The organism is Synechococcus sp. RSCCF101 (assembly GCF_008807075.1).
Lineage (GTDB): Bacteria > Cyanobacteriota > Cyanobacteriia > PCC-6307 > Cyanobiaceae > RSCCF101.
The window spans coordinates 2,345,414-2,403,084 of sequence record NZ_CP035632.1 but is presented as its reverse complement, the minus strand read 5'-3'; the positions used below and the strand labels follow the sequence as shown (position 1 = coordinate 2,403,084).

19 protein-coding genes (2 of these 19 running past the window's edge) are annotated in these 57,671 nt (G+C 67.4%); 13 read left to right on the top strand and 6 right to left on the bottom strand.

The window, feature by feature from the left end:
* Positions 1 to 2,325: the 5' portion of an alanine--tRNA ligase gene (gene alaS, locus EVJ50_RS11545; RefSeq protein WP_225322919.1), read on the bottom strand. Its footprint begins 351 nt before the window's first position; only the first 2,325 of its 2,676 coding nucleotides appear in the window; its start codon is at positions 2,323 to 2,325; its stop codon lies beyond the left edge, outside the window.
* Positions 2,326 to 2,465: 140 nt separating this feature from the next.
* Here alaS and EVJ50_RS11540 point away from each other — a divergent pair, with 140 nt between their 5' ends.
* From EVJ50_RS11540 to EVJ50_RS11530, 3 genes are read left to right on the top strand one after another with little or no spacing between them, the layout of a single operon-like run.
* Positions 2,466 to 5,648, top strand: coding sequence for a DEAD/DEAH box helicase (locus EVJ50_RS11540; protein ID WP_150884095.1), 3,183 nt, complete (start codon positions 2,466 to 2,468; stop codon positions 5,646 to 5,648).
* A 40-nt stretch (positions 5,649 to 5,688) separates the two neighbouring features.
* Entirely contained in the window at positions 5,689 to 6,591 is a 903-nt protein-coding gene (locus EVJ50_RS11535; protein WP_150884094.1) for an SWIM zinc finger family protein, read from the top strand.
* Positions 6,588 to 7,070 carry an MEKHLA domain-containing protein gene (locus EVJ50_RS11530; protein ID WP_150884093.1) on the top strand — a complete coding sequence of 161 codons (483 nt, stop codon included), beginning with the start codon at positions 6,588 to 6,590 and terminating at the stop codon, positions 7,068 to 7,070. Before EVJ50_RS11535 ends, EVJ50_RS11530 begins: the two co-directional genes overlap by 4 nt.
* A 42-nt stretch (positions 7,071 to 7,112) precedes the next feature.
* On the opposite strand, the gene EVJ50_RS11525 is transcribed toward EVJ50_RS11530, so the two are convergent.
* Complete coding sequence (locus tag EVJ50_RS11525) at positions 7,113 to 8,432, bottom strand: NRAMP family divalent metal transporter (RefSeq protein ID WP_150884092.1); 1,320 nt, start codon at positions 8,430 to 8,432, stop codon at positions 7,113 to 7,115.
* A 68-nt stretch (positions 8,433 to 8,500) separates the two neighbouring features.
* On the opposite strand from EVJ50_RS11525, the gene EVJ50_RS11520 reads away from it, so the two are divergent.
* The 9 genes from EVJ50_RS11520 to EVJ50_RS11480 all read left to right on the top strand — a co-directional run bounded on the left by EVJ50_RS11520 (position 8,501) and on the right by EVJ50_RS11480 (position 53,524).
* Positions 8,501 to 10,291, top strand: a complete 1,791-nt coding sequence (locus EVJ50_RS11520) for a diflavin flavoprotein (protein WP_150884091.1) — start codon at positions 8,501 to 8,503, stop codon at positions 10,289 to 10,291.
* On the top strand, positions 10,291 to 12,123 hold the full coding sequence (locus EVJ50_RS11515; RefSeq protein ID WP_150884090.1) for a diflavin flavoprotein: 1,833 nt from the start codon (positions 10,291 to 10,293) through the stop codon (positions 12,121 to 12,123). Before EVJ50_RS11520 ends, EVJ50_RS11515 begins: the two co-directional genes overlap by 1 nt.
* A gap of 101 nt (positions 12,124 to 12,224) precedes the next feature.
* The gene (locus EVJ50_RS11510) at positions 12,225 to 25,568 is read left to right on the top strand and encodes a hypothetical protein (protein WP_150884089.1); all 13,344 of its coding nucleotides are present in this window, start codon (positions 12,225 to 12,227) and stop codon (positions 25,566 to 25,568) included.
* A 113-nt stretch (positions 25,569 to 25,681) separates the two neighbouring features.
* Positions 25,682 to 34,951, top strand: coding sequence for a hypothetical protein (locus EVJ50_RS11505; protein WP_150884088.1), 9,270 nt, complete (start codon positions 25,682 to 25,684; stop codon positions 34,949 to 34,951).
* Positions 34,952 to 35,064: 113 nt separating this feature from the next.
* Positions 35,065 to 47,415, top strand: coding sequence for a hypothetical protein (locus EVJ50_RS11500; RefSeq protein WP_150884087.1), 12,351 nt, complete (start codon positions 35,065 to 35,067; stop codon positions 47,413 to 47,415).
* Positions 47,416 to 47,841: 426 nt separating this feature from the next.
* The gene (locus tag EVJ50_RS11495; RefSeq protein ID WP_150884086.1) at positions 47,842 to 48,375 is read left to right on the top strand and encodes a hypothetical protein; all 534 of its coding nucleotides are present in this window, start codon (positions 47,842 to 47,844) and stop codon (positions 48,373 to 48,375) included.
* A 15-nt stretch (positions 48,376 to 48,390) separates the two neighbouring features.
* Complete coding sequence (locus tag EVJ50_RS11490) at positions 48,391 to 49,578, top strand: metallophosphoesterase (RefSeq protein WP_150884085.1); 1,188 nt, start codon at positions 48,391 to 48,393, stop codon at positions 49,576 to 49,578.
* Between the two features lie 22 nt (positions 49,579 to 49,600).
* Positions 49,601 to 52,318: an AAA family ATPase gene (locus EVJ50_RS11485; protein WP_191964760.1), complete on the top strand. Its 2,718-nt coding sequence runs from the start codon at positions 49,601 to 49,603 to the stop codon at positions 52,316 to 52,318.
* A 138-nt stretch (positions 52,319 to 52,456) separates the two neighbouring features.
* Positions 52,457 to 53,524 carry a metal ABC transporter substrate-binding protein gene (locus tag EVJ50_RS11480; RefSeq protein WP_150884083.1) on the top strand — a complete coding sequence of 356 codons (1,068 nt, stop codon included), beginning with the start codon at positions 52,457 to 52,459 and terminating at the stop codon, positions 53,522 to 53,524.
* Here EVJ50_RS11480 and EVJ50_RS11475 read toward each other — a convergent pair.
* From EVJ50_RS11475 to EVJ50_RS11465, 3 genes are read right to left on the bottom strand one after another with little or no spacing between them, the layout of a single operon-like run.
* Positions 53,508 to 54,905, bottom strand: a complete 1,398-nt coding sequence (locus EVJ50_RS11475; protein WP_150884082.1) for a hypothetical protein — start codon at positions 54,903 to 54,905, stop codon at positions 53,508 to 53,510. The two genes, EVJ50_RS11480 and EVJ50_RS11475, sit on opposite strands and share 17 nt — an antisense overlap.
* Before the next feature lie 6 nt (positions 54,906 to 54,911).
* Positions 54,912 to 55,625: a TIGR03943 family protein gene (locus EVJ50_RS11470; protein ID WP_225322918.1), complete on the bottom strand. Its 714-nt coding sequence runs from the start codon at positions 55,623 to 55,625 to the stop codon at positions 54,912 to 54,914.
* A gap of 2 nt (positions 55,626 to 55,627) precedes the next feature.
* The gene (locus EVJ50_RS11465; protein ID WP_150884081.1) at positions 55,628 to 56,593 is read right to left on the bottom strand and encodes a permease; all 966 of its coding nucleotides are present in this window, start codon (positions 56,591 to 56,593) and stop codon (positions 55,628 to 55,630) included.
* Between the two features lie 185 nt (positions 56,594 to 56,778).
* Here EVJ50_RS11465 and EVJ50_RS11460 point away from each other — a divergent pair, with 185 nt between their 5' ends.
* On the top strand, positions 56,779 to 57,492 hold the full coding sequence (locus tag EVJ50_RS11460; protein WP_150884080.1) for a rubrerythrin family protein: 714 nt from the start codon (positions 56,779 to 56,781) through the stop codon (positions 57,490 to 57,492).
* Between the two features lie 11 nt (positions 57,493 to 57,503).
* On the opposite strand, the gene EVJ50_RS11455 is transcribed toward EVJ50_RS11460, so the two are convergent.
* A protein-coding gene (locus tag EVJ50_RS11455) for a hypothetical protein (RefSeq protein ID WP_150884079.1) crosses the window boundary here: on the bottom strand, positions 57,504 to 57,671 show its end. It continues 411 nt past the right edge of the window; 168 of the gene's 579 nt are visible here — the last part of the coding sequence; its start codon lies beyond the right edge, outside the window; its stop codon occupies positions 57,504 to 57,506.

The window sequence follows — 57,671 nt, the reverse complement described above, 5'->3', positions numbered from 1 at the left end:
GTCGCCGTGGCCAACGGTTCTGGCCTGTCCCAGCAGCGCTTCAGCGCGGGCCAGGGCCAGCTCGGAGCGGGCCGCGGCCAACGCCTTGCCGCTGGCCTTGAGCTCCTCCTGCAGGGCGGCGACCCGATCGACGATCTCGGCCGGCTGGGCCTTGAACCGGTCCGACAGGGCCTTCACCACCACATCGCGCTCGTTCAGGTAGGCCAGCACCGCGGGGCCGGCCACCGCCTCGATGCGGCGGATGCCCGCCGCCACGCCCGCTTCACTCACGATCTTGAACAGGCCGATCTCGGCGGTGTTGCTCACATGGGTGCCGCCGCAGAGCTCCATCGAGACCCCCGGCACATCCACCACCCGCACGGTGGCGTCGTATTTCTCACCGAACATGGCCACCGCTCCGGCGGCCCGGGCCTTCTCCAGCTCCATCTCCTGCACCTCCAGGGCGTGGGCATCGGCGATCCAGCCGTTGATCAGGCCCTCCACCTGCTCCAGCTCGGCCGCGCTCACGGCGCGGGGGCAGTGGAAATCGAAGCGAAGCCGCTCGAAATCCACCAGCGAGCCCGCCTGGCTGATCGATCCATCCACCACCTGCTTGAGGGCGGCCTGCAGCAGGTGGGTGGCGGTGTGGTGGGCCTGCACGCGGCGGCGGCAGGCACGGTCCACCCGGGCCTGCACCACATCGCCCACGCTCAGCTGGCCCCGCTCCACCCGGCCGCTGTGCACGAACAGGCCGCGGCTGCGGGTGACCCCATCGATGCTCACGATCAGGCCGGAGCCGCCGGCCAGCACACCCCGATCGCCCACCTGGCCGCCGCCCTCGCCATAGAAGGGCGTGGCATCGAGCACCACCTGCACCGCATCGCCGGCGGCGGCGCCGGCGCCGGGCTCCCCATTCACCACCAACGCCTGCACGCAGCTGGGGTGGTCCAGCGCCTCGTAGCCCCGGAAGCGGGTGGCCTCCAGCTCCGCCGCCACCTGCTCCATGGCGCCCTGCAGGGTCAGATCGATGCTCACCGCCGCCGCCTTGGCCCGCTGCCGCTGGGCCTCCATCGCCTGCTCGAAGCCCTCCAGATCCACTGTGAGGCCGTGCTCCTCGGCGATCTCCGCGGTGAGCTCCAGCGGGAAGCCGTAGGTGTCGTAGAGCTCGAAGGCCTGGGGGCCGCTGATGCGTTCGGGGCGGGCGGAGAGCACATCCGCCAGCAGCTTCTCGCCCCGCTCCAGGGTGGCGAGGAAGCGCCCCTCCTCCCGCTGCATCTCGGCAACGATCGCCTCGCGGCGCTCCTCCAGCTGGGGGTAGGCCTCGGCCATCAGACGGATCGAGGCCTCGCCCATCTCGGTGAGGAAGGGATCCGTGATCCCCAGCAGCCGCCCGTGCCGCACCACCCGGCGCAGCAGGCGGCGCAACACGTAGCCGCGGCCGAGGTTGGAGGCGCTGACGCCGTCGGCGATCAGATGGGTCACCGCGCGGCTGTGATCCGCGATCACCTTGAGGGATGTGCGGCGCGTCTCATCGAGTTCGCTGTAGTTCAGGCCGGCCAGATCGGCGGCACGATCCATCAGCGGCCGGATCAGATCGGTTTCGTAGTTGTTGGGAACCCCCTGCAGGATCTGAGCCATGCGCTCGAGGCCCATGCCGGTGTCGATGTTGCGGTTCTCGAGCGGCGTGAGGCGGCCCTGGGCATCCCGGTTCGACTCCATGAACACCAGGTTGTAGAACTCGATGAAGCGGGAGTCGTCCTCCAGATCGATCGCCGCGTCACCGAGTTCCGGGTGGAAGTCGTAGTAGAGCTCCGAGCAGGGGCCACAGGGCCCGGTCGGTCCGGAGGCCCAGAAGTTGTCGGCCTCATCCATGCGGATGATGCGCGCCGCAGGCACGCCCACCGCATCGGCCCAGATGGCGGCGGCCTCGTCATCGTCGCGGAACACGCTCACCACCAGCCGGGCGGGATCGAGCCCGAAGACGCCGGTGCTCAGCTCCCAGGCCCAGAGGATCGCCTGGCGCTTGAAGTAATCGCCGAACGAGAAGTTGCCCAGCATCTCGAAGAACGTGTGGTGGCGGGCCGTGCGCCCCACGTTCTCGATGTCGTTGGTGCGGATGCACTTCTGGCTGCTGGTGGCCCGCGGCGCCGGCCGCTCCGCCTGGCCGAGGAACACCGGCTTGAAGGGAAGCATGCCCGCGATCGTGAGCAGCACCGTGGGGTCCTCGGGCACGAGGGAGGCGCTGTCCATGCGGCGGTGGCCCCGTTCGGCATAGAACTCGAGGAAGGCCTGCCGGATGGCGGCTCCAGACCAGCGACGGGTTTCCGGGGCGCTCTGAGCAGCCATGGGGATGGGGTGGGCGGCAGCGGCCCCCATGATCCCTCCCGGCGATCGGTGATGATGGGCGCGGATCGCGCGCGATTGTCCTGGCGGGACAGGATGGCGCCGCGTGCCGGCTTCGATCGCCTGACCTCTGCGCTGCGGCCATGAGCCTGCTGCACGCCACATGGCTGCCCCCACGACCGACGGCGCAGGGCCCCGGCCATCCGGGGCTGCTGCTGTGGGCTGACACGTGGCGCGTCGCTGCACCGGTCGGCCCCGCCGACACACCCCCCCATCACCCACTGGCCCTGGCTTCGGCCGATCTGGCCGCCTGGCTGGAGGAGCAGGAGCTCAGGCCGGACGACGCCCTTGAGAGCGAGGCCTGCCTCACCCTGCCCAGCCGCAGAGTGGCCGTGCGCGGACGGAAGGGCGCTGCTGCCAGCAACGCTCCCTTCTGGAGCGGTCTGCCACTGCTGGCGGATGAACCGCCACCAAAGGGGGTGGAGTGGTGGCCCTGGCGCGTGCCCGGGCTGGTGCTGGATCCGGGCGCTGCGGCCCGCTGGCTCAGCCGGCTGCCCCTCTCCGGCCACCACCCCCACCTGGGCGAGGAACTGGCCTGGTGGAGCCACCTGCAGCGCTGGGTGCTGAGCCTGATGGCACGGGGCCGCTGGCTGCCCGGCCTGCAGGAGCGGCCGGACGGCCGCGGCCTGCAGGCCCTCTGGCAGCCCCTGCTCAACCGGGAGGACGACCGCCACCGCCTCGAGGAGCTGGCGCTGCACATGCCGCTGGTGACGGGCTCCGCCCTGCCCTGGCGGGAGCCCCTCGGCCGGCGCGACGGCCGCATGACCCGCCTGCGGCCCGATGCGGTGCGGGCCGCCAATCCCATCGCCTGCCGCCGGCCCGGCTCCCAGCGCCTGATCCTCAGCCGCATCCTGCAGGATCTCTTCGACGCCGAGCTGCGGGGCGGCTTTCAGCCGGATCTGAGCGGCCTCGACCCGCTGCTGGCGTCCTGGCAGGAGGCCCTGGGCCCCGGCGACGGCCATCTGCAGCTGGGGGAGGAGGAGAGCGAGCGCCTGGCGATCGCCGTGCACCACTGGCGCGAGGGGGTGGCCGGTCAGGTGGCGCCGGCCCGCGCCTGCCTGCAGCTGCAGACCCCGCCGGAGGGGGAGGAGCTCTGGCCCCTGTCCTTCTCGCTCCAGGCCGAGGCCGACCCCACCCTCTCGGTGCCGGCGGCCGTGGCCTGGTCGGCGGGTCCGAAGGGCCTGCACCTGGGCGAGGTGGTGGTGGAGCAGCCCGGCGAGCTGCTGCTGGAGGGCCTGGGCCGGGCGCTGCAGGTGTTCGAACCGCTGGAGCGGGGCCTGGAATCGGCCACGCCGGAGGGCACCGTGCTCACGCCGGCGGAAGCGTTCGTGCTGGTGCGCACCGCCGCCCGGCAGCTGCGGGATGTGGGCGTGGGCGTGCAGCTGCCCGCCAGCCTCAGCGGCGGCCTGGCCAGCCGGCTGGGCCTGTCGATCACGGCCGAGCTGGGGGAGCGCTCGCGAGGCTTCACCCTGGGCGAGAGCCTGAGCTGGTCGTGGGATCTGATGATCGGCGGCGTCACCCTCAGCGTGAAGGAGCTCGAGCGGCTGGCGGCCAAACGCAGCCCCCTGGTGCAGCACCGCGGAGTGTGGATCGAGCTGCGGCCGAACGACCTGCGCCACGCCGAGCGCTTCTACGGCGCCCCACCCGACCTGAGTCTCGACGACGCCCTGCGGCTCACCGCCAACGACGGCGAGACCCTGGCCCGGCTGCCGGTGCACCGCTTCGAGCCGGGGCCGCGCCTGCAGGGGGTGCTGGAGCAGTACCACCAGCAGAAGGCACCCGATCCCCTGGCCGCACCGGAGGGCTTCCACGGCCAGCTGCGCCGTTACCAGGAGCGCGGCCTGGGCTGGCTGGCCTTCCTGCACCGCTTCGACCAGGGCGCCTGCCTTGCCGACGACATGGGCCTGGGCAAGACGATCCAGCTGCTCGCCTTCCTGCAGCACCTCAAGGCGGAGCAGGAGCTGCGCCAGCCCGTGCTGCTGGTGGCGCCCACCTCCGTGCTCACCAACTGGCGGCGGGAGGCGGCCGGCTTCACGCCCGAGCTGGAGGTGCGGGAGCACTACGGGCCGCGCCGGCCCTCCACCGCCGCCGCCCTGCGCAAGGCGCTGAAGGGGGTGCATCTGGTGCTGACCAGCTACGGCCTGCTCCAGCGCGACCAGGCCCTGCTCAGCCAGATCCCCTGGCAGGGGGTGGTGATCGACGAAGCCCAGGCGATCAAGAACGCCTCCGCCAAGCAGAGCCAGGCCGCCCGTGCCCTGGCCCACGCCGGCCAGGAGAGCCGCTTCCGCATCGCCCTCACAGGCACACCCGTGGAGAACCGGGTGAGCGAACTCTGGGCGCTGATGGATTTCCTCAACCCGCGCGTGCTGGGGGACGAGGCCTTCTTCCGCCAGCGCTACCGCATGCCGATCGAGCGCTACGGCGACATGGCCTCCCTGCGCGACCTCAAGGCCCGCGTGGGTCCGTTCATCCTGCGCCGCCTGAAGACGGACCGCTCGATCATCTCCGACCTGCCCGACAAGGTGGAGCTGAGCGAGTGGGTGGGGCTGAGCGACGAGCAGCGCCGCCTCTATGCGCGCACGGTGGAGGAGACCCTCGATGCGATCGCCCGGGCCCCGCGCGGTCAGCGCCACGGTCAGGTGCTGGGGCTGCTCACCCGCCTGAAGCAGATCTGCAACCACCCGGCCCTGGCCCTGAAGGAGGAACGGGCCGGGGACGACTTCAGTGGGCGCTCAGCCAAGCTGCAGCGGCTGGAGGAGATCCTCGAGGAGGTGATCGAGGCCGGCGATCGGGCGCTGCTGTTCACCCAGTTCGCCGAATGGGGCCACCTGCTGCGCGACCATCTGCAGCGCCGCTGGCGCGAGGAGGTGCCCTTCCTGCACGGGGGCTGCAGCAAACGCGAACGCCAGGGGATGGTGGATCGCTTCCAGGAGGATCCGCGCGGTCCGCAGCTGTTCCTGCTCTCGCTCAAGGCCGGCGGTGTGGGCCTCAACCTCACCCGGGCCAACCATGTGTTCCACGTGGACCGCTGGTGGAATCCCGCCGTGGAGAACCAGGCCACCGACCGGGCCTACCGCATCGGCCAGGACAAGCGGGTGATGGTGCACAAGTTCATCACCAGCGGCTCGGTGGAGGAGAAGATCGACCGCATGATCCGGGAGAAGTCGCATCTGGCCGAGGAGATCGTCGGCTCGGGTGAGGACTGGCTCGGCGGGCTGGAGGTGGGCCAGCTGCGAGAACTGGTGAGCCTGGAGGAGGGCGCATGAGCGGCCTGGCAGGCTGGTTCCGTCGCGGCCGCATCAGAGCATGACCGCCACACCCAGCAACGGCGGCCTCGTCGCCGCCACCCCCGGCGAGGGCCTGCATCAGCAGCCCTGGTGGGTGGAGCAGTGGATGGAGCTGATCAACTCCTACCGCTTCAAGAAACGGCTCGAGCGCGCCTGGACCTACGTGCGCGAGGGCAACGTGGTGTCGATCCGCTTCGAGGGGCGGCGGGTGCACGCCCGCGTGCAGGGAACCGAGCCCGATCCCTACAAGGTGAAGCTCTGGCTCGACGTTCTCAACGACGACGACTGGAACTACGTGCTGGAGGCCCTGGCCGAGAAGGCGCGCTGGTCGGCCCAGCTGCTGGCGGGGATCATGCCGGCCGACATCGAACGGGCCTTCGCCGCCAGCGGCAAGCGCCTGTTCCCGTTCAAGCTGCAGGAGGTGCGGAGCGAATGCACCTGCCCCGACAAGGCCAACCCCTGCAAGCACGCCAGCGCCGTCTACTACCTGATGGGCGATCGCTTCAGCGAGGATCCGTTCGTGCTGTTTCAGCTGCGGGGCCGCACCCGGGCCCAGCTGCTGAAGGATCTGGCCCAGCGGCGGCGCGAGAAGCAGGAGCAGCGGGCCCGCCAGCTGGAGCAGGCCGGCAGCGGCGAGGAGGACGCGGCGCCGGAGGTCACCGACCAGCCCCTGGCGCCGCACCCGGCCCTGCAGGAACCGCAGCGCTGGTGGCAGTACGGCGAGACCCTCGATCCCGATCTGGTGGTGATCACCCCGGCCATGGAGGGCGACACCGGGTTGGATCAGGCCGGCGAGCTGCCCCTGGCCGCCGAGGCGCGCCATCCAGACGCCAACCGCCTGTTCCTCGAGCACATCACCAGCCACGGCCAGGCGATGGCCGCCGCCGCCCTGAGCCAGGCCATGGGCGCGGGCGATCAGTGAGCGGAACAGCGCCATGGCTGAGCGAGGAGAACCGGGCCCTGGCCACACTGCTGATCGCGTGCCACGAACGCTGCTTCAGCAGGCCCCTGCTCGTGGCTCCTGATCCGGCCCGGAAGGAAGCCGACCCGGCCGAGCGGCTCTACGCGGCTGCACACCCGGTGCTGGCTCACGATGGGGCCGCCGACCCGTGTCTGATCTACGCCAACGCGGCCGCGCTGACGCTGTGGGGTCACACCTGGGCCTCCATGGTGGGCATGCCCTCACGGCTCACGGCCGAACCCTCCCAGCAGCCGGATCGCGCCGAGGCCCTGAAGCAGGCGCAGGCACGGGAGGCCCTCGAGGGCTACAGCGGCATCCGCATCAACCGCCACGGCCGGCGCTTCCGGATCGAGGGGGCCCGGCTCTGGACCCTGCGCGTCCCCGATGGGCCGCCCTGCGGACAGGCGGCCGCCTTCGAGCACTGGAGCTGGTTGGAGTAGGCGCACCTGGGCGCTCACGCCTGGGCGCTCACGCCTGGACGTTCAGCCAGCCAGGAACGTCTGCCAGGCGAAGAGGCCGCTGAAGCCCAGCAGGAACACCAGGCCCAGCCAGCAGAGCGTGCGCATCGCCGGTCCGTAGCGGTGCTCCGGGGGCACCTGGGGGCTGTTCATGGTGTCCATCGCCATCCAGGCGAAGAGGGGGGCGGTGAGGAAGCTGCCGGTCATGGCGCCGAAGACGAAATCCTTCACGCCCACCCCACCGCTACGGGCCAGCAGCAGGGCCCCGATCGCCGCCAGCAGGTGCAGCACCAGCCACACCTCGAGCCGCTTTCGGTGGGGGCCCGGTTCAGAGTCGCCCCGATCGCCCGAGAGCAGCAGGCCCTGGATGGCGGCGATGCTGCGCGGGTAAGCATCCAGGCAGGTGAGGGTGGTGCTGAACATGGCCGCGAACGCCGCCGGCACGATCACCCAGGCGGCCCAGCCCCCCATGGCCTCGGTGTAGAGGCGGATCAGGTTCTGGGCGAAGGCCACCCCGGTGGCGCCGAGCAGCTCCTCGCCGGAGCCGTACATCAGGTAGGCCCCCAGCGTCACGAAGAACAGGGCCGTGAGCACCGTGACGGCATAGCCGAGGTTGAAGTCGAGCTCCGCCTCCGCCAGGGAGGCGGTGTGGCGGGTGTCGCGGGCGCGGGAGAACATCCAGAGCGAGGGCCAGACCGCCATCTCCACCGGGCCCGGCATCCAGCCCATCAGGGGGATCAGGAAGCCCAGGTTGGCGCGGGTCCAGGGGCTGGGATCGGCCGCCAGCCAGCTGGCCCCCACCGGCCCCACCGGCCCCTGCAGCAGCACCGAGAGGGCCGCCACACCGGTGAGCAGGGTGAGCAGCAGCACCAGCAGCTTGGAGAGCCGGTCGAGGGCGCGGTAGTGGCCCAGCAGCAGCACCAGACCGCTGGCCACCAGCACTGCGATGGCCAGATCCAGCGGCGGCAGCGCCGCCAGCAGCGGCACGTTGGTGAGCAGCAGGCCGGCCACGAAGCTCACCGCGGCGATGGTGAGGGTGCCCGTCACCAGGCTCACCAGCAGGAACAGGGGCAGGTAGAGCGGGTTGCGGACCTGGAAGCCCTCCAGCAGCGAGCGGCCGGTCACGGCGGTGAAGCGGCTGCCCACCCGCAGGAAGGGGTACTTGAGCAGGTTGGTGATCAGGATCAGCCCCACCAGGGCGAAGCCGAAGCGGGCGCCGGCGGTGGTGGAGGAGAGCAGATGGGAGCCGCCGATGCAGGCGCCGGCCAGGAGGATGCCGGGCCCCAGGCTCTGCCGCACGCCCCGGACGGTGAGGGCGGGCGCGGGATGGGCGGAGGAATCCATCGGGGCCGGGCAGGTCCAGTTCCAGCCCAGGTTCTTACAGTCGTGCTCCCCTGATGAGGCTGGAGACCATGGTTGCCGCGCCCACCGCCGGGAGCACCGCTTCCGCCGACGCTGCTGCGGCCGCCGCCGCGCCCCGCCTGAGCCTGCAGCTGGAGACCATCGCGGCGGATACCACCACGATCCGCTCGCTCGACTGGGACCGCAGCCGCTTCGACATCGAGTTCGGCCTGCGCAACGGCACCACCTACAACGCCTTCCTGGTGCGGGGCGAGCGCACGGCCCTGATCGACAGCAGCCACGCCAAGTTCCGCGACACCTGGATCCCCCTGCTCACCGGCCAGATCGATCCGAAGGCGATCGATCACCTGATCGTGAGCCACACCGAACCCGACCACTCGGGCCTGATCGGCGACCTGATCGATCTCAACCCGGAGATCGAGATCGTGGGATCGAAGGTGGCGATCCAGTTCCTCGAGAACCAGGTGCACCGGCCCTTCCGCAGCCGGGCGGTGAAATCGGGTGAGGAGCTCGACCTGGGCACCAACCCCGACAGCGGCATCCAGCACCGCTTCGCCTTCCTCAGTGCGCCCAACCTGCACTGGCCGGACACGATCTTCTCCTTCGACCACGGCACCGGCATCCTCTACACCTGCGATGCCTTCGGCCTGCACTACTGCTCGGAGGACACCTTCGATGTGGATCCCGGCGCCATCGCGCCGGACTACCGCTTCTATTACGACTGCCTGATGGGCCCCAACGCCCGCAGCGTGCTGCAGGCCCTGAAGCGGATGGAGAGCCTGCCGGAGATCAGCACGATCGCCACCGGCCACGGCCCGCTGCTGCGCCATCACCTGAGCAGCTGGATCGGCGATTACCGCAGCTGGAGCAGCCAGCGCAGCAAGGGCGAGAGCTACGCGGCCGTCTGCTACGTGAGCCAGTACGGCTACTGCGACCGGCTCAGCCAGGCCATCGCCCACGGCATCGGCAAGGCCGAGGCCCAGGTGCAGCTGGTGGATCTGCGTGCCACCGATCCGCAGGAGCTCACGGCGCTGGTGTCGGAGGCGAAGGCGGTGGTGGTGCCCACCTGGCCGGCCGAGCCGGACGCCGAGCTGCAGACCGCCATCGGCACCCTGCTGGCGGCCCTGAAGAGCAAGCAGCTGGCCGGCGTCTACGACGCCTTCGGCGGCAACGATGAACCGATCGACGCCCTCAGCACCCAGCTGCAGGGCCTGGGCCTGCGCAAAGCCTTCGATCCGCTGCGGGTGAAGACCATCCCCCAGGGGGACGACTACCTGCGCTTCGAGGAGGCCGGCACCGACCTGGGCCAGGTGCTCACCAAGGCCCGCACGATCGCGGCGATGAAAAGCCTCGACGGCGATCTCGACAAGGCCCTGGGCCGCATCAGCGGCGGCCTCTACGTGGTGACCGCCCGCCAGGAGGAGGCCGGGGTGCAGCGCAGCGGCGCCATGGTGGCCAGCTGGGTGAGCCAGGCCAGCTTCGATCCACCGGGGCTCACGGTGGCCGTGGCGCGGGACCGTGCGATCGAGGCCCTGATGCAGGTGGGCGATCGCTTCGTGCTCAACGTGCTGCGGCAGGACAACCACCAGGCCCTGCTGCGTCACTTCCTGCGCCGCTTCCCGCCGGGTGCCGACCGCTTCGCGGGTGTGAACCTGCTCGAAGGCGTGGCCGCGGGCGGGCCGGTGCTGAGCGAGGCCCTGGCCTATCTCGACTGCCGCGTGGCCCAGCGGATGGAGGGGCCGGACCACTGGATCATCTATGCGGTGGTGGAGCGGGGCAATGTGGCCGACACCCAGGCCAGCACCGCCGTGCACCACCGCAAGGTGGGCAACCACTACTGATGAGCAGCGGCGGCGACCGCAGCGTCATCGCGCTGCCGATCGATGCGGGCATGGTCTGCCTGCGGGGGCTGAGCCCGAAGCGGTTGCGCTTCGAGGTGGAGTACGGCCTGGAGCGGGGCACCACCGCCAATGCCGTGCTGTTCGAAGCCGGCGTGACCGACGCGGGCCAGCCGATGCCGCCGGTGCTGGTGCATCCGCCCGGCGCCTCCTTCGCCGGGCCCTTCCTGGAGGAACTGCGCCGGCGCGTGCCGGCCGATGCGGCCCTCAAGGTGGTGGTGGGCCACGTGAATCCCAACCGGGTGGCGCTGCTGCAGGAGCTGGCCCGCGGCTGGCCCGGCCTGATGCTGGTGGCCTCCAATGCCGGCGCCCGCCTGCTGCAGGAGCTCTGGTCGCTGCGCCGGCCGGCGCCTCCCGGTCAGGAAGCGGCAGAGGCGCCTGAGCTGCCGCCACTCCCGCCAATCGATGTGGTGAAGCAGGACGCGAGCCGCGATCTGGCCTCGGGGCACCGCCTGACACTGCTGCCGGTGCCCACACCGCGCTGGCCGGGCGGGCTGGTGGCCGTTGAGGAGAGCAGCGGCCTGCTGATGAGCGACAAGTTCTTCGCCGCCCATGTGGCCGCCGAACGCTTCGAGGAGCGCAGCCCGGGCCTGCACGAGGAGGATCGCCGCTATTTCTACGACTGCCTGATGGCGCCGATGGCCCGCCAGGTGGAAGCGGTGGTGGAGCGGCTCGAGGAGCTCGACATCCGCACCATCGCCCCCGGCCATGGCCCGGCGATCAGCGAGGGCTGGCGCAGCCTGATGGCCGATTACCGGCGCTGGGGGGAGAGCCAGGAGCGCTCTCAGCTCTCGGTGGCGCTGCTCTTCGCCAGCGCCTATGGCAACACGGCCGCGATCGCCGATGCCCTGGCCCAGGGCGTGTCCCGCGCGGGGGTGCGGGTGGAGAGCATCAACTGCGAGTTCAGCCCGGCCGAGCAGCTGCTCGGTGCGATCCGCCAGTGCGACGCCCTGCTGATCGGTTCACCGACGCTGGGGGGCCATGCCCCCACGCCGATCGTGGCGGCGCTGGGCACCGTGCTGGCCGAAGGCGACCGAGCCAAGCCGGTGGGCGTGTTCGGCAGCTTCGGCTGGAGCGGCGAGGCGATCGATCTGCTGGAGAGCAAGCTGCGCGATGGCGGCTTCCGCTTCGCCTTCGACCCGATCCGGATCAAGTTCAGCCCCGATGCACCGGCGATCAAGACGATCGAGGAAACCGGCACCGGCCTGGCCCGCCAGCTGCGGGCCGAGCAGCGCCGGCGCAACCTCAGCCAGCAGCGGCGCGGCGGCGGCGGCCTGCAGGAGGTGAGCAGCGACCCGGCGATGCAGGCCCTGGGCCGGGTGGTGGGCTCCCTCTCCGTGCTCACGGCCCGCAAGGGCGAGGGCGATCAGGCCCTGAGCGGCGCGATGGTGGCCAGCTGGGTGAGCCAGGCCAGCTTCACCCCGCCGGGCTTCACCGTGGCCGTGGCCCGGGAGCGAGCGGTGGAGGCCCTGCTGCACGTGGGCGACCGCTTCGCCCTCAACCTGCTGGCGGCCGGCCGGGAATCGGGCACGATGCGTCGTTTCCTCAAACCCTTCCCCCCCGGCGCCGATCGCTTCGCCGGCCTGGAGCTGGAGAGCACGGCCAACGGCCAGCCGGTGCTCCCCGAAGCCCTGGCCTGGCTGGAAGCCACCGTGCAGCAGCGAATGGAATGCGGCGATCACTGGCTGATCTACGCCCAGGCCAGCCAGGGCAAGGTGCTCGATGGTGAGGGCACCACGGCCGTGCACCAGCGGCGCAGCGGGGCGAATTACTGAGGCGATCGCCCGAGCGAAGAAGACGCGGCCGTCACAGTCGCTTCAGCTGGACGCACATACCCTGAGCGAATGTGACGCTCCCCTGAGCAGGGGCTGCAGCGATGACTCTGGCCAGCCGGCAGACCCTGCAGCGCCTGGCCATTCCCGTCGGTCTGGCCCCGCTGCTGCTGGCCGCCAGCCTCGGCAGCGGTGTCGCCCGGGCCGGTGAGATCAAGGGGGCCTCCGGCCTCCAGAGTCTCGGCTCGGTCATCAACGGCATCCGCAACGGCTCCTGCACCGCCGGTCACTGCTCCATCACCGGTGGCACCGGCGCCGGCAGCAACCTCTTTCACCGCTTCGAAAAATTCGATACACGCGGCTCCATCAGCGGTGCCTCGATCAACAACGATTCCTTCTCCAACGTCATCGTCGGCGTCATCGATCCCGCCGGCAGCTTCATCAACAAGATGGTCGCCCTCTCCAGCAAGGGCAATCTCTTCTGGCTCTCTCCCGGCGGCATCTCCCTCACCGCCGGTGGCGGCTTCACCAACGTCGCCACACTCCAGCTCAGCACCGCCACCACACTCGCCGTCGGCTCCGGTTTCTTTGACGTCTACGGCAGCACCGCCTCACAGGTCGCCGGTCTCCGCGGCATCCCCATCCCAGGCTCACCTGGCCTGAGCACCGATCCCGCCAGCCTTTCCGCCATCGGCCTCTCGGCCAACGGAGACCTGACCATCGACGATGGCCTGCTCACCGTTGATCACTCCCTCCTCCTCGATTCACAGGGCGGTCATCTCCTCCTTAACGCCAGCAGCCTCTCCGCAGACGGCGGAACGATCGCCCTGGCCGGACGCTCCGTCTCGCTCGAGTCCTCCAGCCTCGATGTCAGCAATGACATCGGCAGCGGTGGATCGGTGTCGATCGATGCGGCTGACATCGTCATCGCCTCCAGCTCCATCAACGCCAGTGGCGCCACCGCCGGCGGCTCCATCTCCATCGCCGCCACGGGCAGCGTCAACCTCAGCGATTCCGATCTGACCGCCATCGGGGGGGATGGCTCCCTCCCCCTCCCCGGCGGAGCAGGCGGAGACGACACCACACAGACCGCCGACGCCGACACCACGGCAGAGAGCACCGATGCCTCTGCGACCGCAACGGCCGCAGAGGACAACGGCAGATCCACAGAGTCGAGCCAGACCACCCCATCAACAGCAGAGACCGAGACCGCCCCCGGCGCCGATGAACCCGACGCCTCCACAACGGTGAGCACAGGCGAGCCCGAGCCCAAGCCCGAGCCCGAGCCCGAGCCACAGGACACTCCACAGCTGGACACCCAACCGTCCACCGCCGAGGCCAGCGCAGCCACAGACCCTGACCCTGACCCTTCCGGCAGTCTCCCCGGCAGCAGCACCGAAACGGACGGCTCGGCTCGCAACGACGCGGCCCCGGCCGCACCGGACACCGCAGACGCCCCAGCGCCGGGCGGCACGATCCGCATCAGCGGGGCCGACATCGCCATCACCGGCGGCAGCCTGGATGCCTCCGGCAGCACGGACAGCGGACAGATCGCCACCGACTCCTCCTCCGCCAGCACATGGAGCCCCTCGCTGCAGAGCACCGGTCTGGCAACACAGATGGATCAGGCCATCGGAGAGGCCACCGATCCCGCTTCGCCAGATCCGCTGCTCCAGCAGGAAGACAACACATCCACTCAAACCAGCCTCAGCCCTGAGCCCACGGCTCCAGCAACAGAGAGCAGCACGACGCTCGTCTCACAGGCCGGCGGCAGCGCCGAGGCAACGACACCAGACATCCCGGCCGCTGCGGAACCGGCAGACGAACCCGAACCGGCAACAACAGCGGATGCAGCAGAACCGGCCGGCGGGGCCATCACGCTCCAGGCCGCAGACACCCTCACCCTCACCGGCGCCACCCTCACCGCCAACGGCTCAGGGTCCCAGGCCCGCGGCGGCTCGATCCTCCTGGAAGCAGACGCCATCGCCCTGGCCGCCAGCTCCATCGATGCCAGTGGCACCGCCGCAGGCGGCACCGTTCGGATCGGTGGCGGACGGCGCGGTGAGGACACCTCCATCCGCAATGCCTCCACCCTCACGGCCGGTGCCGACACCACCATCAGCGTTGAGGCCACAACCGCTGGCGATGGCGGTGAGCTGATCCTCTATGCCTCAGACGTCGCCTCCATCGATGCGCAGCTCTCCGCCACAGGCGGGACCGACTCCGGTGACGGCGGCTTCATTGAAACCTCCGCCGGCTTCCTCTCCGTCACCCAGGCTCCGGATATCTCCGCAACCAACGGCAACGCAGGCACGTGGCTCATTGATCCCTACAACATCGACATCGTCGCCGGGACAACCGACTCATTCATCACACCCGTCACGGGCCCAACGTACTTCGGGAATGGTCCCGGCACGACCAACAGCCAACTCAGCGTCGGCACCCTGAACGCAGCTCTAGATCTGGGTGGCACGGTGACCGTGGACACTCAGGGCGCCCCGTCCACACCCGCCGGCAACATCCGCATCCTCGCGCCGATCAGCACCACGGCAGGCTCCGCAGGCGCCACGCTGGTTTTCTTCGCGGACGGCAACATTCAGCTGGCTGCCGACATCACCTCAACCACCAATCCACTCAATGTGGAGTTCATCGTCGATGCTGACAACAGCTCAGGCGGAGAGACCTTCCAGTGGTCCAGCGGCACCCTGGATCTCATGGGCGGTACAGCCAAAGCACTGACTGGAGATCCGGCAACAGATGGGCCAACCGTCATCAACGGCGCGGCTGTCGTGGCCAGCAACACCACCTTCCAAACCGGAACCACGTCTCTCGCCACCACATCGCTGACGGTCGACGGCGCCTACAACGACCTCAACGGCTTCTCCATGTCCGGTGGAACGCTGACGGGCAGCGGAGACATCACCCTCTCGGGCAACAACACCTGGAGCGGTGGAACCATCACGGGAACAGGCAATCTCACCGTGTCGGGACCGATCTCCATCTCCGGCAATCCAGCTCTGGATGGACGTACCCTCACCCACACCAACGCTGGCGGCACATCGGTGTTCTCCTCCGGCGCTCAGCTGGACATCAACAACGGCGCCACCTTCCTCAATGCAGCTGGCGCCAGCCTCGCATTCAATGCCACAACCGGCAACTCTGTCGTCTTGGACCACGACAGCGGCATCACAGGGAGCTTCAACAATCTTGGAATCCTGAACAAAACGGGCGCGGGCACAATGGAGGTGGCGTCGGGACTCTTCACCGGCGACCTCGCTTTCACCAATTCCGGCGTATTCAACATCAACGGAGGGACCGTCAACCTGGGAGGGAGCGGCGGAACAAGCTCCGGCACGTTCAATCTCTCCCCTGGGACAGAATTGAACATCAGCGCCGGCTCGCACGTTCTGTCGGGTTCCGCTTCAGGCAACGGCACGCTGGGGACATCAGGCGGCACGCTGACACTGGACACCGGCTTCTCACTTGATGGCGGCAGCACCATCGGACTTTCGGTGAGCGGCGGCACCCTGAATGCCAACACCTCGAGCCCACTGGCCCCCAGCGGAGGCGTCACCATCTCTGATGGAACACTTACGGGAACGGGAGGTATTTTCGTTTCGGGCACCACCGACTGGTCCGGCGGCATCCTCTCTGGGTCCGGCTATTTCGGCGCCGGAGGATCGCTGCTGATTTCCGGCAACCCCACCCTCTCGGGCCGAACGCTGACTCACGCCAATGCTGGGCCGGGGTCTGTGCTCGCCTCGGGCGGCCAATTGGACATCGACGACGGCGGCACCTTCCTCAACAACACCGGAGCCAGCTTCGCCATTGATGCGGCGACGAGCAGCACCGCTGCTCTGGATCACGACAATGGTGCCACGGGCACCTTCACCAACCTCGGCACCCTCACCAAAACCGGTGCCGGCACCCTGGAAGTCGCCTCCGGTGTCTTCACTGGCGACCTCGTCTTCAGTAACGCTGGCACCTTCAACATCACCGCAGGCACCGTCAATCTCGGCGGCAGCGATGGAAGCAGCACCGGAGCCTTCAACCTCACCTCCGGAGCCACACTCGGCCTGCCCAGCAGCACCCTCACTCTCGCCTCCTCCAGCACGATCGGTGGTGAAGGAACGGTCGCCATTAGCGGAGGCACGCTGAACACGGCCGATGCGCCCACCATCGCCACCAACGTCTCCCTCAGCTCAGGAACGCTCACCAGCACAGCGCCCACAACCCTGTCCGGAGAGATCAACTGGAGCGGCGGCACGATTTCAGGATCAGGTGGACTCACCGCGTCAGGACCCCTGACGATCTCGGGCACCACGTTCCTCGACGGACGCACCCTCACCCACACCAACGCGTCAGGCACCTCCTCCCTGGTGTCCGGGGGTCAGCTCAACATCGACAACGGCGGCAGCTTCATCAACGATGCCGCTGCCAGCTTCACCATTGATGCGGCGGCGAGCAGCACCGCTGCTCTGGATCACGACAACGGCGCCACGGGCAGCTTCACCAACCTCGGCACCCTCACCAAAACCGGTGCCGGCACCCTGGAAGTCGCCTCCGGTGTCTTCACTGGTGATCTCGTCTTCAGCAACGACGGCACCTTCAACATCACCGCAGGCACCGTCAATCTGGGCGGCAGCGATGGAACCAGCACCGGAGCCTTCAACCTCACCTCCGGCACCACACTGGGCCTGCCCAGCAGCGTCCTGACCCTTGCCCCCTCAAGCACGATCGGTGGTGAAGGAACGGTCGCCATCAGCGGAGGCACGCTGAACACCGCGACGGTTCCCTCCCTCACCACCGATGTTGCGCTCAGCGCTGGAACCCTCACCAACAGTGGGGCCACATCAATCACCGGCGGACTCACCTGGAGCGGCGGCACCGTGTCAGGGACAGGCGGCTTCACAGTCAACGGTCCTCTCGCGATCCTGAGCACTGTCACGGTTGATAGCAGCAGCCTGACCCACACCAACGCCTCTGGCACCTCCAGCCTCGCCTCGGGCTCTCAGCTCAACCTCAACAACAACGCCTCCTTCATCAACGACACAGGCGCTGTCTTCTCCTTCCCCGTCTCAGGCACCGCCACCTCCTTCCTCGACATCGACGCAGGCACAGCAAGCACCTTCACCAACAACGGCACCCTCAACAAATCAGGTACAGGCACGCTCGAAACCTTCGGCGGCGTCGCCTTCAACAACAACGGCTCCGTCTCCATCACAGAAGGCACCCTCCGCCTCAACGGCAGCGGCGGCGGCACCAGCACAGGCTCCTTCGCCATCGCCTCCGGCGCCTCCCTCACCGCCGTCAACGGCAACCACACCTTCTCCGGCTCCGCCACCGGCTCCGGCACCCTCGGCACCTCCGCTGGCTCCGCCTCCCTCACCCTCGCCGATCCCTTCTCCTTCGAGCCGGCAGGCACCCTCTCCATCGACGTCAGCAGCGGCACGCTCGCCGTCAACACCTCCAATCCCGTCAACGCCGCATCCCTCTCCCTCTCCGGCGGCACACTCACCGGCTCCACTGACATCGCCTTCAGCGGCTCCTCCACCTTCTCCGGAGGCACCATCGCCGGCACGGGCAACGTCACCTTCGCCGGTCCGCTCGCCATCTCCACCAGCGCACCGTCCATCGACGCCCGCACCGTCACACACACCAACGCCTCTGGCACCTCCAGCCTCGCCTCGGGCTCTCAGCTCAACCTCAACAACAACGCCTCCTTCATCAACGACACAGGCGCTGTCTTCTCCTTCCCCGTCTCAGGCACCGCCACCTCCTTCCTCGACATCGACGCAGGCACAGCAAGCACCTTCACCAACAACGGCACCCTCAACAAATCAGGTACAGGCACGCTCGAAACCTTCGGCGGCGTCGCCTTCAACAACAACGGCTCCGTCTCCATCACAGAAGGCACCCTCCGCCTCAACGGCAGCGGCGGCGGCACCAGCACAGGCTCCTTCGCCATCGCCTCCGGCGCCTCCCTCACCGCCGTCAACGGCAACCACACCTTCTCCGGCTCCGCCACCGGCTCCGGCACCCTCGGCACCTCCGCTGGCTCCGCCTCCCTCACCCTCGCCGATCCCTTCTCCTTCGAGCCGGCAGGCACCCTCTCCATCGACGTCAGCAGCGGCACGCTCGCCGTCAACACCTCCAATTCCGTCAACGCCGCATCCCTCTCCCTCTCCGGCGGCACACTCACCGGCTCCACTGACATCGCCTTCAGCGGCTCCTCCACCTTCTCCGGAGGCACCATCGCCGGCACGGGCAACGTCACCTTCGCCGGTCCGCTCGCCATCTCCACCAGCGCACCGTCCATCGACGCCCGCACCGTCACACACACCAACGCCTCTGGCACCTCCAGCCTCGCCTCGGGCTCTCAGCTCAACCTCAACAACAACGCCTCCTTCATCAACGACACAGGCGCTGTCTTCTCCTTCCCCGTCTCAGGCACCGCCACCTCCTTCCTCGACATCGACGCAGGCACAGCAAGCACCTTCACCAACAACGGCACCCTCAACAAATCAGGTACAGGCACGCTCAGCGTCTTCGGTGCTGTGGCCCTGAACAACCAGGGCACGATCAACCTGTTGGAGGGCACATTCGCTGCAGGCAGCACCTTCACCCAGGCCGGCACCGTTGACCTGGCTACCGGCACCACTCTTTCCGCCTCCACCAGCTTCACCAACAACGGCACCATCAGCGGCCTGGGAACCATCGATCTCGGTGGCACGGGCACCCTCACCAATGAGGGCACCCTCGCTCCGGGTGGAACCGGAACAGCCGGCACCCTGACCATCAGCGGCAACCTGCAGCAGGCGGCAGAAGGATCCCTGGCGCTGGATCTCGGTGGCACGGGTCTCGGTCAGTCGGACCGGATCGACATCAGCGGCACGACAGGCCTCGACGGCTCGCTCGACTCCTCTTTGATCAATAGCTACGTGCCCAGCGACGCTGACCAGATCACCCTGCTGCAAAGCACGGGCGCCATCAGCGGCAGCTTCAGTGCGCTGAACGTGCCTGACGGCTTCTCCGCCCAGACGGACAACACGCCCACACCCTCCACCTTCGACCTGCTGTTCTCCGCGGCTGCGCCCTGCAGCGTGGACATCTGCTGGGACGGCGGCGGGGCCGACAACTTCTGGAGCACAGAGGAGAACTGGAGCACCGATCTGCTCCCCGGTCAGAGCGACCGGGTGGCCCTCGAGCTCACCGGTGGCGCCTCCGTGCTCTTCGATCCCACGGCAGCCGGCGCAGCCAGCAGCTCGGTCACCATCACCTCCCTGTTCTCCACTGGTGACAACAGCCTCACCATCAGCAGCGGGGCCCTCTCGATCGGGGAGAACTCCACCTTCAACGGCGCCGTGACCATCAGTGGCGGCAGCCTGGCCAGCTCAGGCGACACGGAACTGGCCGGGCCGGTGGACTGGAGTGACGGCACGATCGCCCAGGGTTCCGGCTACTTCGGAGGTGGCGGCTCCTTCACCATGTCCGGCCCCCTCTCCATCTCGGGCACCCCCAGCCTCGATGGCATCACCCTCACCCACACCAACAGCTCCGGCGCCTCCACCGTTGCCTCCGGATCCACGCTCACAGTCGGCAATGGAGCCAGCCTGATCAACGCCAGTGGAGCCAGCCTGACGCTGCCGGTGTCGGGTACCGCCACCACCAGCATCCAGAGCTTCGGGTCGGGAGCCCCTGCCGCCGGGACGTTCTCCAACGCCGGAACGCTGACCAAATCCGGCAGCGGCAGTGTCTCGATCGGCGGCAGCACCGCCTTCACCTTCAACAACCAGGGAGCCACCGCCATCGGCGAGGGAAGCGTCCTGCTCGCAGGCACGGGCGGCAGCCACCCTGGGAGTTTCACCATCAGCAACGGGGCCAGCCTGGACATCGCGGGTGGCGCCCAGGCCCTTTCCGCGACCAGCTCCATCGGGGGGGCCGGCCAGCTCAGCCTCAGCGGCGGCAGCCTGACCAGTGGTGGCGCATCAACCATCGACAGCGCCGTGGCCATCAGCGGCGGCAGCCTCAACCTCACCGGCGGCAGCCTTGAACTGCGAGGGCCGCTGAACTGGTCGGGCGGCACTATCGACGGCAGTGCTCCCTCCGCCGGACCACTCACCGTGTCGGGTGCTCTCTCCATCTCCGGCAACCCGGACCTCAGCGGTGGCTCGCTCATTCACACCAACGCCAGCGGCATCTCCGGAATCGCCTCGGGAACCACATTCCAGGTCGGCAACGGTGCCAGCTTCAGCAATGCCTCCGGCGCGTCCCTCTCGGTTCTTGCCAACGCCGGCACCACCACCTCGATCGAAAGCTTCGGGACGGGACCACTGGCGGCCGGCAGCTTCATCAATGACGGCACACTCACCAAAACGGGGGCTGGCACTCTTGAGATCAGTTCGAACACCGCCCTCGCTGTCACCAATGCCGGCACCACATCCATTGATGCGGGAACCATCCGAGTCGATGGCAGCGAGTTCACTCAGTCGGGGCTGATCAACCTCGACACCGGAACCACCCTCAGCGTCAGCGGCGATCTCACCAACGCCGGCACCATCCAGGGTGACGGCACGGTAGAGGTCATCTTCAACACGCTCACCAACAACGGTGTGATCGCACCGGGCGGCACCGGCAGCGCCGGCACCCTCACCATCAACGGCGATCTGCAACAGGGTCCCGCAGGTACTCTCCAGATCGAGTTGGGAGGCACCGGCACTGGGGAATCCGATGGACTCGAGGTGGGCGGGACAGCCTTCCTCCTCGGCAACCTCAACGCGAGCCTGATCAACGGCTACACCCCGGCCGACGGCGATCAGATCGTTGTGCTGAGAAGTGGCACCTCAACCCCGCCCGGCTCCATCACCACGGATCTAACCGAATCCATCCCCACCGGCTTCAGCAGCCAGATCGACAACGGCTCTTCGCCCTCCACCCTCAGCCTGGTGTTCGCTGGTGGCGGCGATGTCTGCAGCGGCACGATCTGCTGGGACGGGGGCGGCACTGACAACTTCTGGAGCAATCCACAGAACTGGGACACCGATCTGCTGCCCACCAGCGCCGATCAGGTTGCCCTTGAACTCAGCGGCGGTGCCTCCATTCTCTTCGATCCCGTTGGCGCCGGGGCCGCCAGCACCTCCGTCTCCATCGCCAGCCTCTTCTCCAGCGCAGACAACACGCTCACGATCGCCAGCGGCACCCTCACCATCGACGGACCTGCTTCCTCCACCCTCAACGGTGCCCTCACACTCCAGGCACCCCCGGCCACCCAGACCGCACCACTCCTGTCGGGCATGGGTGATCTCACGCTCGCCGGCACGACCGTCTGGAGCGGCGGCACCATCGATGGCACCGGCGCGCTCACCATCAGCGGGCCTCTCACCGTCTCCGGTACGCCGAGACTCGATGGGCGCAGCCTCTCCCACACCAATGGCTCCGGCACATCCAGCCTGGCGTCAGGGACACAACTCACGCTCGACAACGGTGCCGCCTTCATCAACGACAGCGGCGCGGTGCTGAACGCTCCTGTGCAGGCCGGCGAGGTCACGCGGGTGACGCAGAACATCGTCACCGGAGGCGTGTACACCTTCGAGAACAGGGGCACGCTAACGAAGGGCGGACCTTCGACTCTGGAGTTCGGTCCCGATGGAATCTTCACGTTCAACCTGAACAACAGCGGCTCCTTCGCGATTGAAGGGGGCATCGTTGTGATCGCAGGCAACGGCCAGTTCGCTCAGACCGGCTCCATCGATCTGGCCAGCGGAGTGAATCTGAGATTTGAGGACACAACCTTCACCAATGACGGACTGATCAGTGGCGACGGCGTCATTGCGCTGGGCACCGGCACCCTCACCAACCAAGGAAACCTCTCACCGGGTGGTGTCGGCACTGCAGGCGCCATCACCATCAGCGGCGACCTGATCCAAGGTAGTGAGGGGGGGCTTGAGCTGGACATCGGGGGCGCCGGCTTCGGCAACGGTTCGGACAGGCTCGTTGTCACCGGCAGCACCACACTGGATGGCTCACTTGATTCCACCCTGATCAACGGGTTCTCTCCGACCGATGGTGATCAGGTGTCCGTCCTTCAGGGCAATCTGGGCATCACAGGCGACTTCTCGGCCACCAACCTCCCCGACGGCTTCACCACGGAAATAGACAACAGCTCCACCCCCGGCTGGCTGCGCCTCAACTTCTCCGGTGGTGGTGGCGCCACCTGCAGCGGCACCATCTGCTGGGACGGCGGCGGCACTGACGACTTCTGGAGCAACCCTCAGAACTGGAACACCGATCTGCTGCCCACCAGCTCCGATCAGGTCGCCCTGGAACTCACAGGTGGCGCTTCGATTCTGTTTGACCCGATTGGGGCCGGTGCCACCTCCTCCTCGGTCTCCATCGCCAGCCTCTTCTCCACGTCCGACAACTCCCTCACTCTCGCCAGCGGCAGCCTCTCCATCGACGGACCCACCGCCTCCACGCTCAACGGTGCCCTCACACTCCAGGCTCCTCCGCCAACCCAGACCGCGCCCCTGCTCTCCGGCACGGGTGATCTCACCCTCGCCGGCAGCACAACCTGGAGCGGCGGCACCATCGACGGCACCGGTGCTCTCAACATCAGCGGACCGCTGACCATCTCCGGCACGCCCGGCCTCACCGGACGCACCCTCACCCACACCAATGCCTCCGGCTCCTCCTCCATCGCCGCAGGCACCCAACTCCGCACCAGCCTCGGCGGGTCCTTCGTCAACGCCAACACCGCTCAACTCACCCTCAACACCGCCGCTGGTTCGGACTCCCTCTTCGATGAGGTGATCACCAGTCCCTCCTCCCCACAGGCCTCCTTCTCCAACCAAGGCACCCTCACCAAAACAGGTGATGGCAGCTTCCGCTTCGGGTTGACAGGGGATATCGCCCTCGACAACCAGGGCAGCTTCTCCATCGATGGCGGCTCCGTCATCGTCAACTCCGGCTCCACGCTCACCCAGGCCGGGCTGATCAACCTGAACAACAGCGCCACCCTCGAGGTGCGCGATGGCTTCACCAACACCAGCTTCATCACCGGCAACGGCACCATCAACCTCAACGGCAACACCCTCCTCAACCAGGGCACCATCGCTCCGGCAGGGGATGACGAGCCCATCGGTTTCCTCTTCATCAACGGCAACCTCGATCAATCCCCCACCGGCCAGCTCCTGCTCGACCTCGGCGGCGTCGGGGATGACCCCAGCCCCTCCGACCGCATCGAGGTCAGCGGTCAGGCGACTCTCGCCGGACAGCTCACCGCCTCCCTCACACCCGCCTACAGCCCCAGCAACGGTGATCAGATCACCGTTCTCTCCAGCGACGGCGGCCTCAGCGGCAGCTTCTCAACCGAAACCCTCCCCACAAACTTCTCCTCCCAGGTCAACACCTCCAGCACCCCCCAGACCCTCGCCCTCCTCTTCTCCTCCGCTCCCGGCTGCAGCAACGGCACCATCTGCTGGGACGGTGGCGGTGACGACAACTTCTGGAGCAATCCCCAGAACTGGAACACCGATCTCCTGCCCACCAGCTCCGATCAGGTCGCCCTCGATCTCTCAGGCGGTGCCTCCATCCTCTTTGACCCCGTCGCTGCAGCCAGCCTGAACAGCACCGCGGCGGTCACCTCGATCAGCAACGCCACCGCCCTCACCACCTCCGGCTTCTCCGTCTCCATCGCCAGCCTCTTCTCCACCACAGACAACGCCCTCTCCATCGCCAGCGGCAGCCTCGCCGTCGCCGGCTCCTCTTCCCTCAGCGGTGATCTCTCCCTCACCGGCGGCACTCTCCTCGCCACAGGCGGACTCGCCGCCAGCAACCTCTCCATCACCGGTGCCGCCACCGGCTCACCACTCCTCACCGGCACCGGCACACTCGCCGTCTCCGATGGCTTCTCCCAGCAGGGCGGCACCATCAGCGGCTTCTCCACCATCGCCCTCTCCAACGCCGCCTCCACCACTCCCCTCACACTCAGCGGCGGCGCCTCGATCCTCTCGCCCGGCGCCGTCGTCGCCCTCGAGAGCCCCTCACAACCCCTCAACCTCAACACCGCCTCCATCGATGTCAGTGGTGCCGCCTCCGGCGGCGTCATCGTTCTCGATGCTCCCTCCATCAACCTCTCCAACACTCAGCTCAACACCTCCGGCACCATCACCGACGGCGGCACCATCGCCATCGGTCTCAACGCTCCCTTCCCAAGCAGCGTCCTGATCGACGGCAGTTCCCTCATCGCGGATCCGCCGGCCCTCGGCGGCACCATCAGCATCGACGGAAGCTCCATCGATCTCCGCAACTCCACCCTCAACGTCTTCGGCATCGACGGCGGCTCCCTCGCCATCGGCTCACCAGGCACCAACAGCCTCAGCCTCGATGCCGCCACCACTCTCGAGCTCGGACCCGGCGCCCCGCCACCCAGCTTCACCGTCGGACCCGGCGGCACCCTCTCCAACGACGCCACCGTCACCATCCTTCCCCTCCCAACTCCACCGACTCCCTCACCAACACCCACTCCCACTCCGATCGATCCGGCACCGCCCATCACGCCCACTCCACCGCTCCCACCCAGCGGCGGCACTCCCACACCGCCATCACCCGCACCCGCACCGGATCCCATCCCGCCCGTTCCGCCGGCCGCCGTCACACCGCCCGACGCTCCGGACACTCCGGACACTCCCGATCCCCTGAACCCGCTCGAGACTCCCGAGCTCGTCGAGATCCTCCTCGACTCACCCGTCGTCAACGTCGTTGTCAACACACAGGTCGAGCAGCAGCCCCTCCGCAAGCAGGAGACCGATCCCGCCGCTCCCAAGGAGGCACCCCAGCCGCTCACCAGCGATCTCGACGACGCTCAGCAACCCTCACCGGTCGATCTCAACCTCGAGGAAAGCGACCTCTTCCTCACGGGCACACTCCTCACCTCCACCACCGACACCACATCCACCGCTCTCCAGGTCGACAGCGAGGACAGTGACGTCCTCTCCGGCGCCCTCGATGCCGCCACAGACACCGACGCAGACACCCTCACCTCCGACATCACACGACGCAGCCAGGACGCACTCCTCAACGCCGATCCCCTCGAGCAGTCCCTCAACGCACGCACACGCACCTCCTTCCAGGACGGCTCCTCCCTCAGCGGTGACATCCAGTCCGTCACAGGCAGCATCGATGAACGGCTCGCCGCCATCAACAGCGTCGTCGATGTGCTCGTGCTCACCCCCGCCGAAACCAGCGAGACCTACAGCGAATCCGAACGCCGCGCCGCCATCGAGGCCGCCGCAAAACTCGGCCTCATCAAAACCACGGGCGACTCCGACACCAACACCCCCGAGGACAGCAGCTCCCTCCGCATCGCCGTCCCCTCCTTTGACGTGCTCCAGCAGCTCCTCAATGCCGTCATCCAGTCCGTTCGCTCTACAGGACCAGGCTCGCCCTGATCACACCTGATGCCGATGCAGACAGGGTGAGCCACCACGCCTGTTCTCCGGACGGCCCAACGCGGGTAGCTTGACCTCATGCGATGCATGGCCCCGATCGGGCTGCACTGGACATGAGCCCGGACCTGTGGCAGCGCCCCCTCCGGAGGGTTGTCCCCATCGGCCTGGTGGCCGCCCTCGCCGGAGCTGCCCTGTCGGCAGCTCCTCCCAGCAGGGCCGGTGAGATCAAGGGTGCCTCCGGCCTCCAGAGTCTCGGCTCCGTCATCAACGGCATCCGCAACGGCTCCTGCACCGCCGGTCACTGCTCCATCACCGGTGGCACCGGCGCCGGCAGCAACCTCTTTCACCGTTTCGAAAAATTCGATACACGCGGCTCCATCAGCGGTGCCTCGATCAACAACGATTCCTTCTCCAACGTCATCGTCGGCGTCATCGATCCCGCCGGCAGCTTCATCAACAAGATGGTCGCCCTCTCCAGCAAGGGCAATCTCTTCTGGCTCTCTCCCGGCGGCATCTCCCTCACCGCCGGTGGCGGCTTCACCAACGTCGCCACACTCCAGCTCAGCACCGCCACCACACTCGCCGTCGGCTCCGGTTTCTTTGACGTCTACGGCAGCACCGCCTCACAGGTCGCCGGTCTCCGCGGCATCCCCATCCCAGGCTCACCTGGCCTGAGCACCGATCCCGCCAGCCTTTCCGCCATCGGCCTCTCGGCCAACGGAGACCTGACCATCGACGATGGCCTGCTCACCGTTGATCACTCCCTCCTCCTCGATTCACAGGGCGGTCATCTCCTCCTTAACGCCAGCAGCCTCTCCGCAGACGGCGGAACGATCGCCCTCGCCGGACGCTCCGTCTCGCTCGAGTCCTCCAGCCTCGATGTCAGCAATGACATCGGCAGCGGTGGATTGGTGTCGATCGATGCCGCTGACATCGTCATCACCTCCAGCTCCATCAACGCCAGTGGCGCCACCGCCGGCGGCTCCATCTCCATCGCCGCCACGGGCAGCGTCAACCTCAGCGATTCCGATCTGACCGCCATCGGAGGGGATGGCAGTGGTGGAGAGGGCAGCAGCGGCGGGCAACCGGCAGGAGAGGCGGCACCGGACACCGCAGAACCTCTCGTCGCCAATCCGGCACAGGCGACAGAGAACGATGCGCTGGCCGTGGAACCCACCGCGGCGACATCGACCGGGGGTGGGGACACGGCTGATGCAGAGCCCGCGGAGGTGCCGGCACCGGCGCAGGAGGCTCAGGACAGAGCGGACTCAGCACAGGTCGCTGCATCGGATGCCGCTCCTTCCGCACCTCCAGCCGATGCACCCGGTACGGGTCTCACCGCAGAGGACGCGGAGGCAACAGAGGCGGCGCCGACCGCCGAGGCCTCCCTCAACGCCCCCGTCAGGGGCGGCGCGGAAGCTCCGGCCTCCGCCGCGCCCCCGGCCACCGCCTCCGCGCCGGGTGGATCCATCGCCATCGCTGCCGCTGACATCACCATCTCCGGCGGACGCCTCGACGCCTCCGGCGCCACCGCCGGCACCAGCAGCACCGGCAGCGGCGCCGTCCGCACCGACACCACAACCGCCGGCAGCTGGAGCCGATCGCTCCAGAGCACCGGTCTGGTCAGCCAGATGGATCAGGCCCTCAGCCAGCAGGACGCCCGTCCCGCAGTGCCCGATCCCGCCGCGGCAGAGCCCCTCACTGCAGACACCCTGGTCGGTGGTGACGCCATGCCGGCAGCACCCTCGCAGCAGCAGACCGCCTCACCTGCACCAGACGCTCCAGTCACTGCCACTGCCACTGCCACTGCCACTGCCACTGCAGCCAGCTCAGACCCGGCAACCCCGCCCGCTGCCCAGCCGGCCGGCTCAGACGAAACAACCACAACAACAACAGCAGCAGCGGCAGCACCGACGCCCGCCGCAGCCATGGCGGCACCCCAACCGCTGCCCGGCGGTGGTGACATCACCCTCCAGGCCGCAGACACCCTCACCCTCACCGGCGCCACCCTCACCGCCAGCGGCTCAGGGCCCCAGGCCCGCGGCGGCTCGATCCTCCTGGAAGCAGGCGCCATCGCCCTGGCCGCCAGCTCCATCGATGCCAGTGGCACCACCGGTGGTGGCCACATCCAGATCGGTGGCGGACGGCGCGGTGAGGACACCTCCATCCGCAATGCCTCCACCCTCACGGCCAGTGCCGACACCACCATCAGCGTTGAGGCCACAACCGCTGGCGATGGCGGTGAGCTGATCCTCTATGCCTCAGACGTCGCCTCCATCGATGCGCAGCTCTCCGCCACAGGCGGTGCCGACTCCGGTGACGGCGGCTTCATTGAAACCTCCGCCGGACTCCTCAGTGTCACCCAGGCACCGGACACATCAGCCGCCAACGGCAATGCAGGTACATGGCTCATTGATCCCTACAACATCGAGATTGTCAGTGGGTCTGCTCTGACCAACATCAGGGTGGATCCGGAGCCTCCACCATTTGTCGGCAGTGGCAGTGGAGCCGTCAGCCAGATCGGGGCTGACCTAATCGTGAGTGCGCTGGAGCCGGGAGGCACCGTAATCGTTGACAGTCAGGGAAACACAGGCAGCGGGAGCGGCACGATCAGGATCACGGCAGCCATTGAGGCAGAACCAGTCAGCGCGGCCGCGCTCGAGTTCATCGCCACGGGCTGGATTGATCTCAATGCCGACATCAAATCAACACGACAGCCGCTGGATGTCGTTTTTACCTCCGACGTGGATAATAGTGGAAATGAAGGCACACGCTGGATTTCGGGAACGCTTGATTTGAACGGTGGCGAAGCGACCGTGACTCAAGGCGGGAGCCGATCCCCCGGCACCCTTGTACTGGGAGGTTCAACCGCCGGCGTAGCTACAGGAACCAGCGTGAGATCGGGCGATCTCGTGCTTCAAAGCGCCACGATTGTTGGCGGTGGCAGCATAACAGCGTCCGAACAACTGGCGATGTCCGGGAGCAACCTCCTGGATGGTGCGCAACTCATTCATACCAACACCTCGGAACTCAATCGCTCCGCACTTCAGGTCGGCACCACCTTCAACATCAACAACGCCGGGCAGTTCATCAACGACACCGGCGCCATCCTCGACCTGGCAGCCACACTCTCCTTCAGCCAGAACTCCTTCATCAACAACACCGCTGGTGATCCAGGCGTGTTCCTCAACCGCGGCACGCTCAACAAAACCGGCAATGCACTCGTCGGTATCGGCTCCGTCGGCGATGTCGTCTTCAACAACGACGGCCTCTTCAACATCTCCAGCGGAACCCTCCGCCTCGCCACCAACCCGAGCAGCATCTCCTCCGGCACATTCAACATCGCCAACGGCGCCACCCTCGCCGTTCCCAGCAGCGGCACACACACCCTCACCGCTGATGCCGTCATCACCGGCCCCGGAACACTCTCCTTGCAGGGAGGAAATCTCAACACCGACGCCAACTCAACGATCAACAGCAACGTCTCGATCGCAAACACCACTATTGGCGGAGAGGGCATCCTCACCATCTCCGGACCTCTCTCCATCGCGGGCATCAGCACCCTGGATGGCCGCACACTGGTTCATACCAACACCTCCAACCGCTCCGCACTTGAGGTCGGCACCACCTTCAACATCAACAACGCCGGGCAGTTCATCAACGACACCGGCGCCATCCTCGACCTGGCAGCCACACTCTCCTTCAGCCAGAACTCCTTCATCAACAACACCGCTGGTGATCCAGGCGTGTTCCTCAACCGCGGCACGCTCAACAAAACCGGCAATGCACTCGTCGAGATCGGCTCCGTCGGCGATGTCGTCTTCAACAACGACGGCCTCTTCAACATCTCCAGCGGAACCCTCCGCCTCGCCACCAACCCGAGCAGCATCTCCTCCGGCACATTCAACATCGCCAACGGCGCCACCCTCGCCGTTCCCAGCAGCGGCACACACACCCTCACCGCTGATGCCGTCATCACCGGCCCCGGAACACTCTCCTTGCAGGGAGGAAATCTCAACACCGACGCCAACTCAACGATCAACAGCAACGTCTCGATCGCAAACACCACTGTTGGCGGAGAGGGCATCCTCACCATCTCCGGACCTCTCTCCATCGCGGGCATCAGCACCCTGGATGGCCGCACACTGGTTCATACCAACACCTCGGAACTCAATCGCTCCGCACTTCAGGTCGGCACCACCTTCAACATCAACAACGCCGGGCAGTTCATCAACGACACCGGCGCCATCCTCGACCTGGCAGCCACACTCTCCTTCAGCCAGAACTCCTTCATCAACAACACCGCTGGTGATCCAGGCGTGTTCCTCAACCGCGGCACGCTCAACAAAACCGGCAATGCACTCGTCGGTATCGGCTCCGTCGGCGATGTCGTCTTCAACAACGACGGCCTCTTCAACATCTCCAGCGGAACCCTCCGCCTCGCCACCAACCCGAGCAGCATCTCCTCCGGCACATTCAACATCGCCAACGGCGCCACCCTCGCCGTTCCCAGCAGCGGCACACACACCCTCACCGCTGATGCCGTCATCACCGGCCCCGGAACACTCTCCTTGCAGGGAGGAAATCTCAACACCGACGCCAACTCAACGATCAACAGCAACGTCTCGATCGCAAACACCACTATTGGCGGAGAGGGCATCCTCACCATCTCCGGACCTCTCTCCATCGCGGGCATCAGCACCCTGGATGGCCGCACACTGGTTCATACCAACACCTCCAACCGCTCCGCACTTCAGGTCGGCACCACCTTCAACATCAACAACGCCGGGCAGTTCATCAACGACACCGGCGCCATCCTCGACCTGGCAGCCACACTCTCCTTCAGCCAGAACTCCTTCATCAACAACACCGCTGGTGATCCAGGCGTGTTCCTCAACCGCGGCACGCTCAACAGAACCGGCAATGCACTCGTCGAGATCGGCTCCGTCGGCGATGTCGTCTTCAACAACGACGGCCTCTTCAACATCTCCAGCGGAACCCTCCGCCTCGCCACCAACCCGAGCAGCATCTCCTCCGGCACATTCAACATCGCCAACGGCGCCACCCTCGCCGTTCCCAGCAGCGGCACACACACCCTCACCGCTGATGCCGTCATCACCGGCCCCGGAACACTCTCCTTGCAGGGAGGAAATCTCAACACCGACGCCAACTCAACGATCAACAGCAACGTCTCGATCGCAAACACCACTGTTGGCGGAGAGGGCATCCTCACCATCTCCGGACCTCTCTCCATCGCGGGCATCAGCACCCTGGATGGCCGCACACTGGTTCATACCAACACCTCGGAACTCAATCGCTCCGCACTTCAGGTCGGCACCACCTTCAACATCAACAACGCCGGGCAGTTCATCAACGACACCGGCGCCATCCTCGACCTGGCAGCCACACTCTCCTTCAGCCAGAACTCCTTCATCAACAACACCGCTGGTGATCCAGGCGTGTTCCTCAACCGCGGCACGCTCAACAAAACCGGCAATGCACTCGTCGGTATCGGCTCCGTCGGCGATGTCGTCTTCAACAACGACGGCCTCTTCAACATCTCCAGCGGAACCCTCCGCCTCGCCACCAACCCGAGCAGCATCTCCTCCGGCACATTCAACATCGCCAACGGCGCCACCCTCGCCGTTCCCAGCAGCGGCACACACACCCTCACCGCTGATGCCGTCATCACCGGCCCCGGAACACTCTCCTTGCAGGGAGGAAATCTCAACACCGACGCCAACTCAACGATCAACAGCAACGTCTCGATCGCAAACACCACTATTGGCGGAGAGGGCATCCTCACCATCTCCGGACCTCTCTCCATCGCGGGCATCAGCACCCTGGATGGCCGCACACTGGTTCATACCAACACCTCCAACCGCTCCGCACTTGAGGTCGGCACCACCTTCAACATCAACAACGCCGGGCAGTTCATCAACGACACCGGCGCCATCCTCGACCTGGCAGCCACACTCTCCTTCAGCCAGAACTCCTTCATCAACAACACCGCTGGTGATCCAGGCGTGTTCCTCAACCGCGGCACGCTCAACAAAACCGGTAGTGGGACCGTAACAATCGGCTCGGCTGGCGAAGTGGTCTTTCTCAACAACGGAACTTTGACCACTCTGGCCGGCTCAGTGGTTGACAACTCGATTCCACTTCCCTGTGCGGGAACGATTTGCTGGGATGCCGGTGGTGGATCTGATACCGCATGGGCAACAGCTGCGAACTGGACCACCGATGCCGTGCCAACGCTGAGCGATCAGGTGGAGTTGGCTTTTCCAGGCGGTGCATTCATCGATTTCGATCCCCAGAAGAGTGGCTCTCCCAACCCAGACGTCTCCATCACCAGCCTGAGGAGCGCCAGCGACAACGCCCTCTCCATCGCCAGTGGCTCTCTGTCCATTGAAGGCTCTCCTCCCTCGCAGCTTGATGGAGCGCTGATTCTGCTGGGGGGCAGCTTCGGAGGAGCCAGTGATCTCACCCTCGCCGGCAGCACAACCTGGAGCGGCGGCACCATCGACGGCACCGGTGCTCTCAACATCAGCGGACCGCTGACCATCTCCGGCACGCCCGGCCTCACCGGACGCACCCTCACCCACACCAATGCCTCCGGCTCCTCCTCCATCGCCGCAGGCACCCAACTCCGCACCAGCCTCGGCGGGTCCTTCGTCAACGCCAACACCGCTCAACTCACCCTCAACACCGCCGCTGGTTCGGACTCCCTCTTCGATGAGGTGATCACCAGTCCCTCCTCCCCACAGGCCTCCTTCTCCAACCAAGGCACCCTCACCAAAACAGGTGATGGCAGCTTCCGCTTCGGGTTGACAGGGGATATCGCCCTCGACAACCAGGGCAGCTTCTCCATCGATGGCGGCTCCGTCATCGTCAACTCCGGCTCCACGCTCACCCAGGCCGGGCTGATCAACCTGAACAACAGCGCCACCCTCGAGGTGCGCGATGGCTTCACCAACACCAGCTTCATCACCGGCAACGGCACCATCAACCTCAACGGCAACACCCTCCTCAACCAGGGCACCATCGCTCCGGCAGGGGATGACGAGCCCATCGGTTTCCTCTTCATCAACGGCAACCTCGATCAATCCCCCACCGGCCAGCTCCTGCTCGACCTCGGCGGCGTCGGGGATGACCCCAGCCCCTCCGACCGCATCGAGGTCAGCGGTCAGGCGACTCTCGCCGGACAGCTCACCGCCTCCCTCACACCCGCCTACAGCCCCAGCAACGGTGATCAGATCACCGTTCTCTCCAGCGACGGCGGCCTCAGCGGCAGCTTCTCAACCGAAACCCTCCCCACAAACTTCTCCTCCCAGGTCAACACCTCCAGCACCCCCCAGACCCTCGCCCTCCTCTTCTCCTCCGCTCCCGGCTGCAGCAACGGCACCATCTGCTGGGACGGTGGCGGTGACGACAACTTCTGGAGCAATCCCCAGAACTGGAACACCGATCTCCTGCCCACCAGCTCCGATCAGGTCGCCCTCGATCTCTCAGGCGGTGCCTCCATCCTCTTTGACCCCGTCGCTGCAGCCAGCCTGAACAGCACCGCGGCGGTCACCTCGATCAGCAACGCCACCGCCCTCACCACCTCCGGCTTCTCCGTCTCCATCGCCAGCCTCTTCTCCACCACAGACAACGCCCTCTCCATCGCCAGCGGCAGCCTCGCCGTCGCCGGCTCCTCTTCCCTCAGCGGTGATCTCTCCCTCACCGGCGGCACTCTCCTCGCCACAGGCGGACTCGCCGCCAGCAACCTCTCCATCACCGGTGCCGCCACCGGCTCACCACTCCTCACCGGCACCGGCACACTCGCCGTCTCCGATGGCTTCTCCCAGCAGGGCGGCACCATCAGCGGCTTCTCCACCATCGCCCTCTCCAACGCCGCCTCCACCACTCCCCTCACACTCAGCGGCGGCGCCTCGATCCTCTCGCCCGGCGCCGTCGTCGCCCTCGAGAGCCCCTCACAACCCCTCAACCTCAACACCGCCTCCATCGATGTCAGTGGTGCCGCCTCCGGCGGCGTCATCGTTCTCGATGCTCCCTCCATCAACCTCTCCAACACTCAGCTCAACACCTCCGGCACCATCACCGACGGCGGCACCATCGCCATCGGTCTCAACGCTCCCTTCCCAAGCAGCGTCCTGATCGACGGCAGTTCCCTCATCGCGGATCCGCCGGCCCTCGGCGGCACCATCAGCATCGACGGAAGCTCCATCGATCTCCGCAACTCCACCCTCAACGTCTTCGGCATCGACGGCGGCTCCCTCGCCATCGGCTCACCAGGCACCAACAGCCTCAGCCTCGATGCCGCCACCACTCTCGAGCTCGGACCCGGCGCCCCGCCACCCAGCTTCACCGTCGGACCCGGCGGCACCCTCTCCAACGACGCCACCGTCACCATCCTTCCCCTCCCAACTCCACCGACTCCCTCACCAACACCCACTCCCACTCCGATCGATCCGGCACCGCCCATCACGCCCACTCCACCGCTCCCACCCAGCGGCGGCACTCCCACACCGCCATCACCCGCACCCGCACCGGATCCCATCCCGCCCGTTCCGCCGGCCGCCGTCACACCGCCCGACGCTCCGGACACTCCGGACACTCCCGATCCCCTGAACCCGCTCGAGACTCCCGAGCTCGTCGAGATCCTCCTCGACTCACCCGTCGTCAACGTCGTTGTCAACACACAGGTCGAGCAGCAGCCCCTCCGCAAGCAGGAGACCGATCCCGCCGCTCCCAAGGAGGCACCCCAGCCGCTCACCAGCGATCTCGACGACGCTCAGCAACCCTCACCGGTCGATCTCAACCTCGAGGAAAGCGACCTCTTCCTCACGGGCACACTCCTCACCTCCACCACCGACACCACATCCACCGCTCTCCAGGTCGACAGCGAGGACAGTGACGTCCTCTCCGGCGCCCTCGATGCCGCCACAGACACCGACGCAGACACCCTCACCTCCGACATCACACGACGCAGCCAGGACGCACTCCTCAACGCCGATCCCCTCGAGCAGTCCCTCAACGCACGCACACGCACCTCCTTCCAGGACGGCTCCTCCCTCAGCGGTGACATCCAGTCCGTCACAGGCAGCATCGATGAACGGCTCGCCGCCATCAACAGCGTCGTCGATGTGCTCGTGCTCACCCCCGCCGAAACCAGCGAGACCTACAGCGAATCCGAACGCCGCGCCGCCATCGAGGCCGCCGCAAAACTCGGCCTCATCAAAACCACGGGCGACTCCGACACCAACACCCCCGAGGACAGCAGCTCCCTCCGCATCGCCGTCCCCTCCTTTGACGTGCTCCAGCAGCTCCTCAATGCCGTCATCCAGTCCGTTCGCTCTACAGGACCAGGCTCGCCCTGATCACACCTGATGCCGATGCAGACAGGGTGAGCCACCACGCCTGTTCTCCGGACGGCCCAACGCGGGTAGCTTGACCTCATGCGATGCATGGCCCCGATCGGGCTGCACTGGACATGAGCCCGGACCTGTGGCAGCGCCCCCTCCGGAGGGTTGTCCCCATCGGCCTGGTGGCCGCCCTCGCCGGAGCTGCCCTGTCGGCAGCTCCTCCCAGCAGGGCCGGTGAGATCAAGGGTGCCTCCGGCCTCCAGAGTCTCGGCTCCGTCATCAACGGCATCCGCAACGGCTCCTGCACCGCCGGTCACTGCTCCATCACCGGTGGCACCGGCGCCGGCAGCAACCTCTTTCACCGTTTCGAAAAATTCGATACACGCGGCTCCATCAGCGGTGCCTCGATCAACAACGATTCCTTCTCCAACGTCATCGTCGGCGTCATCGATCCCGCCGGCAGCTTCATCAACAAGATGGTCGCCCTCTCCAGCAAGGGCAATCTCTTCTGGCTCTCTCCCGGCGGCATCTCCCTCACCGCCGGTGGCGGCTTCACCAACGTCGCCACACTCCAGCTCAGCACCGCCACCACACTCGCCGTCGGCTCCGGTTTCTTTGACGTCTACGGCAGCACCGCCTCACAGGTCGCCGGTCTCCGCGGCATCCCCATCCCAGGCTCACCTGGCCTGAGCACCGATCCCGCCAGCCTTTCCGCCATCGGCCTCTCGGCCAACGGAGACCTGACCATCGACGATGGCCTGCTCACCGTTGATCACTCCCTCCTCCTCGATTCACAGGGCGGTCATCTCCTCCTTAACGCCAGCAGCCTCTCCGCAGACGGCGGAACGATCGCCCTGGCCGGACGCTCCGTCTCGCTCGAGTCCTCCAGCCTCGATGTCAGCAATGACATCGGCAGCGGTGGATCGGTGTCGATCGATGCGGCTGACATCGTCATCGCCTCCAGCTCCATCAACGCCAGTGGCGCCACCGCCGGCGGCTCCATCTCCATCGCCGCCACGGGCAGCGTCAACCTCAGCGATTCCGATCTGACCGCCATCGGGGGGGATGGCTCCCTCCCCCTCCCCGGCGGAGCAGGCGGAGACGACACCACACAGACCGCCGACGCCGACACCACGGCAGAGAGCACCGATGCCTCTGCGACCGCAACGGCCGCAGAGGACAACGGCAGATCCACAGAGTCGAGCCAGACCACCCCATCAACAGCAGAGACCGAGACCGCCCCCGGCGCCGATGAACCCGACGCCTCCACAACGGTGAGCACAGGCGAGCCCGAGCCCAAGCCCGAGCCCGAGCCCGAGCCACAGGACACTCCACAGCTGGACACCCAACCGTCCACCGCCGAGGCCAGCGCAGCCACAGACCCTGACCCTGACCCTTCCGGCAGTCTCCCCGGCAGCAGCACCGAAACGGACGGCTCGGCTCGCAACGACGCGGCCCCGGCCGCACCGGACACCGCAGACGCCCCAGCGCCGGGCGGCACGATCCGCATCAGCGGGGCCGACATCGCCATCACCGGCGGCAGCCTGGATGCCTCCGGCAGCACGGACAGCGGACAGATCGCCACCGACTCCTCCTCCGCCAGCACATGGAGCCCCTCGCTGCAGAGCACCGGTCTGGCAACACAGATGGATCAGGCCATCGGAGAGGCCACCGATCCCGCTTCGCCAGATCCGCTGCTCCAGCAGGAAGACAACACATCCACTCAAACCAGCCTCAGCCCTGAGCCCACGGCTCCAGCAACAGAGAGCAGCACGACGCTCGTCTCACAGGCCGGCGGCAGCGCCGAGGCAACGACACCAGACATCCCGGCCGCTGCGGAACCGGCAGACGAACCCGAACCGGCAACAACAGCGGATGCAGCAGAACCGGCCGGCGGGGCCATCACGCTCCAGGCCGCAGACACCCTCACCCTCACCGGCGCCACCCTCACCGCCAACGGCTCAGGGTCCCAGGCCCGCGGCGGCTCGATCCTCCTGGAAGCAGACGCCATCGCCCTGGCCGCCAGCTCCATCGATGCCAGTGGCACCGCCGCAGGCGGCACCGTTCGGATCGGTGGCGGACGGCGCGGTGAGGACACCTCCATCCGCAATGCCTCCACCCTCACGGCCGGTGCCGACACCACCATCAGCGTTGAGGCCACAACCGCTGGCGATGGCGGTGAGCTGATCCTCTATGCCTCAGACGTCGCCTCCATCGATGCGCAGCTCTCCGCCACAGGCGGGACCGACTCCGGTGACGGCGGCTTCATTGAAACCTCCGCCGGCTTCCTCTCCGTCACCCAGGCTCCGGATATCTCCGCAACCAACGGCAACGCAGGCACGTGGCTCATTGATCCCTACAACATCGACATCGTCGCCGGGACAACCGACTCATTCATCACACCCGTCACGGGCCCAACGTACTTCGGGAATGGTCCCGGCACGACCAACAGCCAACTCAGCGTCGGCACCCTGAACGCAGCTCTAGATCTGGGTGGCACGGTGACCGTGGACACTCAGGGCGCCCCGTCCACACCCGCCGGCAACATCCGCATCCTCGCGCCGATCAGCACCACGGCAGGCTCCGCAGGCGCCACGCTGGTTTTCTTCGCGGACGGCAACATTCAGCTGGCTGCCGACATCACCTCAACCACCAATCCACTCAATGTGGAGTTCATCGTCGATGCTGACAACAGCTCAGGCGGAGAGACCTTCCAGTGGTCCAGCGGCACCCTGGATCTCATGGGCGGTACAGCCAAAGCACTGACTGGAGATCCGGCAACAGATGGGCCAACCGTCATCAACGGCGCGGCTGTCGTGGCCAGCAACACCACCTTCCAAACCGGAACCACGTCTCTCGCCACCACATCGCTGACGGTCGACGGCGCCTACAACGACCTCAACGGCTTCTCCATGTCCGGTGGAACGCTGACGGGCAGCGGAGACATCACCCTCTCGGGCAACAACACCTGGAGCGGTGGAACCATCACGGGAACAGGCAATCTCACCGTGTCGGGACCGATCTCCATCTCCGGCAATCCAGCCCTGGATGGACGTACCCTCACCCACACCAACGCCTCCGGTTCCTCCAACCTGGCAGCCGGCGCTCAGCTCAACATCAACAACGGCGCTGCATTCATCAACGAGGTTGGTGCAGCGTTCAACTTGAATCCAACAGGGACCAGTACAGCAAGTCTTGATACCGAAAGTGGCAGCGGCAACAGCTTCAGCAACCGCGGCAATCTGAACAAGAGCGGCAGCGGTACATTGATTATCTTTGATGGTCTGAACGTCAGCAACGACGGGACGTTCTCCATCACTGCCGGCACCGTTGATTTCCGCAACAGCGGCGGCAGCACCAACAGCGGCAGCACTGTCATCGGATCTGGAGCAGCACTGGATTTCTCCTCTGGCATCCATACCCTGGCATCCACGTCAACCATCAGCGGTGCAGGCCAACTCAGCATCACCGGCGCCACCCTCGACACAGCATCCGCTCCTGCGATCGATACCAACCTGGCCTTCTCCAGCGGCACACTCACCAGCAGCGGGCCACTCGCACTGAATGGTTCCCTGGACTGGAGCGGCGGCACCATCTCCGGTACAGGCGATCTCACCATCAACGGACCACTCGCCCTCTCCAACACCACCACACTCAGCGGACGCACACTCACCCACACCAACGCCTCCGGTTCCTCCAACCTCGCCTCCGGCGGGCAAATCAATCTCAACAACGGCGCCACCTTTCTCAACGCGGCGGGTGCATCCTTCTCCTTCCCCGTGGCAGATGCCACCACAACCTTCATCGATCACGATACCGGCGCCGCTGGCACCTTCACCAACGATGGCACCCTGATCAAATCCGGCGGCGGCACGCTGGATTTCGGTGATTTCGCCGGCAACAACCTTTCCTTCAACAACAACGGCTCCTTCGACATCCAGGCCGGCACCGTCTCCCTTGATGGCAGTGGTGGCACCAGCAACGGCTCCTTTGATGTCGCCTCTGGCTCCACTCTCGATGTCTCCGGCGGCACGCACGTGTTCTCCGGATCTGGCTACTTCGGTGGGGGTGGTGGGCCTGGCTCGTTGAGCAAAACCGGGAGCGGGACGCTCAGCCTCGCCGATCCCTTTGCCCTCAACCCTGCCAGCGACCTCTCACTCGCCATCTCCGGCGGCACACTCGCCGCAGACACCTCCAGTCCCATCAATGTCACAAACCTCTCCATCTCCGCTGGCGCACTCACCGGCGCCTCGGACGTCACCGTCACCGGACCCACCACCTGGAGCGGCGGCACCATCGCCGGCACTGGCAACCTCACCATCAACGGCCCACTCGCGCTCTCCAACACCACCACACTCAGCGGGCGCACACTCACGCACACCAATGCCTCCGGTTCGTCGACACTCAACACGGGTCAACTCAACATCAACGATGGTGCCACCTTCATCAATGCTGCAGGAGCCTCCCTCTCTCTTCGAGACGGCACCGGCCTGGATACAGACAGCGGCAGCGGCAACAACTTCATCAACCGCGGCAGCCTCACGAAAGTAGATACAGGATTCCTCTCCATTTTTGATGGCCTCACCTTCGTCAATGAAGGCACATTGTCAATCACTGCCGGCACCGTTGATTTCCGCAACAGCGGCGGCAGCACCAACAGCGGCAGCACTGTCATCGGATCTGGAGCAGCACTGGATTTCTCCTCTGGCATCCATACCCTGGCATCCACGTCAACCATCAGCGGTGCAGGCCAACTCAGCATCACCGGCGCCACCCTCGACACAGCATCCGCTCCTGCGATCGATACCAACCTGGCCTTCTCCAGCGGCACACTCACCAGCAGCGGGCCACTCGCACTGAATGGTTCCCTGGACTGGAGCGGCGGCACCATCTCCGGTACAGGCGATCTCACCATCAACGGACCACTCGCCCTCTCCAACACCACCACACTCAGCGGACGCACACTCACCCACACCAACGCCTCCGGTTCCTCCAACCTCGCCTCCGGCGGGCAAATCAATCTCAACAACGGCGCCACCTTTCTCAACGCGGCGGGTGCATCCTTCTCCTTCCCCGTGGCAGATGCCACCACAACCTTCATCGATCACGATACCGGCGCCGCTGGCACCTTCACCAACGATGGCACCCTGATCAAATCCGGCGGCGGCACGCTGGATTTCGGTGATTTCGCCGGCAACAACCTTTCCTTCAACAACAACGGCTCCTTCGACATCCAGGCCGGCACCGTCTCCCTTGATGGCAGTGGTGGCACCAGCAACGGCTCCTTTGATGTCGCCTCTGGCTCCACTCTCGATGTCTCCGGCGGCACGCACGTGTTCTCCGGATCTGGCTACTTCGGTGGGGGTGGTGGGCCTGGCTCGTTGAGCAAAACCGGGAGCGGGACGCTCAGCCTCGCCGATCCCTTTGCCCTCAACCCTGCCAGCGACCTCTCACTCGCCATCTCCGGCGGCACACTCGCCGCAGACACCTCCAGTCCCATCAATGTCACAAACCTCTCCATCTCCGCTGGCGCACTCACCGGCGCCTCGGACGTCACCGTCACCGGACCCACCACCTGGAGCGGCGGCACCATCGCCGGCACTGGCAACCTCACCATCAACGGCCCACTCGCGCTCTCCAACACCACCACACTCAGCGGGCGCACACTCACGCACACCAATGCCTCCGGTTCGTCGACACTCAACACGGGTCAACTCAACATCAACGATGGTGCCACCTTCATCAATGCTGCAGGAGCCTCCCTCTCTCTTCGAGACGGCACCGGCCTGGATACAGACAGCGGCAGCGGCAACAACTTCATCAACCGCGGCAGCCTCACGAAAGTAGATACAGGATTCCTCTCCATTTTTGATGGCCTCACCTTCGTCAATGAAGGCACATTGTCAATCACTGCCGGCACCGTTGATTTCCGCAACAGCGGCGGCAGCACCAACAGCGGCAGCACTGTCATCGGATCTGGAGCAGCACTGGATTTCTCCTCTGGCATCCATACCCTGGCATCCACGTCAACCATCAGCGGTGCAGGCCAACTCAGCATCACCGGCGCCACCCTCGACACAGCATCCGCTCCTGCGATCGATACCAACCTGGCCTTCTCCAGCGGCACGCTCACCAGCAGCGGGCCACTCGCACTGAATGGTTCCCTGGACTGGAGCGGCGGCACCATCTCCGGTACAGGCGATCTCACCATCAACGGACCACTCGCCCTCTCCAACACCACCACACTCAGCGGACGCACACTCACCCACACCAACGCCTCCGGTTCCTCCAACCTCGCCTCCGGCGGGCAAATCAATCTCAACAACGGCGCCACCTTTCTCAACGCGGCGGGTGCATCCTTCTCCTTCCCCGTGGCAGATGCCACCACAACCTTCATCGATCACGATACCGGCGCCGCTGGCACCTTCACCAACGATGGCACCCTGATCAAATCCGGCGGCGGCACGCTGGATTTCGGTGATTTCGCCGGCAACAACCTTTCCTTCAACAACAACGGCTCCTTCGACATCCAGGCCGGCACCGTCTCCCTTGATGGCAGTGGTGGCACCAGCAACGGCTCCTTTGATGTCGCTTCCGGTGCCACCCTCGATGTCTCCGGCGGCACCCATTCCTTCTCCGGCTCCATCACAGGCTCCGGAACCCTCAGCAAAATCGGCAGCGGCACCCTCACACTCGCCGATTCCTTCTCCTTCGAGCCCGCCAGCACACTCGCCCTCGCCGTCTCCGGCGGCACACTCACCGCAGACACCAGCAGCTCCATCACCGCCACCGCGCTCACCATGAGCGCCGGCACACTCAACGGCAGTTCCGACCTCTCCTTCCCAGGACCTCTCACCTGGAGCGGCGGCACCATCAGCGGCAACGGTGACCTCTCCGTCGCCGGGCCGCTCTCCATATCAGGATTCACCACCCTCAACGAACGCACACTCGCACACACCAACAGCTCCGGCGCCTCCAACCTCGCCTCAGGCGCTCAGCTCTTTCTCAACAGCGGCGCCTCCTTCCTCAATGCCCCTGATGCCTCCTTCTCCTTCCCCGTCGACGGCACGGCCACATCCCGGATCCGCATCAGCACCTCAGGCTCAACTGGCATCTTCACCAACACCGGCACGCTGATCAAAACCGGGACCGGCATCCTCGACATCGGTGACTTCGCCGGCGACAACCTCCTCTTCAACAACAACGGCTCCTTCGACATCCAGGCCGGCACCGTCTCCCTTGATGGCAGTGGTGGCACCAGCAACGGCTCCTTTGATGTCGCTTCCGGTGCCACCCTCGATGTCTCCGGCGGCACCCATTCCTTCTCCGGCTCCATCACAGGCTCCGGAACCCTCAGCAAAATCGGCAGCGGCACCCTCACACTCGCCGATTCCTTCTCCTTCGAGCCCGCCAGCACACTCGCCCTCGCCGTCTCCGGCGGCACACTCACCGCAGACACCAGCAGCTCCATCACCGCCACCGCGCTCACCATGAGCGCCGGCACACTCAACGGCAGTTCCGACCTCTCCTTCCCAGGACCTCTCACCTGGAGCGGCGGCACCATCAGCGGCAACGGTGACCTCTCCGTCGCCGGGCCGCTCTCCATATCAGGATTCACCACCCTCAACGAACGCACACTCGCACACACCAACAGCTCCGGCGCCTCCAACCTCGCCTCAGGCGCTCAGCTCTTTCTCAACAGCGGCGCCTCCTTCCTCAATGCCCCTGATGCCTCCTTCTCCTTCCCCGTCGACGGCACGGCCACATCCCGGATCCGCATCAGCACCTCAGGCTCAACTGGCATCTTCACCAACACCGGCACGCTGATCAAAACCGGGACCGGCATCCTCGACATCGGTGACTTCGCCGGCGACAACCTCCTCTTCAACAACAACGGCTCCTTCGACATCCAGGCCGGCACCGTCTCCCTTGATGGCAGTGGTGGCACCAGCAACGGCTCCTTTGATGTCGCTTCCGGTGCCACCCTCGATGTCTCCGGCGGCACCCATTCCTTCTCCGGCTCCATCACAGGCTCCGGAACCCTCAGCAAAATCGGCAGCGGCACCCTCACACTCGCCGATTCCTTCTCCTTCGAGCCCGCCAGCACACTCGCCCTCGCCGTCTCCGGCGGCACACTCACCGCAGACACCAGCAGCTCCATCACCGCCACCGCGCTCACCATGAGCGCCGGCACACTCAACGGCAGTTCCGACCTCTCCTTCCCAGGACCTCTCACCTGGAGCGGCGGCACCATCAGCGGCAACGGTGACCTCTCCGTCGCCGGGCCGCTCTCCATATCAGGATTCACCACCCTCAACGAACGCACACTCGCACACACCAACAGCTCCGGCGCCTCCAACCTCGCCTCAGGCGCTCAGCTCTTTCTCAACAGCGGCGCCTCCTTCCTCAATGCCCCTGATGCCTCCTTCTCCTTCCCCGTCGACGGCACGGCCACATCCCGGATCCGCATCAGCACCTCAGGCTCAACTGGCATCTTCACCAACACCGGCACGCTGATCAAAACCGGGACCGGCATCCTCGACATCGGTGACTTCGCCGGCGACAACCTCCTCTTCAACAACAACGGCTCCTTCGACATCCAGGCCGGCACCGTCTCCCTTGATGGCAGTGGTGGCACCAGCAACGGCTCCTTTGATGTCGCTTCCGGTGCCACCCTCGATGTCTCCGGCGGCACCCATTCCTTCTCCGGCTCCATCACAGGCTCCGGAACCCTCAGCAAAATCGGCAGCGGCACCCTCACACTCGCCGATTCCTTCTCCTTCGAGCCCGCCAGCACACTCGCCCTCGCCGTCTCCGGCGGCACACTCACCGCAGACACCAGCAACTCCATCACCGCCACCGCGCTCACCATCTCCGCTGGCACGCTCACCGGCTCCTCGGACGTCACCGTCGCCGGACCCACCACCTGGAGCGGCGGCACCATCTCCGGCACTGGCAACCTCACCATCAACGGCCCACTCGCACTCTCCAACACCACCACACTCAGCGGACGCACACTCACCCACACCAATGCCTCCGGTTCCTCCAACCTCGCCTCCGGTGGGCAGATTGATCTCAACAACAGCGCCACATTCCTCAATGCAGACGGGGCATCGTTCTCCTTCCCTGTCGCAGGTGCCAGAACAACCTTCATCGATCATGATGCTGGTGCCGCTGGCAACCTGGTGAATCGTGGCACCTTCACCAAGAGTGGGAACGGCACTCTGGATATCGGCTCTTTCGGCCAAGTGGTCTTTGAGGACAGCGGCATCTTCACAGTTCTTGGTGGAACAGTTGTTAACAATTCAGTTCCTCCCGCCCCCTGCAGCGGAACCATCTGCTGGGACGGCGGTGGCGCCGACAACTTCTGGAGCACACCGGAGAACTGGAGCACCAATCTGCTTCCCAGCAGCTCGGATCTGGTGGCCCTCGAGTTCATCGGCGGGGCATCCATTCTCTTTGACCCGATTGGAGCGGGCGAGGAAATCACGTCTGTCTCCATCGCCAGCCTGTTCTCCACATCCAACAACGACCTGACCATCAGCAGTGGCACCCTGTCCATCGACGGGTCCACTGCAGCCACTCTCAACGGGGCACTCACCCTCAACGGTGGGACTCTTGATGGCGCAGCTGACGTCAGCCTGGCTGGCAGAACCGTCTGGAGTGGTGGTTCCATCTCCGGCTCCGGAGCGCTCAACGTCAGCGGTCCGCTCACCGTCTCCGGCACTCCGAGCCTCAACGGACGCACCCTCACCCACTCCAACGCCACTGGAAGCTCCTCCATCGAGCCCGGCACACAGATTCGCAGCACCATTGGAGGCACCTTCCTCAATGACACCGGTGCTGTTCTGGTCCTCAACACCGAATCGGGCAGCGACTCGCGCTTCGATGAACCCATCACAAGCCCCACATCCCCTCAGGCCACCTTCAGCAACCTCGGCACCCTGACCAAGCAAGGGCAGGGCGTGTTCCGCTTTGGCCTCACCGGAGATGTCAGTGTTGCCAACGTCGGGCTGTTGTCCGTTGACAACGGCTTTGTTGTTGTTACCAGAGACTCCACCTTCGATCAACTCGGCACGATCAACCTGGCCAATGGTTCCACCCTCCAGGTGCAGGACGGCTTCACCAACACTGGCGTCATCACCGGAGATGGCCGTATCGATGTCTTCGGGAACACCCTCATCAACCTGGGCACCATCGCTCCCGGCAGTGGCAGCAATCCCACCAACGGCGGTGCCGGAATCGGCCTTCTCAGTGTTGCCGGAAATCTGGATCTGACCCCATCCTCAGTGCTCACTGTTGATCTGAGCGGCACCGGGATCGACCCCATTCAGTCGGACCGCATCGACGTGAGTGGCTCACTCGTGCTCAATGGCGACCTCAACGCCTCTCTGACGCCCAACTACACACCCGTGAACGGCGATCGGATCAGTCTGCTCTCCACTCCACGCGGCATCATCGGCGGCTTCACAACCGAATCCATCCCGACCGGCTTCTCGTCCCAGACCAACACCACCAGCAGCCCCCAGAGCTTCGATCTCCTCTTCTCCACCGGCTCAGGATGCGGCACCGGCACGATCTGCTGGGATGGTGGCGGGACTGACAACTTCTGGAGCACCCGTCAGAACTGGAACACCGATCTGCTCCCCACCAGCACCGATCAGGTCGCCCTCGATCTCTCCGGCGGCGCAAGCATCCTCTTTGATCCCATTGCGGCAGGCGCAACCAACTCATCGGTCTCCATCGCCAGCCTCTTCTCCACAGCAGACAACAGCCTCTCCATCGCCAGCGGGGACCTCTCCGTCGCCCAGAACTCCGCACTCAACGGTGCACTGACCCTGAACGGCGGCAGCCTCATCGCTGCCGGCGGCCTCTCCGCCACCACCCTGGCCATCACCGATACCGAAACCAGCGCCAGCTCCCTGCTCAGCGGAACCGGCACCCTCTCGATCTCCGATCGCTACACCCAACAGGGCGGCAGCCTCAGCGGCTTCTCCACCATCGCCATCGTCAATACCTCCACCGATTCCCTGTCCCTTTCCGGTGACGCCTCGATCACCTCACCCGGTGCCACCGTCGCCCTCGCCAGCAGCTCGCAGCCCCTCTCCCTCAACAACGCCTCGATCGATGTCAGTGGCGCAGCTTCCGGCGGCACCATCGCCATCGACGCTCCCTCCATCACCCTCTCCAGCAGTCAGCTCAACACCTCCGGCACCATCACCAACGGCGGCAGCATCGCCATCGGCCTCGGCACACCGCTGCCCAACAACGTCCTGATCGAGAGCAGCTCACTCATTGCTGATCCGCCCGCGCTCGGCGGCACCATCGGCATCGATGGACGCTCCATCGACCTGCGCAATTCCACGCTCAATGTCTTTGGCGATGACGGCGGGTCCATGACCATCGGCTCGACCAGCACGAGCAGCCTCAGCCTTGATGGCAACACCACCCTTGAACTCGGCCCCGGCGCTCCCCCTCCCTCCCTGAACGTTGGCCCCGGAGGCAGCGTCACGAACAACGCCACCATCACCATCATCCCCGGCCCTACGCCGGCACCCACGCCAACTCCAACTCCAGCGCCCACGCCAACACCCACACCAACGCCGACTCCGGCTCCAACTCCGGCTCCCACGCCAATGCCCACTCCAGCCCCGGCTCCCGCGCCAACTCCCACGCCAACGCCGACTCCAACTCCGACGCCCACATCCGACACTCGGATCGATCCGGTCCCCGTCCCGGACACCCCCGAGCTGGTGGAGGTCCTGCTCGAATCACCCATCGTCAACGTCGTCATCAACACCCAGGTCGAGCAACAGCCGCTCCGCAATCAGGAGACCGATCCCGCGGTCCCCAGGGAGGCACCCCAGCCCCTGGTCTCCGATGTCGAGAATGCTCAGCAACCCTCTCCCGTCGATCTCCAGCTTGAGGAAAGCGAACTCTTCCTCACCGGCACGCTCCTGACCTCCGACACCGACACTGCTCTTCAGGCAGAGATTGAGGACAGCGAGATCCTTGCCGAGGCGCTTGAGGCTGCAGCGGGCACTGATCAGGATGTCCTGGCCGGCGAGATTCAGCGCAGCAGTCAGGAGGCTCTCAGTTTGGCTGATCGCCTGGATCGCAGTCTGGATCAACGCATCCAGACCTCCTTCCAGGACGGCTCCTCCCTCAGCGGTGACATCCAGTCCGTCACAGGCAGCATCGATGAACGGCTCGCCGCCATCAACAGCGTCGTCGATGTGCTCGTGCTCACCCCCGCCGAAACCAGCGAGACCTACAGCGAATCCGAACGCCGCGCCGCCATCGAGGCCGCCGCAAAACTCGGCCTCATCAAAACCACGGGCGACTCCGACACCAACACCCCGAGGACAGCAGCTCCCTCCGCATCGCCGTCCCCTCCTTTGACGTGCTCCAGCAGCTCCTCAATGCCGTCATCCAGTCCGTTCGCTCTACAGGACCAGGCTCGCCCTGATCACACCTGATGCCGATGCAGACAGGGGTCGGGCAGGGCTTCAGCAGACGAGGATCAGCGCTTACGAAATAGCCCGATGATTGCTGGAGCCAAGACTTCACTCTCAACAGGTCAGACGCCAGTCTGCATCGCCCGTCCATCCATGGGGAGCGACCACGGATGGCGAGTCACCCGGATGACCACGGATGCCGAGCCATCAACTGCAATCTCTCTTGAGCAGCGTTGGCGGCAGCGAACCCCGGTACTACGCTGAGTCCGAAGACATCACGTCACCTTGTCATCAGCCATGCCGGCTCTCCAACACTCATTCGCGGTACGCACCCTTTCTGCAATCGGCATCACTACGGCCCTGCACCTTGCACCCACCACGTTGCTGGACATCGCTTCCGCTTCCGCCCAACCGCGCGTGCCCCCCGAAGCACTACGGGCCATCAATTTGGCCCGTACAACGGTGGTGGCGCTGAACGGCGGCCTCAGCGCTTACCGGCCGGCTCAATGCATGTTCGCCAGCCCCGTGCCCGGCAGCAACCTCTGCCTGGTGCAGGACGATGCCGATGGCTTCCTGTTTCACTTCGTCGGCGGGTCTCCGGCCTGGGAGCAGCAGAACCGTCTGCCGACCGTGGAAAGCGAGATCCGCATCGCGCCCCAGGGCCGCGAGGTGAGCGAGGTGCTTTACAACGGCACGCCGCGGCCCGCCTCCCTGGCCATCAATGTGGCCCGCACCCGTGCCGTGGAGCGCAACGGCGGCATGGCCGCCTACGAACCCGGCCGCTGCATGCAGGCGCCGGCCGCCACCCGCTCCAATCCCTGCGTGACCGGCATCGACGGCTCCGGCTACCGCTTCCGCTTTCCCGGCGGCACGCCCGGCTGGCAGGACAATGACCGCCGTCCCACGCTGGAGACCGAGCTGAGCGTGAGCCCCGACGGCCGCAGCGTGACCCGCACCATCTACAACGGCCCGCCGCGCTGAGCCGGCCCCGCCGCCATGCTCCGCATCCTCCATAGCGCCGACTGGCAGCTCGGCAAGCCCTATGCCCGCGTCGCCGACAGCGACAAGCGGGCCCGGCTGCGGCAGGAGCGGCTGGAGGCCATCGGCCGGCTGGGAGCCCTGGCCCGTGAGCGGCAGGCCGCCTGCATCCTGGTGGCGGGGGATCTCTTCGATGCGCCCCAGCCCAGCCGGGCCCAGGTGTCGGCCGCCTGCAGCGCCATCGGCGCCATCGATCGACCGGTGCTGGCGATTCCCGGCAACCACGACCACGGCGGGCCGGGCAGCCTCTGGCAGGAGCGCTACTTCCTCGAGGAGCGCGAACAGCTGGCCCCGAATCTGCACGTGCTGCTGGAGCGCGAGCCGGTGGATCTGCGCCGCTACGGGCTGCCGCCCGGCCTGCTGCTGCCCTGCCCGCTGCTGCGCCGCAGCGAGCCCGGTGATCCCACCGCCTGGCTGCGCAGCCTCCACTGGAACGCCCTGCCAGGCGGACCCCGCATCGTGCTGGCCCACGGCTCGATCCAGGAGTTCGGCGGCGGCAGCGGCCCCGCTGATGCCGACGACGAGAATCCGCCGCTGAGCGGCAACCGCATCGACCTGGCCGCTCTGCCCGCCAGCGAACTCGATTACATCGCCCTCGGCGACTGGCACGGCCTCAAGCAGGTGGCGCCCCGGGCCTGGTACAGCGGCTGCCATGAGATGGACCGCTTCCCGCGCGCGGCCGACTACCGCTCCGGCCAGGCGCTGCTGGTGACGCTGGAGCGGGGCGGTCCGCCCGAGGTGGAGGTGCTGCCCACCGGCGCCATCGGCTGGCACCAGATCGCCCACCGCTTCAGCGACGACGCCGATCTGGAGCGGCTGGAGCAGCGGGTTGCTGACGCCATCGGCAGTCGCAGCAACCGGGACCTGCTCCTGCTCGAACTCGACGGCAGCCTCAGCCTGGCGGCGGCCGCCGCTCTGAAGGAGCTGCTGCAGCGGCTTGAGGCCCGGCTGCTGCGCCTCAAGCTGCGCGATCGCACCAGCGTCGCGCCCGACCCGGCGGAGCTGCGCCAGCTCACGGAACGGGCCGGCGATCCCCTGGTGGCCCGCGTCGCCCGGCGTCTGCAGCAGCTGCAGGAGGATGCCGAGCAGGGCGAGCTGGCCCGGCTGGCGCTGCGGGAGCTGCACCGCAGCTGCACCAGCTGCTGAGCGGCCCACATCCGGGAGCCCGATGCAACTGATCTCCGCCCGCCTGCGCGACTACCGGCTGCACCGGGAGCTGGACCTGCGCTTCGACCGGCGGCTGACGCTGATCACCGGCCCCAACCAGTCGGGCAAGAGCACCCTGGCCGAAGCCCTGCACCGGGTGCTGTTTCTGCCGGCCCGCAGCGGCGGCGCCCTGCTCGAGGCCATGCGCACCGATCCGTTCGTGGCCGATCCCAGGGTGGAGCTGGTGCTGCGCAGCGGCGGCGGCGACTGGACCCTGCGCAAGCGCTTCGCCGGCAGTCGCGGCAGCGTCACCCTGCAGGACCCGAGCGGCCGCAGCTTCAAGGGCGATGAGGCGGAGGAGGCGCTGGCACGGCTGGTGGGCACGGCCGCCGTGGCCCGCAACCGCAGCGCCGCCGAACAGCTGCGCGAACGCTGGGGGCATCTCTGGGTGTGGCAGGGCTCCTCCAGCGCCAACCCGCTCGAGCGATCAGCCGCCGCCTACGACCACGACCGTCTGGTGGAACGGCTCCAGGCCGGCACGGGGCCCACGGTGCAGTCGGCCCTGGATCTGAGCGTGAGCGAGTCGATCGAGGCGCGCTGGTCCGCCATCCACACCCCCGGCAGCGCCAGCCGCGCACCGCAGGTGCGCAAGGGCTCGCCGCTGGCCGCCGCGCGGCAGGCCGCGCGGGACGCCAGCGATGAACTGGCCGCGATCGAGGGGCTGATCCGGGAGCAGCAGCAGGAGCAGGAGACCTGTGAACGGGCCGGCGCCGCCCTGGCGCGGCTGGCCGCCGCCTGGCCCCAGCGGCAGCAGGAGCAACGGGACCTGCAGCAGCGCCAGGAGACCTGCCGCAGCCTGCAGCAGGCGATCGGCCTGGAGGAGGCCGCACTGAAGGCCCTCGGCCAGCAGCTGCAGCAACCCCTGGCGGACCGCGAGCAACTCCGCAGCCAGCTGCGCCGCCGGGAAGCCCTCGAAGCGGAGCTGGCCCCTCAGGCCAGGGCGCTTGAAACGCTGCGGGGCGAGCAGGCGCAGCGGCAGCAGGCCCTCGATCGGGCCCGCACGGAGCTGGAGACCCTGCGGCGTCGTGCAGCGGAACTCCGCGGCGATGCGCTTCGTCTTGAGCAGCGCCATCGCCACGCCACAGCCCTGAGGCAGCAGCGGGGCCTGGCGGAACGGCTCAGCGCGATCGGCCGGCTCCAGGGCGAGCTGGAGCAGCTGGAGAAGGACCTCGCCCGGCTGCCGGCGATCGATGCCGGCGCGGTGGAGCGGCTGCGGACTCTGCAGCAGCAGCACGACACCGCCCGGGCCCGGGCCGAGGCGATGGCCGCCGGCCTTGAGGTGCTGCAGGCCGGCCTGTCGGTGCGGCTCGACGGGCGGCCGCTGGAGGCCGGCAGCCGCTGCACCCTCAGTCAGGCCGGCCTGCTGGAGGTGGGCGATGCCGTGGCCATCCGCCTGCTGCCTGGTGGCGGCGGCTCGATCGAAGCGGCCAAGAAGGAGCTTGAGGCCGCCGCGGCAGCCCTGGCGCGCGGGCTGGACGCCGGGGGGGTGGCGTCGGTGGAGGCGGCGGCGACCACCGAACGGCGCCGCAGCGACCTATTGGCACAGCGCGAGCGTCTGTTGGAGCAACGCGGCAGCGACGATGCCGCCGCCCTGAAGCATCGGCAGGAGCGGGTGCAGGAGCAGATCGAGGCGCTGCCGGAGCATCCGGAGGACGAGGCCGCGATGGATCGGGACCCCGAGGCCCGGCTCATCCAGCTCGAGCAGGAGCTGCAGCAGGCCCGCAGCGAGCGCGATCAGGCCCAGGCGGCGGCGGAGCGGCAGGCAGGGCTCGCCTCCCAGGCCGAGCGGGCCCTGGAGGAGGGCCGGCGCGCGATCGAGGCTGCGGACGCCGGGCTGGCTCAGGCCCGCGATCAGTTGCTGCAGACCCGCACCCGCATCGACGAGGTGCTCACACGCGCCGGCTCGCTGCAGGAGCTGGAGGCCGCCGTGCAGCAGCTGGAGACGCAGCGGACCGCGGCGGAAGGCCGCCTCGCCGGACATCGCCGCGAGCTGGCCGCCCTCGATCCGGAGGATCTGGCGCGCCGCGCACAGGAGCTGACCCGGGAGATCGGGGCGATGCAGGAGCAGCAGCGGCAGGCGGAAGCGGCCCGCATCCGCGCCGAAAGCCGGCTGCAGGGCAACGGCAGCCGCGATCTGCAGGCGGAGCGGGAGCAGAAGCAGGCCCAGCTGGAGGCCTGCGGCCAGGAGCAGCAGCGGCTGGAGACCGAAGCCAATGTGCTGAGCCTGCTGCGCCGCCTGCTGGAGGAGGAGCGCAACGCCATGGCCAGCCGCTACACCGCACCGATCAGCGAGCGCATCAGCGCTTATCTGGCCCCGGTGTTCGCTGAGGTGCCGCGGGCAGACCTCAGCTACGACGCCCGCAACGGCTTCGGCGATCTCGGCTGGCGGCGGGGCGGGGAGGCCGCCTTTCCCTTCGCTGTGCTCAGCACCGGAGCCCGCGAGCAGTTCGCCGCGGCCCTGCGCCTGGCGATGGCGGAGGTGCTGGCCGAGGCTTACGAGGGTTGCCTGCCGCTGGTCTTCGATGACGCCTTCGCCGCCTGCGATCCCGAGCGCCAGCAGGGGGTGCACCGCATGCTGCGGCAGGCCGCCGATCGGGGCCTGCAGGTGATCGTGCTCAGCTGCGATCCGGAACGCAGCGCCCTACTGGAGGCCGCGACCCGGATCGAGCTGGGGAGCTGAACCTCAGCCCTGCCGGGACTGCACAGCCAGAGCCTCTGAACACCCCACAGGGCTGCGCCCATAAAATGCGAATCATTCTCAGGCAAGATCTGCGCCACAGCTCGCTTTCCCCGCCACGCCTGAGGTGCACCGTCATCCATGATCGAACCGCGACGCGCCTGCCCGATCCGCCCGGCCGGAACCGGGGCCCTGGTGGCTCTCGCCCTGGTCCTTGCCGCCGGCTGCCGCGCCCCGCAGCCACCCGCCGCGGAAGCGGACGCACCGCAGGTGGTGGCGGCCGATGGCGTGCTGTGCGACCTCACCACCACCCTGGCCGGCTCGGCGGCATCGGTGAGCTGCCTGCTGGAACCGGGCGATGACCCCCACAGCTTCGCCCTCACCCCCAGCGACCGGGAGGAGCTGGAAGGCGCCGACCACGTGTTCATCAACGGCCTCACTCTCACGCCCCAGCTCGAGAGCCTGCGGGATCGCGACAACGTGACCTGGACCGCCGAGGCGCCCGGCATCAAGCCCGTGAGCCTCAAGGACATCGGCCACGCGGACCATCACGACGACCACGACGACGAGGCCCACGCCGGCGACGACCACACCGGGCACGATCACGACGGTCACGCCCACGGCGACCAGGATCCGCACGTGTGGCACAACCCCACCAACACCGCGGTGATGGCGGGAGTGATCAGCGCCCGCCTGCAGCTGCTGGCGCCGGATGACACGGCCGGGCTGGATGCGCGGCTCCAGCAGGCACAGGTCGTGCTGAGCGATCTGGACGCCTGGGCGGAGCAGGCCTTCAGCACCCTGCCCTCCGGCTCCCGCACGCTGGCCACCTCCCACCGGGCCTTCGCCAGCCTGGCGGATCGCTACGACCTGCAGGATCTGGCCGTGATCGGTGCCCACGGCAGCGGTGATCTGCTCCGGCCCGCCGACCTGGCCAACCTGGCCGAGGAGCTGCGCAGCCAGGGGGTCACGATCCTGTTCCCCGAGCAGACCCCTCCCGGCAAGGCCCTGCAGACCATCGCCAGCCGCACGGGCCTGCCCCTCTCGGACACGGCCCTGCTGGCCGACGGCACCGCCCCGGGCTCCAGCCTGGTGGCCACCTTCGTCTCCAATGTCTGCACCATCGCCGAGGGCCTGGGCGGCAACTGCGACCGGCCGGCCGGCGACGCCCTGATCGAGCGCTGGCAGGCCATCAGAACAGAGCGCTGAAGCCGCCGATGCGGCCCCGGGCCGGCAGCCAGGCGGCCTGCAGCAGCGGCCGCGGCAGGGCGGACACCTCGCGGGGTGTTCCCTCCCCATCCAGGGCGATCAGCACGGCCCGGGTCTCGTCACCGCCGACCGGGGAAAGGGTGGCCAGCAGCGACCGGCTGACCGGATCGAAGCTGAGGCTGGTGCCCGTGCCCAGGCGCCAGTCCTCCAGCGGGAAACGGCTGCCGCCAGCGCCGCCGGGTTGCAGGGTCTGCAGCGCCAGTTGGTGGCTTCCGTCCCGGTCCTGATCCACCGTCAGCAGCCAGACCCGCTCGCCATCGGCGCTGCAGCTGGCGCCCACCACCGCGGCCCGGCCGCTCCAGAGGCGCACGGGGGCCTCACCCGGCCGCAGCAGGGCCACCGTGCGGGTGAAATCCGCCTGCCGGGCCAGCATCACGGCCCGCTCCCCGAGGCCGCAGAAGGCCAGCAGATCCCGCCGGCCGGGCAGAAAGCGGCGGCCCTCCGCCAGGGGCGGCAGGGTGTGGAGGGTGAGGCCATCGGCCACCGGAACGATCACCCCGTCCCCGGTGGGCAGCAGGGTGGCCGCACCGCCGGAGGCGAAGGGCAGATCGCGCCAGCCGCGTCCGTTGGACTCCTGCAGCCGCAGCCAGGCGTCGGAACCGCTGGCGGCACCCTGCGGCTGGAGGCTGGCGCCCTGCACCAGCAGCCGGCCGGTGGCACTGCTGCTGGCGTGAACGAAGGTGCTGCTGGCCCCGAGCAGATCCCGGGGCGGACGCACCCTCAGCGGCGGACGCGGCGCCTGCGGGTCCCAGAGCCGGTTCTGCTCCACGGCGACGCGCCAGGCCCGGGCCCGCAGCGGAGCGGCATCCGTGGCGTAGAGCACACCGGCGCCATCCGCCAGCGGCCAGGCATCGCTGAGCTCCTCGCTCCAGGGGGTGAGGGGATGCCAGCGGCCGTCGGGCTCGCGCAGCTCCAACCGCTCGGCCGACCCGCGGCTCACCCGCGCCAGCAGGGCGGGGCGCGGGTCCCAGACCAGCCGGCGCGGGCGGATCGGCCGGCCCGCCGCATCCCGCCCCGAGACCCTCAACCGCAGGGGGGCCTCGATCGCCGGCTCCCCCGTGAGATCAAGCCGCCAGCGGCGCTCCTGCCCCCGCACCGTCAGGCGGCGGATCACCCGGCCGCCGGCATCGGTGAGGGCCACCTCCGGCTGCACCGCCCGGCTGAAGCGGAACGTGAGCGGCACGCCGGGGCCCAGGGCGGGGACCGACTCCACCGCCACCAGCCGGCCCGGTCGGCGCAGCAGGACCTGCTGCTGCACCAGCGCCAGCAGCCCGGCCGCGGACAGCATCAGGGTGAGGGGCAGCAGGCGGCGGTTCAGCACGGCGGCTCAGGTGTCGAAGGGCTGGCTCGGCCGCGGGATCGGCCGCACGCTGGCGGCCACCACCTCCAGCCCCTCCGGCCCGGCTCCCACCACACCGCTGACCTCCAGCCAGGCATCCACGGCCGGCGGCTGCTCCGGCCAGCGCACGGCCAGATCCACCGGTGTGGCATCGGCCAGGCAGCAGCGCACCACCAGCCGGGCCAGGCTGCGGGAGCCGTCGGGCCGTTCCAGCACGAAGCCGGAGATGCGCACCTCCTCGCCGAGAAAGCCGGCGGGGTCGGGAGCGGAGCGCCAGAGACGGGCCCAGTCCACCAGCGACCGCTCGGCCGGCGGCAGGGCGAAGCCGGCCGTCAGGCCCTCCAGCGCGGCGGAGCTGCGGTTGGCGACCAGCAGGCTGAAGGAGGGGCGGGGCGGCAGCAGCATCACCAGCAGCGCCACCAGCGCCAGCAGGGCGGTCTGACGGGGTCGGCGCAGCGGCCGGGGCCGGCGCCAGCTCTGGACCAGGGCCGCACCGGAGGCGGCCACCAGCAGGGCCCCGGCCCCGGCCACCAGCAGGTGGAACGCCGGTGCCAGCAGGAGATCCAGACGACCCGCCAGCCAGGCCTGCACCAGGCTGGCGCCCAGCAGGATGCCCGCCAGGGCCGCCGGATCGAGGCGGGCGGCAGCGCGCAGGCGGCGCTGGTGAGGCGGCGGCGGGACCGGGGCGGACGAGGGAGGCACGTTCAGAGCGCGATCAGGTTCAGCCACTGCCCCATCAGCAGCACGATGACGCAGGAGCAGAGCACCACCAGCCCCAGGGCCGGGCCCCGGAAGATGGCGGAGTAGAGCCCCAGGGCCTTGATGTCCACGATCGGGCCCAGCACCAGGAACGCGAGCAGGGCGCCGGGGGTGATCTGGGCGGCGAAGCCCAGGGCCAGGAAGGCGTCGACGCTGCTGCAGACCGAGATGATCACCGTCAGCAGCATCAGCGCCAGGATCGAGAGGGTGGGGGCCTGACCCACCGCCAGCAGCCACTGGCGCGGCAGCAGCGACTGCAGCGCGGCGGCGATCAGGCACCCCATCACCAGCAGCACGCCCAGCTCCAGCAGCTCGTCGAGGGCATGGCGGAGGGTGTCGCGCCAGCTGGGCCGCTCCCGCCCGGCCGGGGCCAGCGGCGGCGGCGGGGCCGGGGCACCCCCCAGCCAGCCGCCGCCGGCCTCCAGCAGCGACACCTGCTGCCGGGGCAGATGCAGACGCCGTTCAGCCAGCAGGCTGGCGGCGAGCAGATCCGGCTCGGCCATGAAGCGCAGCAGGCCGGCCAGGGCCAGGGCCAGCAGCAGGGCGCCGAGCGGCCGGGCCAGCAGCAGCCAGGGCCGGTCCGGAAAGGCCGCCCAGGTGCCGGCGATCACGATCGGATTGAGCACCGGCGCGGCGAACAGAAAGCCGAGACCGGTGGGCATCGGAGCTCCAGCGGCAAGCAGCCGCCGCGCCACCGGCACGTTGCCGCACTCGCAGGCCGGCAGGGCGAAGCCGAGCGCTGCACCGGTGAGGGGGCCGAGCAACGGATGGGAGGGCAGGCGCTGCAGCACCTCACCCCCGGGCAGATAGCGGCGGGCGAGGGTGGAGATGGCGATGCCGAGCACCAGAAAGGGGGTCGCTTCGAGGAACAGCGCCTGGAAGAGGGACCAGATCGTGCCCAGCTGGTCCACCCGAGCCCCTCGCGGCGCCACGACGGTAAGAGGGACCCGACCGAGAGAGACCAAACAACGGGAGGGGGACAGGCGGGGGTCAACCGAATGACGGAGGCTTATCCATAGTCGTTCCGACTTCGTGTAAGCTGATGCTCCTGTCGGCTCCGGGCCGGCAGCGTTTCGTCCCCCGCCACCCCTCGCTGATGGATCTCTCCAAGCCCTCCACCCACGCCAATCTCGAGGCCGCCTTCGGCGGCGAGAGCATGGCGAACCGCAAGTACCTCTTCTTCGCGGACGTGGCCAAGCGTCTCGGCCACGCCGAGCTCGCCCGCCTCTTCCGCGACACCGCGGCCCAGGAGACCGAGCACGCCTTCGCCCACTTCCGTCTGCTTCACCCGGAGCTCGTGGTGGAGGACGGCGCCGGCCTGAGCGAGGAGCAGAAGCAGGCCGTGCTCAGCCGCTGCCTCGAGCTCGCCATCGAGGGCGAGACGTATGAATACACCACCATGTACCCAGAGTTCGCCGCCACGGCTCGGGCCGATCGCGACGGCGGCGCCGAGGCGGAGTTCCGCGAGCAGATCGAGGAGTCGCAGGACCACGCCGCCATCTTCCGCAAGGCCGCCAGCAACTTCGGCTTCCTGGCGCCGATCGAGCAGCACCACGCCGAGCGCTACGGGGTGGCCCTCAGGGCGCTGCAGGGCCTGGGGCAGGCCGGCGAGGCCGAGCAGCCGGTGGCCGGCAAGTGGATCTGCAAGGTGTGCTCGATGATCTATGACCCGGTCGCCGGTGATCCGGACTCCGGCATCGCACCGGGCACGCCGTTCGAGGCGATCCCGGACGACTGGAGCTGCCCGATCTGCGGTGCCACCAAGAAGAGCTTCGTGCCCTACCGGGAAGCGGAGCTGCGCGCTGCCTGAGCCGGCGGCCTTCAGGCCGGATCCGGGGGGTCGCCGCGCCGCACCCAGCGCGCCAGCCCCCCGCCCCGTCCGCGGGCGGCGAGCCAGCCCTCTCGCCGCCCGCCTCCGATCAGCGCGAAGAACGGCTGCCCTTTCGGCACCCCGCCATCCCTGACGCCGCCCGTGCCATCGCTGGCGGT

Excerpts from the sequence above, each read along its gene's own strand:
- EVJ50_RS11485 (WP_191964760.1), top strand. The coding sequence starts at position 49,601 with ATGCAACTGATCTCCGCCCGCCTGCGCGACTACCGGCTGCACCGGGAG.
- EVJ50_RS11525 (WP_150884092.1), bottom strand. The coding sequence starts at position 8,432 with ATGGATTCCTCCGCCCATCCCGCGCCCGCCCTCACCGTCCGGGGCGTG.
- EVJ50_RS11505 (WP_150884088.1), top strand. The coding sequence starts at position 25,682 with ATGAGCCCGGACCTGTGGCAGCGCCCCCTCCGGAGGGTTGTCCCCATC.
- EVJ50_RS11535 (WP_150884094.1), top strand. The coding sequence starts at position 5,689 with ATGACCGCCACACCCAGCAACGGCGGCCTCGTCGCCGCCACCCCCGGC.
- EVJ50_RS11500 (WP_150884087.1), top strand. The coding sequence starts at position 35,065 with ATGAGCCCGGACCTGTGGCAGCGCCCCCTCCGGAGGGTTGTCCCCATC.
- EVJ50_RS11515 (WP_150884090.1), top strand. The coding sequence starts at position 10,291 with ATGAGCAGCGGCGGCGACCGCAGCGTCATCGCGCTGCCGATCGATGCG.
- EVJ50_RS11540 (WP_150884095.1), top strand. The coding sequence starts at position 2,466 with ATGAGCCTGCTGCACGCCACATGGCTGCCCCCACGACCGACGGCGCAG.
- EVJ50_RS11460 (WP_150884080.1), top strand. The coding sequence starts at position 56,779 with ATGGATCTCTCCAAGCCCTCCACCCACGCCAATCTCGAGGCCGCCTTC.
- EVJ50_RS11490 (WP_150884085.1), top strand. The coding sequence starts at position 48,391 with ATGCTCCGCATCCTCCATAGCGCCGACTGGCAGCTCGGCAAGCCCTAT.
- EVJ50_RS11480 (WP_150884083.1), top strand. The coding sequence starts at position 52,457 with ATGATCGAACCGCGACGCGCCTGCCCGATCCGCCCGGCCGGAACCGGG.
- EVJ50_RS11510 (WP_150884089.1), top strand. The coding sequence starts at position 12,225 with ATGACTCTGGCCAGCCGGCAGACCCTGCAGCGCCTGGCCATTCCCGTC.
- EVJ50_RS11520 (WP_150884091.1), top strand. The coding sequence starts at position 8,501 with ATGGTTGCCGCGCCCACCGCCGGGAGCACCGCTTCCGCCGACGCTGCT.